The sequence below is a fragment of the Brucella sp. JSBI001 genome (assembly GCF_026014005.1).
GTDB lineage: Bacteria > Pseudomonadota > Alphaproteobacteria > Rhizobiales > Rhizobiaceae > Brucella > Brucella anthropi.
Genome location: NZ_CP110339.1, coordinates 4,472,501 through 4,529,110, shown reverse-complemented (window position 1 = coordinate 4,529,110; position 56,610 = coordinate 4,472,501). Strand labels below are relative to the sequence as shown.

Sequence of the window (56,610 nt, the reverse complement as noted above, 5' to 3'; positions counted from 1 at the left end):
ATAATGGATCAGTGGACGCCGATTTCCACCGGTAATCAACGGATATCCCTCGATTTTTCTTCTCAATCGCTTCACAAGGCACATTCCTGCCATAATATGGCCAACAGTCGGGAGGAGCAAAACATATCGGGGTTTGGAATGTTCAGTCTGACCCCGGAGCGAGGCTCTTCGAAACAACCGTCTGATTAATGTAAGGCTTTTTGAAATGGCGCATACTGGAATGAACGCATCGAAGTCCAGAAAGCGTCCCATCGCGCTCATTGTCATTCTGCTTGTCTTGATCGCTGGCTATACAGCGGGCTGGTTCTATATCGCAAACAGGCTAGAGGCACGAGCCAAGGCCGACATGGCCAAGCTTGCCTCTCAGGGCGTCGGCGTGAAATGCGAAGACTTGCGCATGGGCGGCTATCCGTTGCGCGTCAATGTCGTCTGCGACAGCATTTCCTGGCAGCGTCCTTCTGAAGGCATGGCGTTCCGCGCAGGGCGCTTCACCTCGGGTTCCCCGGTCTATGCGCCACGTTCCCTCTCGAACGATCTGACAGGACCCGCCTTCATCGAATTTCCGGGGCTGGAACCGCTGGAAGTCAACTGGAGCAAGTTTACCTCCAACACCCGGCTGGCACGTCCGTTCCCGACAGAGATTGAGCTCGCCGCGCGTGAAGTGGCTGTCGGTCTTCGCACCGAAGCCACCACGACAGTGCCGCTCAGCACGCTTGAGCAGATGGATTTCCGCATGAGCGCCTCGGGTGACACATTGAAGGTCAATGGTCGCTTTGCCGGTCTGAAACTTGCCAAGGCAGCGATTGGTACAGCCACCAGCCCTGAAATCGACGGTGTGGCGGATATCGATGTGTCCGATGCCGCGACGTTGCTCGCAAAGGGCGATGCTCCTTTTCATGAACGGTTGCGCGGGCATTCCGGTACCGTCAATCAGGCTTTCCTGTCCATGCCCAATGGAGCGATGGTTTCGGTAGCCGGGCCGTTTTCGGTCGATGCTGACGGGCTGATTAATGCCGATGTGAAGCTGACACTGGTCAACCCGCAATCGCTGGCGCAGGCTGGTCAGACAGTGTTTCCCGAGCAGGGTGGCAATATCGCTACCGTTTTGTTTGCTCTCTCGGCCATGCCGAAAGATGAAAACGGCAATCCCGTGATGGAGATTGCCGTTCGCAAGGGTAAGGTCAGCGCTGGATTTATTCCGCTCGGGCGGTTGCCTGCGCTGTAGCGCAATATGCGCCCTATTTTTGCTCGCTGGTACGCGTTGCAGCCTGACGGCCGAAATCAGGCGCATCCACTTCCTGACCTGCATCGATGATGCCGCGCCGGACAGCGCGCGTGCGCGTGAAAAGGTCGAACAGCGCTTCACCATCCCCCCAGCGGATCGAGCGCTGAAGCGAGGCGAGATCTTCCGAAAAACGCCCGAGCATTTCGAGGATGGCATCCTTGTTGTGCAGGCATACATCGCGCCACATCGTCGGATCGGATGCGGCCAGTCGTGTGAAATCGCGGAAACCGGAAGCCGAGTATTTGATGACTTCCGACTTGGTCACCTGTTCCAGATCACTGGCTGTGCCAACGATATTGTAGGCGATGATGTGCGGCAGATGCGAGACAATGGCCAGCACCAGATCGTGGTGCTGCGGGTCCATGCGATCAAGCCGTGAGCCGCAGGCGACCCAGAACTCGCTCAGCTTTTCGAGAGCTGCTTCACTCGTGTCGGGCAGGGGCGTCAGAATGCACCAGCGATTGGTGAAAAGCTCTGCAAAGCCTGCATCGGGGCCGGAATACTCTGTACCCGCCAGCGGATGACCGGGAATGAAATGCACATTGTCCGGCAGTTCCGGTTGCATCTGCGCAATCACGGAAGCCTTGGTGGAGCCAACATCGGTGACGATGGCACCGGGCTTGAGGTTTGCCGCGATCTGGCGTGCAACCGTTCCTGACGAGCCAACCGGCACAGATACAATGATCAGATCGGCATCCTTGACGGCCTCCGCACTGTCGGTGGTGTAGCTGTCACCGAGACCCAGTTCCTCGGCCCGCTTCAGTGTTTCACTGCTGCGTGTGGCGATGGCGATATGATCGGCGAGCTTTTCGCGTCGAATGACACGCGCCAGCGATGAGCCGATAAGGCCGATGCCGATCAGGGCGATCTTGTTGAAATGGATCGTGGACATTGTTCTACTTCAAAAATTCGGTCAGGGCGGCGACGACGCCACGATTGGCTTCCTCCGGTCCGACCGTCATGCGCAAGGCATTGGGGAACCCGTAACCGCCGACGCGACGCAGTATATAGCCACGCTTGGAGAGCCACTCGTCGGCCTTGTCGGCGGAATGCGCGCCATTGTCCGAAAAATGGATCAGCAGGAAGTTCGTGACTGACGGCGTAACCCGAAGACCAAGTCTGGTGAACTCTTCGGTCAGCCAGCCAAGCCATTTGTCGTTGTAGGTGATCGATTTTTCGACGTGGGCGCGGTCGCGGATGGCCGCAGCACCGGCGGCAATGGCGGCTGAATTCATATTGAATGGCCCGCGGATGCGATTGACGGCATCGACCACATGCAGAGGCGCATACATCCAGCCAATACGCAGACCCGGAAGCCCGTGGATTTTCGAAAAAGTGCGCGTCATGACAACATTCTCGTTGGATGAAACGAGTTCGAGGCCCGATTCATAGTCATTGCGACGAACATATTCTGCATAGGCCGCATCGAGAACCAGAAGCACATACTTCGGCAATCCGGCATGAAGGCGGCGGACTTCCTCGAAAGGCAGATAGGTTCCGGTTGGATTGGCCGGATTGGCGATGAAGACGATCTTCGTGCGCGGCGACAGGCCAGCCAGAATGGCATCCACGTCGATACGCTCGTTCTTCTCCTTCACCGTGATCGGCGTCGCGCCGGCACCCAGCGTCTGGATCTTGTAGACGGCAAAACCGTGCTCCGTGATGATGGCTTCGTCGCCCGGAGCAAGATAGGTCTGGCAGATCAGGCCAAGCAGTTCGTCGGAACCATTGCCGCACAGGATGTTGGCCATGTTGAGCCCCTGCGTTTCGGCAATTGCCTCACGCAGCGCCAGGGCCTGCCCATCGGGATAAAGCTCCAGCTTCTCGCCTGCGTGTCGATAGGCTTCGACCGCATGCGGGCTTGGCCCGATCGGCGTTTCGTTGGAGGAGAGCTTATAGACCTTGGCAACGCCTTCCACATGTTCCTTACCGGGTACGTAGGCTGCGATATCGAGCAGGCCTGCCTTGGGCTGGGGACGGGTAAGGTTCTGCGTATCGGTCATGATTTTGGCTCCGCCAAAAGGTCAATGTTAAAGTTACGATGGGTTAAAGTTACGATGGCGGCATATCCCGCCATTGCGTCTAAGTCGAGAAAAACCTTGTTCGGTAATACTTGCAGACCGCAGCAACTGTACGTTTTCCCGGGCGATGATGCGCAAATGCCCTAACTCTTTCGATCTGTCTTGCTGGTCCGTGCCGGTGTTTTCCGCAATCCGCCGACAGGCGTTCCCTGAGGTGCGAGAACCGGAACGAAGACACGGCGCGAGGAGCGCTGTGCGACAGGCAGTCCCTGATAAAGACGCTTCTGCGCTTCCACCACCAGAACGCCTGAAAAGACCGGCCACAGCCTCCGCCCCATGCCTTCCAGCGCCAGACAGGGCCGCATCATCCATCGGCGCGTAGCGGGTGGGAAATGCAAGGCGTCGCTGACCGTACTGACGGTGAAATTCGCTTCACGCAGCAGGGTCGTCAGCTGTGTGCGGCTATAAGGTCGCCCGCTGCCGAAGGGTGTATGCTCGAAGCGGGCCCAGACACCGCGCCGGTTCGGCACCACGATGACGAGCCGCCCATTGGGGGCGAGGACGCGCCACATCTCTTTCAGCGTTTCTGTCGGATTTTCCGCATACTCCAGCGCATGCACCATAAGCACCCGATCGATCGAGGAATCGGGTAGCGGCAGTTCCTCATCGAAAACAAGCGCTGTTGCCGTTTTCTCTACTGAGGGCCAGGCGACGGCTCCCTGACCGGCAGGCATGAAGGCGAATGTCCGCTCCGTATCGGCGCTGAAGCGGTCGAGATAGGGCAGGCTGTAGCCCATGCCGACAAGCCGCTCTCCCGGCACGTGACCCCATAGGCCGGCAAGCGCCATGCGAATGGCGCGTTCCGCGAGATGGCCCAGCGTGGTGTCGTAAAATGATCGCAGTTCGATGATGTCTGGATGCATGAATGTCACGCTATATGAAATCTTAACGCTGGGAAATGGAGAAGCCGGAGCATCTTCATCTGGTGGGGTGCAATTTCCTCAAACCATGCTATAGAGCGTGCCTTTCCGGCGCCTTTGATCGCGCCAAAGTCTGCGCGAAAGCGAACGATCAGGAGAAGCAGCAGATGCCCGAAGTCGGTGGCAAGACAATCGAAGTTCTCTTTAGCCCGGACGAGATTGCCGGTCGCAATCTCGAGCTCGCCAAGGCCATTGCTGAACGCAAGTTCCACAACCTGCTGACGATTTCGATCCTGAAGGGCTCCTTCATCTTTGCAGCCGACCTCATCCGCGCAATGCATGATGCGGGCGTGGAGCCCGATGTCGAATTCATCACGGTTTCAAGCTACGGCAAGGGCACGACAAGCGCCGAAGTTCGTCTTCTGCGCGATATCGACAGCGATGTTCGCGACCGCGATGTACTGCTGATCGATGATATTCTGGAGTCTGGAAAGACACTGAAATTCGTTCGCGAACTTATGCTGGAACGCGGAGCGCGGAGCGTCAGCATTGCTGTTCTTCTCGACAAGAGCGTGCGCCGCAAAGTCGATCTTGATGCCGATTTCGTGGCTTTCGAATGCCCCGACTATTTTGTCGTCGGTTATGGCATGGACGTTGGGCACGCCTTCCGCCAGTTGCCCTTTGTCGGTCGTGTGATGGATTAAGGCTCCGGCCTGCTTCTCAATCGAACTTCAGCAGGCGCTGCAGATATTCCTTTTCCATCTGCGGCGTCAGCGCATTACCAAGTTTGCGGCGGATTTCATCGAGAATTTCACGCGCGCGCTGAATATCGATTTCACCTGGAATCTTGACGTCATCGTTGAGGCCGCTGTCGCCGGTACCTTGCTGGCGCCCAAGCGGGTCCCTTCCCCGACTGCCATTGGCGCCACTTTGCCCCTGACCTTGCTGGCCCATGGCTTGCTGCATTTTCTGCATCATGTCGCGCCCGCCGCGACGCAGTGCATCGAGTGCGCTGCCCTGCTGGTCGCTTGCTTCGGCACCTTCGCTGCGGCCCAACGCATCAGTGGCGTTGCCCATTGATTTTCCGGCATCCGAAAAATCCTTGCCGGGTTCAATACCCATGCCTTTCAAATCGTCCATCAGTTTTTGCAGATCGGATTGAAGGTCCTTTTGCTGCTGCTGCAGCTTGCGCATGGTTTCCGCCATATCGGGTGGCACATCGCCTTTCCCGCCCTGACCGTTCTCGCTCTGGCCGTTTTCGGTTTCACCGCCCGGCTGTCCGCCGCCCATGGAACCGTCATCACCCGGGAACATGTTGTCGCCGAATTCGCCCTCACCATCGCTGCCACCGAATTGGCGTTGCATCTTCTGATCGAGATCGAAGGTTTCGTTCATCGTCTTTTGCTGGCGTTGCATCAGTTCGCCGAGCTTGTTCATCTGCTGCTGCATCTGGCCTTGTTGGCCCTGCTGACCTTGCCCCTGACCTTGCTGGCCCTGTTGCATCTGTCCCATCTGCAGATTGTTCATCAGGTTCTGCAATTGCGACAGCAGTTCTTCCGCCTGATCGCGTGAGCCCTGACGCGCGAGATTTTCGATCTGGTCCATCATGCGCTGGAGGTCTTTTTCCGTCAGCATTCGCGCATTGGGATCGGGAGCGGCTTGGCGCGCATTGGGATTCTGTTGCTGGCGCTGGGCGAATTCCCGCAGGAAATCCTGCATCGCCTTGCGTAGCTCTGCCGAAAGCTTTTCGATCTCCTCTTGTGAGGCGCCGTTCTGGAGAGCGTTTTTCAGGGCCTCCTGTGCTTGCCGCAGGCGCTTTTCGGCGGCGGACAGATTTCCATCTTCGATGCCAAGGGCCACCTGCCACATATAATCCGCTGCATCGCGCAAGGCGTCATCGCTCCTGGCGAGACGAAGACGTGTACCAATCGTGACCAGACCCAGATAATGGGCTGCATTCTTGATGGTTTCGTCCGGGCGAAGCGTGATTGCCGACAGCATGTCGAGCACATGATCGCGTTGCGTCGCATCGAGCGCGAGGATACGGCGCTGTTCCGCAACGGCGCGGGCAAGTGGATTGCTGAAAGGGCGCTCGGGCAAAGTGATGATCTTGGTTTCGCTGCGGCCCGTTTGTCCGGCGGCGTCGGTTACGACCAGCGTGAGCGCAACTTTTTCACCTGCCCAAGGATGCTCGGTCAGGTCTTTCGACGTCGTGGCGTCCTTCACACCGCGGCGCGGCAGTGCAAGCGGCAGTTCCGGTGCATCGTAGAGTGGTGCGGCTTCCTCATCCTCATCATTGTTGAGCGGGATGATCTCACCTTCGGCCTTTACCGGCGCGTAGTCGTCCTCGATCTGATAGGAAAGTTGCAATGTGCCATTCAGCGCGTGTCCCGGCTCTTTCGTGAAGCGGATCGTTGGCGGATTATCCGGCGTGACGACAAATTTCCAGCGGGCATCGGTGCCGGAAAGCGCTATGGTTTCATCCTGCTGCAAATCGTAGCGGAAGTTGCGGCTTCCATCGACGACGGCCTGTTCTGCAGGCTCCTTCTGGTCTTCCTTCGCGTTTACCGGCTGTACGTCGCGGCGCTCGCCCTTCGCATCGGTCGCAGTCAGGCGTTCGGAACCGCCACCGATCACGCGGACCGACAGAATGCTGCCTTGCGGTACATTGATTGCGGCCTGTTCGCTGTCGTTCGTCGTGGTCAGGAAGACCGGAGCACGGCCAGTATAGCGCGGCGGCGTTACCCATGCATCGATGCGGGCAACGGCGGTTCCATTGCTTGGACGGATATGAAAGGCATCGGCAATGCGCCCGCTGTTTGGGCTGAGGCTGTAGGCGAAGGCGGTCATGAAGAGCAGGGCGACCACCGCACGAATGCCGAAGGGATCGTGTTCGGGAACACGCGTATAAGGCAGGCCGGATTGCAGGTTCTTGAGCCGGTCCGCCATGCGGCGCTGGTGTTCCCGCCACAGGGCGACAGCGAATGGATCGTGTTCGCCTGTTGCCATATGGCCTGTCTGGACGGAAAGCGGTTCGTGAACGAGACCGTTGATCGCCTCGATACGACTTGTGACGTCGCTTTCTGCTGGGGTGCGAAACCGGAACGGCAGATAAAGCGCAATGAGGGTGGCAATACCGAATAGCGTCAGCACGCCGATATGCAGCCAACGGGGCATCATGCCGAACAGGCCGAACCAGCTCAGGCTGGCAAACAGACCGACGAGAAGAATCAGCGGCAGGATCAGCGGCCAGAACCGCTCGAAGCTGATCGAAAGAAAGGCACGCAGACGCAGACGGCGCAGGCTGGCGCCATCGCCTGAAAACAGCCGCAGAAAAACATCCCGCGCATGACGCGGCGGGTTTTTCCTGTCGTTGCTGCTATCTGTCTGCGGGGCCGCCTTAGGGGCAGTCATAGGTCTCGTCTTTCGCGTCAGCCGATTTCGGTTCGGCTGACAGGATAACATGCATCATGGCAAAGGCGAGGCTTTGCCCCGAGATTTATGGGCCATGATAAATGTGGGCCATGAATAATTATGGTCGCGAGACCTATAACCATTCCGGTACGGAATCGAGCGCGAGCAGTTCTTCATAGGTACGGCGCGCACGCACGACATGATAACGGTCGCCGTCGACCAGCACTTCGGGGATGAGCAGACGGCTGTTGTAGGTGCTGGAAAGCACCGCGCCATATGCACCCGTCGTGCAGACGGCAATCAGATCGCCTGGAGCAGGCTTTGCCACTTCCCGGTCGAGGCCGAGATAGTCGCCTGTTTCGCAGACCGGACCGACAAAATCGGCACGAATACGCGGCGCATCATCCTTCGGCAAAGTGACAGGCTTGATGTCGTGGAACGCATCATAAAGCGTCGGACGAATCAAATCGTTCATTGCCGCATCCACGATGACGAAGTTCTTGGCGTCGCCTTCCTTGACGAAGATCACTTCCGTTACCAGAAGCCCGGCATTGCCGACGATCAGGCGGCCCGGTTCGAACACCGTTTTCAGGCCCAGCGGCTTGATGTGCTTGGCGACGATTTCTGCATAGGCGACGGGTAGCGGCGGAGGTGTATTGTCTGTGCGGTAGGGAATGCCGAGTCCCCCGCCAACATCGACGTGGCGGATGTTGTGACCGTCGGCCTGCAGTTCCTTGACCAGTTGCGCCATCAGGGCGAATGCATTGTCGAAGGGTTCGAGGTCGATGATCTGGCTACCGATATGCATATCGATGCCGACCACGTCGAGACCGGGCAGGCTCGCTGCGCGCGCATAGGCCTCACGCGCCTTGACGCGCGGAATGCCGAACTTGTTTTCAGATTTGCCAGTTGAAATCTTGGCGTGGGTCTTCGCATCTACATCGGGATTGATGCGCAGCGATACGGATGCGACCTTGCCTGCCTTGACGGCGCGAGCGGAAAGAATTTCCAGCTCTGGTTCGGATTCAACATTGAAGCAATAGATGCCCGCTTCAAGCGCGAAGTCCATTTCGTGTGGAGTCTTGCCAACGCCTGAAAAGACGATCTTGTTGGCCGGGATGCCTGCAGCAAGCGCCCGGCGGATTTCGCCTTCCGAAACGGTGTCCGCGCCGGCACCAAGCTTCGCCAGAGTTTTCAGCACGGCCAGGTTCGAATTGGCCTTCAGCGCGTAGGTCACGAGCGTTTCCATGCCGGCGAAGGCTTCGCTGAACACGCGGAAATGACGCTCGATGGTCGCGCGGGAATAAACGTAAAAAGGGGTGCCAACGGCCTGTGCGATTTCAGGCAGGCTGACATTTTCGGCGTGAAGAACGCCGTTGCGATGTTCGAAATGGTTCACGGGAATGCCCTGCAGCAGAAACTTACAACAGCTTGTCGAGGATGATCGGCTTGTCTTCCTTCGGTTTCGGCTTGGTGTGGCCCTGTTCGTCCGTCACGACGGCGGATGGCGGCGGCTCCAGCGGGCCCTTGCGACCGCAAGCGGCGAGCGTTGCCGCAAGCGCGGCGATCAGAAGCACGGAAGAAATGGCGGAGCGGCCTGTCATCAGCTTTGGTTCCCGAAATATATGATCTTGCTCTAAGTTTTGTCTTTACGCATGTCTTCCAAAACCGGTTCCCACTTTTGGAAGACATGCTCTAGGTCTAACTCATAATGCCCGAAAGTGGAATCATCAGTTCGACAGATGATTCCACATGACGTCATGTTGATCGATTATCAGGCCTTGGTGATGCGCTTCTTCCAGTAACGAATCTGGCGACGCACCTCCTGCGGGGCCGTGCCACCGAAGGACTGACGGCTTTTCACTGATTTCTCGACCGTCAGATAGCCGAAAATCGCATCCGTGATGCCCGGATGAATCGACTGCAGTTCCTCAAGTGAAAGCTTCGCCAGATCGACCTTGCGGCTTTCAGCCAGAGCGACTGCGCGACCGGTGACGTGATGTGCCTCACGGAAGGGCAGCCCCAGTTCACGCACCAGCCAGTCGGCGAGATCGGTCGCAGTGGAATAGCCTGAACCGGCCGCCTTTTTCATTGACGCTACATTGATCGTCAGGTCGCGCACCATGCCGGCCATGGCGGCGATGGCGAGTTCCAGGTTTTCAGCTGCATCGAAGACCTGTTCCTTGTCTTCCTGCATGTCCTTGGAATAGGCGAGCGGCAGGCCCTTCATGATGGTCAGAAGCGCGACCAGCGAACCGTTGATACGGCCTGTCTTGGCGCGGACCAGTTCCGCAGCGTCCGGGTTTTTCTTCTGCGGCATGATCGACGAGCCGGTGGAAAAGGCATCGGACAGCCGCACGAAATTGAATTGCGGCGTCGACCAGATGACGATTTCTTCCGCAAGGCGCGAAAGATGACCGGCGCAGATGGCGCCAAGCGACAGAAACTCCAGCGCATAGTCGCGGTCGGAAACGCTATCGAGAGAATTGCGGGTCGGTTCGCGGAAGCCAAGCGTTTTGGCGGTCATGTGGCGGTCGATCGGGAAGCCGGTGCCTGCAAGGGCTGCAGCACCCAAAGGCGATTCGTCCATACGTTCGATTGCGTCACGCACGCGCGACAGGTCGCGACCGAACATTTCGACATAGGCCATGCAATGATGACCAAAAGTGACAGGCTGCGCGGTCTGGAGATGGGTGAAACCCGGCATGACCGTCGCCGCATGTTCTTCGGCGCGTTCCAGAAAAGCTTCGATCAGATTCTTGAGGGCGGCGGCGGTCTTTTCCAGTTCCTGCTTCACCCAGAGGCGAAAGTCGACGGCCACCTGATCGTTACGCGAACGGGCGGTGTGGAGCCGTCCGGCGGACGGGCCGATCAGATCGGCAAGCCGCGCCTCGATGTTCATATGAATGTCTTCGAGCTTGCGCGAGAAGGTGAACTTGCCGTCCTCGATTTCCTTGAGGATGGTTTTCAGACCATCTTCGATTTGTCGATGGTCTTCTGCCGCAATAATGCCTGTCTTTGCCAGCATGGCTGCATGGGCGAGCGAGCCTTGAATATCCTGCGCATAGAGCTTGCGGTCGAAGCCGATCGATGCATTGATCTCTTCCATGATCGCATCGGGCCCTGAGGCAAAACGGCCGCCCCACATCTGGTTGCTTGATTTTTGTTCGCTCATGCTCATATGCCCCGAGTGACGGTTTGGCGGAATATTGGAAAGAAGTAACGCGACATGGCAGAAGACAACGAAAAGGCGAATTCCGAACAGCAGGCGAAATCGGGAAATCGCAAGATCGTCCTTCTTGCCGCCCTTGCCGGTGTCATTGCCGGTATCGGGGCGGTATACGTGATGGAGCGCCCTTCTGGCAATGTGGTTGCCCAGAATGTTTCGACGAATGTTTCAGCGGAAAGCGATGAAGCTTCGGCGCAATGCGTGTTGAAAGCGGATAAGCTTAAGGCACTTGATACAGCTGCGACCGGGGGCGTGGCGGCGATGCGTGCCGCTGAAAAGCCGATTTCCGTCTCGCATATTGCTTTCACAGGCCCGGACGGCAAGCAGATGACTCTCGGCGATTTTAAGGGCAAGACACTGCTGGTCAATCTCTGGGCGACGTGGTGCGCGCCATGCCGCGAGGAAATGCCCGCTCTCGACAAGCTCGAGGCCGAAAAAGGCGGGGCCGATTTCGAGGTCGTCGCAATCAACATCGACACCGGCTCGGATGACAAGCCCAAGGGCTTTCTGAACGAAATTGGTATCAAGAATCTGACGCTACACCGGGACGCTTCCATGTCGAGCTTCAACGAACTGAAGCGCAAGAATCTGGCCTTCGGCCTTCCGGTGACGCTGCTGGTCGACAAGGACGGCTGCCAGATTGCATCCATGAACGGTCCAGCACCTTGGGATAGCCCGGAAGCGGCTAAACTCATCGAAGCGGCAAAGAATCTTTAGCCTCGACAAACGACGAAATCAGTGGCTTGCTCCCTTTTCAAGAGAGGGAGCCGCCCATGAGCCTTGAAGTCTGGCTTGCATTTTCCGCCGCGTCCATCGTGCTTCTGGTCATCCCGGGGCCGACCGTCTTGCTCGTCGTCTCCTATGCCTTGGGTCAAGGTTGGAAAGCGGCTTTCCCGATGGCTGTCGGTGTCGCCCTTGGCGACTTTACCGCGATGACGCTTTCCATGCTTGGCGTGGGTGCGCTGCTGGCAGCGTCGGCAACCGTGTTCACCACCGTTAAATGGGCAGGTGCCGCTTATCTGATCTGGCTCGGCATAAAACTGTTTCGCGCTGGTGGAACACTTCATGCCAGTGCCCGACACGACAAGGTGCATCCGGCGCGGATGCTGGTTCATGCGTGGCTCGTGACAGCGCTCAATCCGAAGAGCATCACCTTTTTCGTTGCTTTTCTTCCGCAGTTTCTTAGCCCGCACCGGGATTTCCTCACCCAGATGCTGGTTTTCGAAAGCACGTTCCTCGTGCTCGCTTTTCTCAATGCCTTTGCCTATGCACTTCTGGCAACCCGCGCACGCCGCTTCTTCTCAAGCGAACGCGCGCTGCGCATTTTCAATCGGGCTGGCGGAACATTGCTGATCGGTGCTGGCGTCGCGACCGCCTCAATGCGATCAACCTGAGACGAAACCCGCACGTTTTAGCCGGACGATGGCAAGATCAAGTGCGGAAAGGAATGCAGAGCGGTCCTTGGGCGAAAATGGAGCGGGTCCGCCTGTAACTTCGCCTGCGGAACGCAAACTATCCATCAGATTGCGCGTCGCCAGCGTGTTGCCGATGGTGTTTTGGGTGTGAACGCGTCCGTTCGGTGCGATCACCGAAGCGCCTTTTTCGAGCGAGCGGCTGGCCAAAGGAATGTCGGCGGTAATCACGATTGCACCCGGTCGCGAATTCTCGGCAATCCAGTCGTCAGCGGCGTCGAGCTTGTCCGATACGATAACCCGTTCGACACGCTCCGCATCGCGGGGAATGGCAATGAAACTGTTGGCCACCAGCATGACCGGCAGATTGTGCCGTTCCGCCACGCGATAGATTTCAGCTTTCACCGGGCAGGCGTCAGCATCGACGAGAATGCGGATGGTTTCAGGTTCAATGTTCATGCCGCTTCATAAAATGCGGGCGGCTGTTTGGCAAATTCAACGCTGCGATCAGTTTTATGCGATAGGCGTTTGCCGCAAAGCGGTATAAGGCGGGCCGCGAAAGTGAGAGTTCTGCCATGGCCGCCCGTTTGTTCCCCGTCATGTTTGTCCTGCTTTGGGCCACCGGTTTTATCGGAGCCGGGCTTTCCATGCCTTATGCCGAACCATTTACTTTCATGGCGGTGCGTTTTTCCATCGCGGCTGTCATCATGACACTTTGGGCGCTAGCGAGCCGGAGTATCTGGCCGAAAGGCGATGTGCTTCTTCATGCGGCGATTGCCGGTTGTCTCATCCACGGCGTTTATCTTTCCGCCTTGTTCTGGGCCGTTCACCACGGCCTGCCTGCGGGAATGTCCGGTCTGGTGGCGGGCCTTCAGCCGATGTTGACCACGCTGATTGCGGCCATTCTTCTGGGAGAACGAGCGAGCGGGCGGCAATGGACAGGGCTTCTGATCGGTTTCTGCGGCGTCGCCATGGTGGTATGGCCGAAGTTTTCGGCTGGCAGCGGTGTCGATCCGAAAAGCCTGGCGGCGGCATTTTTGGCTGTGGTGGCGATCAGCACTGGCACAGTCTGGCAGAAGCGGTTCGGCACGGCTGGTGATCTCAAGGCCGGGACGGCGGTGCAATATATCGCTGCGGCCATTTTGACTGCTATCTGTGCCTTTGCTTTCGAAACACGCGTCATGATCTGGTCGCCATCGCTGATTTTTGCGCTGGTCTGGCTGACGCTCGCCATTTCTATCGGTGCCATTCTGGCGCTTCTCGTCATGATCCGCGAAGGCGCCATGTCGAAAGTCGCATCGTTGTTTTATCTGGTGCCCGGCACCGCCGCGATCATGGCCTATCTGATTTTTGGTGAAACGCTATCGGCAATCCAGATTGCAGGTATGGTGGTGACGACGCTTGGCGTTGCACTGACTACTTTACGTCGATGAGCTCGGGTTGTTGTTCGCGCTTGCGAAAAATCATGATCGCGGCGTTTATTTCCGCACCGATGATGAAAATTGCTGACAGCATATAGAGAAAGACGATCGCCACCATGATGGAGGCGAGGCCCGCATAGGTCGTTACATAGGTGGCGAAAGTTTCCAGATATTTTGCAAAGGCCATTGCGGCGGCAAGCCAGGCGATGAGCGTGATCAATATGCCGGGCAGGATATCGCCGAGGCTGCGCCGTCCGGCTGGAAGCCAGATATGCACCATGAACAGTGCCAGAACCAGAACCCCCACTGCCACAGTATAGCGCCAGAAGGCAATCGTGCCTGTGAACGGCGCTATATCGGGAAACCATTGTTCGGCAAGACGCACGGCAAGCGGGGCCAGAACCAGCAGAAAGCTGATTGCCATCAGGCTCAGAGTGCCGACGAGAACGAAGCCCAGACTTTGCAAGCGGCAGAAAATGATCGAGCGCTGGTCGCTGACGCGATAGGCTCGGTTGAGCGCGATGCGCAGCGCCTCCACGCCATTGGAGGCAAAATAGGCGGCTGCGATGACACTGAGCGTTAGCAGTCCGCTGCGCTGCACGGTCAGCACGTTCATCACTTCGTTGGCAATTGGGGCAGCGATGTTCGACGGCCACATATCGAAGATGACATGCACCGCCGTATCGGCGAATTCCTTGGTGCCGAGAAAGCTTGCAAGCGTGGTGGCAAAGATGAGGAACGGAAACAATGCCATCAGGCCGGAAAGGGCAATATGGCTGGCGAAGGCCCAGCCATCGTCCGAACTGAAATGACCGATGACATCATAGGTGATCTGACGGAGAAAACGTCTGATTTTTCGCATCCGCAGATTTGTCCCTCAAAGCCTTGGTCGGTATTCGATAGTGTTCAGCCGGTGTTTCAAGGCCTTAAATCTAGCATTGGTCTGCGGATTGCAAGGGCGGGACCCGTTTTAAACCGGAGCCGAATCAAGCAAGCTTGGCGAAACGGCAGCGGGAAACGAACATATGGCTCCGGCACAAACCGGTCAGAACCGACAGCGTAATATCATTATCACCGGCTGTTCCTCCGGTATCGGTGCCTATTGTGCCGAAGCACTGCACAGTCAAGGCTGGCGCGTCTTTGCGACCGCCCGCAAGGATGCGGATATTGCGGCACTCAAGGCAAAGGGAATGGAAGCCCATTATCTCGACTATACGGAGCCGCAGTCGATCGCGGTCTTAGCCGATGAGGTGCTGCGCCAGACGGACGGCAAGCTCGATGCCCTGTTCAATAATGGTGCTTATGCTCAACCCGGCGCGATAGAGGACTTGCCGGTCGAAGCCTTACGCCAGCAGTTCGAAGCCAATTTCTTCGGTTGGCACGACCTTACCCGACGCTTGGTTCCGGTCATGCGCAGGCAAGGGCATGGGCGCATCGTGCATTGCTCGTCGATCCTCGGTCTCGTGCCGATGAAATGGCGCGGTGCTTATGTGGCGTCAAAGTTTGCGCTTGAAGGGCTGATGCTTGCGCAGCGCATGGAGCTGGAAGGTTCCGGTATCGATGTGTCGCTGATTGAACCCGGCCCGATTGCTTCGCGCTTCACTTACAACGCCGCCAGCCATGCTAGAGCCAATATCGACATGGAAGCTTCGGTGCATCGCGAGCTTTACCAGCGCCAGATGGCGAAACTGGAAGGTGGCGGTACAAAATCCAAGAACAAGCTTGGACCGGAAGCCGTCTATGCTGTACTGCTTCATGCATTGGAGGCGCCGCGTCCCCGCCCGCATTATGTGGTGACGAGACCGGCGAAACTTGGGTCACTGGCACGACGTCTGATGCCTGCCCGCTGGCTCTACCGGATGCTGTCCGACCAGTCATGAGGTCAGGGACGGTGCGCATGGGAAGGAAATAAAATGGACGTTCTGTTCAAGGGCGCGGCAATGGTGGCCATGTTTGCTGTGGCCGTCGTTCTGATCATCGGTCTGCGCAACATGATGCGCGGCGGTGACGGCAATTTCTCGAACAAGATGATGCAGCTGCGTGTTTTCCTGCAGTTCATTGCCATCGTTCTGATCGTTGGTGCGATCTATTTTGCCCGCCAGAAAACTGGCCAGTAAATATGGTCAAGCTCAACAAGATCTATACCCGCACGGGCGACAAGGGCACGACCGGACTTGCCAGCGGACCACGGCGGCTGAAGTCGGACCTGCGCGTCGAAGCCTATGGCACGGTGGATGAAACCAATGCCTGCATTGGCATGGCGCGCCTTCACACCGGCGGCGAAGATAATCCTCATGCGCAAATCGATGCCATGCTGGGTCGTATCCAAAATGATCTTTTCGACCTTGGTGCGGATCTTTCAACCCCGGATGACGGCAAGCCGCTCGCCTATGAACCGCTGCGCATCGTCGCATCGCAGGTTTCGCGTGTGGAAGCCGATATTGATCTCCTCAATACCGATTTGCAGCCGCTGCGTTCGTTCATTCTTCCGGGCGGTTCGGCGGCATCGGCTGCATTGCATCTCGCTCGCACGGTTTCACGCCGGGCCGAGCGCCTGATGGTTGCGCTTGCCCGCGTCGAAGGAGAGGTCGTTTCGGCGGAGGCTTTGCAATATATGAACCGCCTCTCCGATTTCCTGTTCGTGGCGTCGCGAACCGTCAACGATAACGGCGCGCAGGACGTTCTCTGGGTGCCCGGCGCCAACCGCTAATCAGACGCCACGTCTGTTGCCCCAGATCAGCACGTGAAGCTGGGGCAGGACGTGCGCTTCGTACCAGCCATCCGCAATTACCTTTTCGACCAGCCATTCCATTCGCCGCATGATGCCGTCGATATCGATTGCGGCATCATGTGCTTCGGGCGGCGGCGGTGTGTGATTGCCGGGCTGGAGATAGACCGGTAGACCGGAATATTGACTGGCTACATCTTTCGCGAAGGCATAATCGGCATCGTTAAAGATGACGAATTTCAGCACCGTTCGCGGCGTTGTGCCTGCAGCCTCGACACAGGCCGCCAGCGCGTCGAAATCGGAGCTCATGCCGCTTGAAGGTGGTTTTGGGCTCAGTACCAGTGCGTCGAGCGCGGAAAACCAGTCTTGCGCGACCGATCCTTGGGTTTCCAGTGCAAAGCGATAGCCTTCGGTCTTGCCGTGCTCGATCAAGGGCCCCAGCGGTTGAATGGCCGGATTGCCGCCCGAAAGTGACACTGTTAGTGGCTTATTTCGGGAAAGTGTCGTCACTTCACCCCAAATCGCTTCAACACTCATCGCCTTCCACTCGTGGCGAAAGCGGCTTTCGACGGCGTGCAGGCTGTCGCACCAGACGCAGCGATAATCGCAGCCACCGGCTCGCACGAAGACGGTCGGCTCACCGATCAGCACACCTTCGCCCTGTATCGTAGGGCCGAAAATCTCTGCGATGCGTATTTGCTTCACGGTCTGTACTCGGCCCATGTCTTGGGCGTTTCACTGACCCGCACGGCGGAAATTTCCGGCCAGCGCGCATAACACCATTCGAAAAAATGCCGGGCAAGGGTTTCAGCCGTGCTCTGGTCGTGGCCCAGAACATCGTTGAGATGGCGGTGGTCAAAACAATCATCGATGTAGCGCTTGAACGGTGCCAGCTCATGATAATCACGGACAAAGCCGTGCTGGTTAAGATCGTCAGCCGAGAGCTCGACCTCAACAATATAATTGTGGCCGTGCAGGCGGGCGCATTGATGATCGTCCGGGAGGCCAGTCAGTTGATGCGATGCGGAGAAATGAAATTCCTTGGTAATGCGAAACATCAGGCGTTCCTCTTCTCGATTGCCGAGCGCCAGAAATCCGCATCTTCATAGAGGGTCGGGTCTTGGATGCCGGCGAGATGGAAGGCTTCGCGTCGCTCGACGCAGGTGCCGCAGCGTCCGCAGTGATGTTCACCGCCCTTGTAGCAGGACCAGGTCGCTGCAAAAGGCGTACCGTATTTTGCGCCGTCGATAACGATGTCGGCTTTGGATGCGTGCACATAAGGCGCGAGCAGTTTTATGTCTGCATAACCGTCCAATGCATGGTTCTGCATCGTCTGGAAAGCATCGATAAAACCGGGGCGGCAGTCGGGATAAATGAAGTGATCGCCGCCATGGACGGCAAGGGCTATCGCCTCGGCTTTTTGGGCAGCGGCTACGCCGAATGCTATTGCCAGCATAATCGCATTGCGGTTCGGAACGACGGTGATCTTCATCGTTTCTTCGGCATAGTGTCCGTCCGGCACATCGATATTGTCAGTGAGGGCGGAGCCGGTCAGGCTGGCACCGATGTTGGTGATATCGATGATCTGGTGGGGAACGCCGAGCCTTTCGGCGCAGGCTTTGGCCGAATCCAGTTCCTTTTTGTGACGCTGGCCATAGTCGAAGGAGAGGAGGGCGGTGAGTTGGTGTTCGGTTGCTATTCTGTAAGCAAGCGAAACGGAATCGAGTCCGCCGGAGCAGACGACGAGCGTTTTCATAAGTCAGGGTTCCTTGTTTTGACCGGGTAGGCTGCGACCGGATTGCGAGGCGTTACCTAAAGCATGGCGCATCGCTTGTAAACGACATGAAAACGGGAGGTGTCGGGTTGCTCGGTTTTGGAATGACCTCTTGTCAGAATAAATTGATTTTAATCGATATAGCGGCCTGTGCCTGATTGACGTGCACGTCAACCGTCTTTAGGTTTCGTGCCGGTTCCCGGCGGATAGGCAGCGCATTTGCGTCATAACCCAAGTTACGCTGGTGCCGCTTTCATGTCGGATTTTGACATGCGGGTGGGAGTTCACGGCGGCATAGTCGTGCTGCAAGAGTCATTGAAGAGGTAATCGCGGATGAAAGTCCTTGTCGCAGTGAAACGGGTTGTCGATTACAACGTAAAGATCCGTGTAAAGGGAGACGGTTCGGGCGTTGAGCTTGCGAACGTCAAGATGTCGATGAACCCTTTCGATGAGATCGCGGTTGAAGAAGCGATCCGTCTGAAGGAAGCGGGCAAGGTGACGGAAATCGTCGCGGTTTCGGTCGGCCCGGCACAGGCACAGGAAACGCTGCGTACCGCACTTGCCATGGGCGCCGATCGTGCGATCCTGGTGAAGTCGGACGAAACGGTTGAGCCGCTTGGCGTTGCCAAGGTTCTCAAGGGCGTGGTCGATGCGGAAAAGCCGGATCTCGTCTTCCTCGGCAAGCAGGCAATCGACGATGATTCCAACCAGACTGGCCAGATGCTTTCGGCCCTTCTCAACTGGAGCCAGGCGACGTTCGCCTCGAAGGTGGAACTGGGCGACGGTTCGGCCAAGGTAACGCGCGAAGTTGATGGTGGTCTCCAGACCATCGACGTGAAGCTTCCGGCTATCGTTACGGTCGATCTTCGTTTGAACCAGCCGCGCTATGCGTCGCTGCCGAACATCATGAAGGCCAAGAAGAAGCCGCTTGACGAGAAGTCGCCTGCCGATTTCGGCGCCGACATTGCGCCGCGTCTCAAGGTCCTGAAGACTGAAGAGCCGGGTGGCCGCAAGGCTGGCGTGAAGGTCGGTTCAGTTTCTGAACTGGTCGAGAAGCTCAAGGCCGACGGCGTACTCTAAAGAAATCGGAAGGGACGATATAAATGGCTATTCTTCTTATTGCCGAACATGACAATGCAACCCTTTCCGACCAGACGGCGAAGGCGCTGACGGCAGCTGCCCAGATCGGCGGCGACGTGGATGTTCTGGTTGCAGGCAAGGGCGCGAAGGCTGCAGCCGATGCCGCCGCCAAGCTCAAGGGTGTGCGTAAGGTTCTGCTCGCTGAAAGTGATGGACTGGAAAACCGTCTGGCCGAGCCAACGGCCGCTCTCATCGTGGAACTGGCAGGCAATTACGACACGATCATTGCTCCGGCAACGACCTCGGCCAAGAACATCCTGCCGCGCGTTGCAGCGCTTCTCGATGTGATGCAGTTGTCCGAAATCATGGAAGTCGTGTCGGCTGATACGTTCAAGCGTCCGATCTATGCGGGCAATGCGATCCAGACGGTGCAGTCGACAGACGCCAAGAAGGTCATCACCGTTCGTACGGCTTCGTTCCAGGCGACTGCTGAGGGTGGTTCGGCTGCAGTTGAAAGCGTCAATGCAGCAGCCGATCCGGCGCTGTCGAGCTTCGTCGGCAATGCATTGTCGGATTCGGACCGTCCGGAACTGACCTCTGCCAAGATCATCATCTCCGGCGGTCGTGCGCTCGGTTCTGCCGAAAAGTTCCAGGAAGTGATCCTGCCGGTTGCCGACAAGCTCGGTGCAGCGGTCGGCGCAAGCCGTGCTGCAGTCGATGCGGGCTACGCGCCGAACGACTGGCAGGTTGGCCAGACCGGCAAGGTGGTTGCCCCGGATCTCTACATCGCCGTCGGAATCTCTGGTGCGATCCAGCATCTGGCCGGTATGAAGGACAGTCGCGTGATCGTGGCGATCAACAAGGACGAGGAAGCGCCGATCTTCCAGGTGGCCGATTACGGCCTCGTCGGCGATCTCTTTACGATCCTGCCGGAACTGCAAAAAGCGCTTTAATCGATCAGAAAGCGGCGGGCTAGTCCCGCCGCTTTTTCATTTGGAAAGCCTTCTGATACGAAAGCGCTGTTTTGCTTTTCTCTGAATGAGGGCTGTATCCGTCTCGGGCAGAATTGGTATAGTGAAGCATTTCCAGCAAAAGTGCGAAGCGGTTTTGCGTTGGACAATGCGAAAAGACAAAGACAGAGCATTTCCAGCAAAAGTGCGAAGCGGTTTTGCTGGGGGTAATATGTAAGAACAAAAGTTAGAGCATATGCTCTCGGCCTCGGCTCTGTTGTGGGGCGGCTGAATGAAGGAGTTATGACTGTGGCAATCAAGACGGTAGGGGTGGTCGGCGCAGGACAGATGGGCAGCGGTATTGCTCATGTATGCGCGCTGGCCGGGTTCGATGTGCTTCTTCACGATGCGGCAGCGGACCGGCTGGAAAAGGGCATCGCCACCATCAATGGCAACATGGCGCGTCAGGTTGCCTCAGGCAAACTGCTGGAAGACCAACGCGCAGCGGCGATGAAGCTTATCCGTCCGGCAAATTCCATGGAGGATCTGGCGGGTGTCGATCTAGCCATCGAAGCGGCAACGGAAGACGAAACCGTCAAGCGCAAGATTTTTGCGCAGCTTTGCACGGTTCTGAACCCCGAAGCGATTCTCGCAACCAACACGTCGTCGATCTCGATCACACGTCTCGCATCCACGACCGACCGTCCAGAGCGTTTTATCGGCATTCATTTCATGAATCCCGTTCCTGTGATGAAGCTTGTCGAACTGGTGCGCGGCATCGCAACGGATGAGGAAACCTTCCGCAAGTCGAACGATTTCGTGACCGCGCTTGGCAAGACGGTAACCGTTGCCGAGGATTTTCCGGCCTTTATTGTCAATCGCATTCTGTTGCCGATGATCAACGAGGCCATCTACACGCTTTATGAAGGGGTCGGCAGCGTCGAAGCTATCGATACAGCCATGAAGCTAGGCGCCAACCACCCGATGGGGCCGCTACAGCTCGCCGATTTCATTGGCCTCGATACCTGCCTCTCCATCATGCAGGTTCTGCACGACGGGCTGGCGGATTCCAAGTATCGCCCGTGCCCGCTTCTGGTCAAATATGTCGAAGCAGGCTGGCTGGGACGCAAGACGGGTCGCGGCTTTTACGATTATCGTGGTGAGCATCCGGTTCCGACGCGGTAAGGCGCTTGAACTTTTGAACATGAAAGGCCGGTTAAAACCGGCCTTTTCTAATTGTGGCGACAATTCGCGGCCTGTGGAAAAGCTTGAACATCCTTACCATTAACTTACCCTTAACCATAAGGGTTCAGAGCTTATTCATCTTTGATTGTTAAAGTTTTCATTAAGATGTTCGGAAATGAACAACGTTTCAGAGCCCGGTTAGTCGGGACAGGACGGGCATCCATTCCGAACAGCATGTTTTTTGACGAAGGTGAAGACGATGAGCATTCTTGTTCAGCTGCGTGACAGCGTTAATGTCATCCGCGAGTTCGTTGCACCGAGCTACAGGCCCGAGCGCCATTATATGCGCGGGCCAGGCCCGGCTTGCGCCGCACGCACGCACCATTGATATGAGCGCTTAAAGCCTCCGTTTGCTTGGCGAACGGACCGGCATTTAAAAAAGTAAAGCCAGAACGGTTCACCGCTCTGGCTTTTGTTTTTGGCCACCGCGTGTGAGTGCGGATTATTCCAGACCTTCAAACAAAGCCGTCGAAAGATAGCGTTCGGCAAAGGACGGAATGATGATGACGATGTTCTTGCCAGCGTTTTCCGGGCGCTTGCCGATTTCAACAGCGGCGGTCAGAGCCGCGCCGGAAGAAATGCCGACGGGAATGCCTTCGAGACGGGCCAATAGGCGCGCATTGGCAAAAGCGTCTTCGTTGGAGACCTGAACGACCTCATCATAGATGCTGGTATCGAGCGTCTTCGGGGCGAAGCCTGCGCCGATGCCCTGAATTTTGTGCGGGCCGGGTGCGCCACCGGAAAGTACCGGTGAATCCTTCGGTTCCACGGCGATCACCTTGAAGGACGGCTTGCGCCCCTTGATGACCTGACCGACACCGGTAATCGTGCCGCCGGTGCCGATGCCGGAGATCAGGATATCTGCTTCCCCATTGGTGTCGTTCCAGATTTCCTCAGCCGTCGTGAGGCGATGGATTTCCGGGTTGGCCGGATTTTCGAACTGCTGCGGAATGATTGCGTTCGGGTTGCCTTCCGCAATGGCTTCCGCTTCCGCAATAGCACCCTTCATGCCTTTTGCGCCTTCGGTCAGAACCAGTTCGGCACCGAGAAGCTTCAAAAGCTTGCGGCGTTCCACCGACATGGTTTCCGGCATGGTGAGAACGAGGCGATAACCCTTGGCCGCAGCGGCAAAGGCAAGGGCAATGCCGGTATTGCCGGAAGTCGGCTCGACGAAGACTGTCTTGCCCGGCACGGCGCGACCGTCGCGTTCCAGAGCTTCGATCAGCGCCAGACCGATACGGTCCTTCACACTGGCCAGAGGGTTGAAGAACTCCAGCTTGGCCAGAAGATTGGCTTCCACGCCCTTTTCCTTGGCGAACTTGTCAATGCGCACAAGCGGTGTATTGCCGATTGTGTCGAGGATGGAATCGTAAACGCGGCCACGGCCTGCGGTCTTACCAGCTTGTGGTTCGTTCAGGGGCTTGTTCATGGCGTGATCTCCCTATTTGTCGCGCAAAGTTTAAGAGGAAACTGCGCAAAAGCATAGTTGGGTACGTGCGCCCGGCACATCAAGTTTAGAAATTTATTCTTTATAATTGAATAAATTGGAAGTAAATTCCATCATAATTGGGAGGGAGCGTATTAGCTTGGGGTAAAGCTTGATTGATCCGCGTCAATGCGTTGCGACGGGGAGGCGCGCATCATCGGGTATCAGGCAGCCAGGAGAACATGAATGTACAAGAACATATTGATCGCAACCGATGGATCGGAACTCGCTGAGAAAGGCGTCGACCAAGGCGTTGCGCTGGCCAAGGAAACAGGCGCAAAGGTTATTTTCGTGTCCGTGACCGAGCTTCTGCCATCCTATGGCATTGTGGTTGCGGCTGAATGGGCGTCGAGCCCGGCGGCATTTCAGGAATATCGCGAGGCTATCACCAAAGCGGCCACCGAAATTCTGTCGAAGGCCAAAGCCAAGGCAATGGAGATCGGCGTCAGTGCTGAGGCCGTGCATGTCGAAAATCAATCTCCGGCGCAGGGCATTGTCGAGGCTGCGAATGCCAAGAATGCCGATCTGATCGTCATCGCATCACATGGCCGTCGCGGCGTGAACAAATTATTGCTGGGAAGTCAGGCAGCTGAGGTGTTGTCGCTCAGTACCGTGCCGGTGCTGGTCATCAAGTAATCGACGGCTATGCGCGCCTCTTCCGGCATCGCAGCGATTTCTCTAAAAGGCATAACAACGCAAGAAGATTCCTGAATACCTCTGTTAAGCTCCTCCTGTCCGAATACGGACGGGAGGATTTTCTCAAGGAGGTATTCATGACTGCGCCACGGCCTTCAAAGACCATGTTGGGCAATCATCCGCTTCATCCCGAAACGCAGATGCTCAATTATGGCTACGATCCGGAGCTTTCCGAAGGAGCGGTCAAGCCACCGGTATTCCTGACGTCGACTTTCGTTTTCAAGACTGCCGAAGACGGACGCGATTTCTTCGATTTCGTTTCCGGTCGCAAGGAACCGCCTGCCGGTGTCGGTGCTGGTCTCGTCTATTCCCGTTTCAACCATCCCAACAGCGAGATCGTTGAAGATCGCCTCGCGGTCTATGAAGGCACCGAGAGCTGTGCGCTGTTTTCTTCCGGCATGTCGGCCATTGCCACGACGCTGTTTGCTTTTGCACGCCGGCGATGTCATTTTGCATTCGCAACCGCTCTATGGCGGCACGGAAACGCTCCTTGCAAAGACGTTTCTCAATTTCGGCGTTGAAGCCGTTGCTTTCGCCGATGGCGTGCACGAAGCCTCGATAGAACAGGCAGCCGACGAGGCTGTTCGCAAGGGACGTGTTTCGGTGATTCTGATCGAGACGCCTGCCAACCCGACCAACAGCATTGTCGATATTGCCGCCATCCGGCGTGTCGCGGAAAAGATTGAACAAAAGCAGGGGCATCGTCCGATCATTGCTTGCGATAATACCCTGCTTGGGCCGATCTATCAGAAGCCTCTCGACCACGGTGCTGATCTTTCGGTCTATTCGCTGACCAAATATGTTGGCGGGCACTCGGATCTGATTGCCGGGGCTGTGCTGGGTGCCAAGGCTGTTGTAAAGCAGGTCAAGGCATTGCGTGGTGCGATCGGTACGCAGCTTGACCCGCATTCATGCTGGATGCTGGGTCGCTCGCTTGAAACGCTCGGACTTCGCATGGAACGCGCCAACAACAACGCGCAGGCAATTGCGGAATTCCTGCGCGATCATCCGAAAGTGGAGAAACTGCATTATCTCCCATTTGAGGATGAGAATTCGGACGTTGGTGCTTTGTTCAAACGCCAGTGCAGTGGTGCGGGGTCGACTTTCTCCTTCGATATCAAAGGCGGGCAGGCGGCGGCATTCCGCTTCCTGAATGCGCTTCAGATATTGAAGCTTGCTGTCAGTCTCGGCGGTACGGAATCGCTTGCAAGCCATCCCGCCGCGATGACCCATTCGGGCGTTCCCGTCGATGTAAGAGAGCGTATCGGTGTGCTGGAATCAACGATCCGACTTTCCATCGGCATCGAGCATCCCGACGATCTGATTGCCGATCTGGCGCAAGCGCTCGAAGCGGCGTGACAAGAAAATTTGTGGTGGGATGAATGGTGCGGGTGGTCGGAATCGAACCGACACTCCTTTCGGAACCGGATTTTGAGTCCGGCGCGTCTACCAGTTCCACCACACCCGCACATTTCTGCCGAAGCAGTTCGATATGGTTCAAAGGGACAGCGGGTTGGGATATACCGGCTAAACGAAACGAGGTCAATTGCTCAAAAGTGCAGCTTTCACTCCTCTTCAGACAGACGGCTGAAAGGGTAAGAAGTAATGGCGTGTGATTCAATCAACCGCTCATCGTCACGGCAGCGTTCCAGTCAACAAGCCCGTTCCTGATCGTGTCAGGCGCAGCAGGCTTTATGTGGTTGCGCGGCTTTGAGATAAGCCGCCGTCATCTATCTGCGCAAGTTCGCTTCAACCAGATTCCAGAAAACCAGCAAGGCGATGAAGCCCAGCAGGACGTAATCCAGCGTGCTGACATAGTGAAAATATTCCATAGCGCATCTCCTTCCCCGGGAGGGCGCGATAGCGTTTGAGCCAGACGGAAGCTTTTATAATTATCCGGGCTTCGGACACTTGTTCAAAGTGCCGGATTGCACCGGTGCGGACCTCCTCTTCCGCCTGTCCATGCGCTCTCCCAAGGCAAAGTGTACCACGCTTTGTCGGATGGCTCAAATTATTGGTTTGGCTAATATAATCAGCTATCTGCGCGCGATGCCAAATGTCCTAGTTCGACGTTGCGACATTGGCTTTCCGGCAGTTGGCAAAGCGGTCGAGCGCCTGATCATAGGCTGACGTTTTCACGCCCATCATGCCGATGACCGTGTGGAACAGATTGTCGTGCGAAGAAGGGGCGGCAGCATCCTGTTTGACGCAAGCCGTGTCGAGCCTGGTGGCGTTCGCATAGTCCGGCGAGAACCACGCGACGAATGGGATGTGTGTCTGGACGTCAGGCGCGATGAAATAGGGTGCTGCATGCAGATAAAGACCATCTTCGCCCAGCGATTCGCCATGGTCGGACATATAGATCATGGCGGGGGCAAAACGGTCTTCGCTTGCCTTCAGGACGTTGATGATCTCCGACAATATGTGATCGGTATAGAGGATCGAATTGTCGTATGCATTGACGATCTGGTCCGTCGTGCAATCGGAAAATTCGCTCGTGCGGCACTCAGGCTTGAACTTGGCGAATTCTGGCGGATAACGCCGATAATAGGACGGTCCGTGACTGCCGGTCATATGCAGGACAATGGTGGCGTTGCCGTTTACGTTCTTCAGGTGGTCACGGAGCTGGTCGACCAGAATCTGGTCGAGACATTCGCCGCCTTCGCAATATTGCGCATCGTTTGAATTCTGCAGGTCGACCGTCGGTATGCGGTCCGAAACGCTCTTGCTGCCGGTATTATTCTCGTACCACGCAACCTGCACGCCGGCATGATTAAGGAGGTCCATCAGATTTTCCGAGCTATGGAACTTGGAGCTCGAATATTCCTCGCGCGGAAAGGGCGAGAACATACATGGCACGGAAACGGAGGTGTCCGTGCCGCAGCTTGTTGTGTTTGGAAAGGTAACGATATCCTGCTGCTTCAGTTCGGGATTGGTCTCACGCGGGTAGCCGTAAAGGCTGAAATTCTGGGCGCGTGCCGTTTCGCCCACCACGATGACGGTCAGGAGCTTCTTGCCCGACGCAATCGGCGGCAGCACTTGTTTTGCATCGAGGCCGAGCGGCTGCATGACGATCTGCCTGTCATTCAGGTCACGCACGATATATTGCACGGTGCTCTTGAGTGGTGTGCCGGGCATCAGCCGTTCCATGATGTCGGAGCGGTGTTCGCGGTACATCGAGGAGAAGCTGCCGTAATCGGAGCCGATAAGTGCGATTGCGACAGCCAGGCAGACGATGATCGAGACAGTATTGACCAGAAGCTTTTGCAGCAAAGGCCGGTGTTTCACACGGACCCAGAGGATGAAAAGCGTGGGAACGACGGCATAAAGCAGGATATGCAGCAGAAAGCCCGTCGTTATCAGATGACCCGACTCTGCCTTTGTCGTTGTGAGCGTCGCCTCGACCACATTGCGATCGATGATCGTGCCGAAAGTATCCGTAAAATAGGACCCACCTGCGGCGACCCATATTGCGAAAATGAGAACAGGCTTGATGACATATTTTGCCGAGAAGGCCATCAGCACGGCGATATGGATGAGAAGGATGGCCGCTGCCCCAACAACCAGCTTTTGCGGATGGTCGGAAAAGTAGGCGATCAGCCGCTGCCAGAAGGAGCTATTGGTGAAAGCGAGGAGATAAAATGCGGTCAGGACGCAAAGCGTGCCGCTGGCGATAGTCGGGCGTGGAAACCGCATTCCTGAACCTTCAAAATTCCGAAGTGGCTGTTGAGGATGGAGCTTCGCAGGGCTTCCGCAAAACTGCAATCGCAACATTCTTGCCGGATAATCCAGCATCGGAGATTCAGGACAGCGATTTCTGGGCTTTTTTAAGGTCGCTTAAACTCGCCCCTATTTCCTCTCAGTGAAGCTGCGGATGCGATTGCGCACAATGCGGGCCAGATTGCGGGTTCGCTGATAAAGATGAATCTGCGAGGCAGCCTGACGGACGAGCTTATCCGTGGACGGGTTGAGGCCAATCACCAGCGTTTCGATTGTCTCGCGCTTGTCGAACAGCCGCATCATGACCGGATGATCGGGGACGGCGCAGGAATCTGTGCGGTTGATGTTCGGATCGTTCAGATGGTTCTTCACGACTTCGATCATGAGAAGTACGCCGGGCGACCAGGCGTTCAGGCTTTCGTCATAAGCTGTTTTCCAGGTCCAGGCTTCTCCTGAAACCGTAAATACGATCAAAATGGCGATAACCCGTCCGTCGAGCTCAAGCGTGTGCACGCGCACGCAGTCGCGTTCAGCAAGATTGTTGACTGCCTCGCGGGCGAAAGCCGCGCGAAACCGGTCGACGGCCATGGCGGTGCCGCGTTTGCCTTTCCAGCCACTCGCTTCCAGCGTCAGGAAATGTTCGAACGCGTGACGCACATCGTCGGGCGTGCGGGCGACGCGATAGGCAAGCTCGCCCTTTTCGGCCAGCCTGCGCCACAGGCGATTGTAATCCCGGCGATGGTGTGCACCGATTGCTTGCTTGATATAGGCGTCGCCGTCCAGATCGCTCTCGAGAAAGGGGCGCTCCTTCTGCTCTATGGCGACCAAAGGCAATTGACGGCCCACCGCCACAGAACGGATCAGTTTTGCCGCCGGGCCGTTAGCCCGCATTTCCGGCAGCACAAGCACATCAGGCAATTTGAGATGCCTGCGCGCCAGAATGTCGAACAGGTCTTCCAGCACGCCGACAGGGTCATCGTGATCGATCAGTGGCGTGCCCTGCGGTCCGAATGGTGTCGACCATGCACGGATCACAGGCGTCGATAGCGGCAAGCCGGGACGTTCGATCGTATAGGGCATGACAAAGCGCAGGCGGCTACGGATTTCGTTTTCGTCGCGCATGACCATGAAGCGAACTTCGCGATCCTCAAGGCGCGGCATGGCTGGCGCCAGAAACCGTGCATTGAAGAACACATTCGGTTCGACGGTCCGGTTGCTCAAGTGATCGAGTTCGTCGCGCAGTTCGAAGCCTGCGGCAGCGCCATAGATGGCCAGCTTGCGCGGTATATCGCGGCTGTGAAGGCTTTCCTCCAGCTTTTTGACAGCTTCGTGCGCCATACCGCTCTCGGAGAGTTCCGAAACGATGTGAGCTGCATTTCCGCCCGCCGATTCTTCAAGCAAAGGTTTCGCGGCCATTACAAAGTCCCCTCCGAGGTCTTGGTACGGTCTCGTGGAATGAGAATGAACATGGTTATGTGCAAGGTGCGTGATACGGCTGCCGAAAGAAGTGCCGCTTCCATCAGCATGGCAATAGCTGTCGAAATGGCGGCGCCTGTCAGGCCGAAGCGTGGTATCAGGACCAGATTGAGAATAACGTTGACAGCAAGTGTCACGGCATAAAGGAGCGCGCAGATATTCTGCTTTCCCGACATGTTGAGAAGGCTTTCCGCCGGGCCGACGCTTGCACGTGCGATCACCCCGATGATCAGGATGAACAGAAGCGGATAGCCCGCTGTGAAGGCCGGACCGAAAAGCCGCAGGAGCGGATAGCCGGTGAGCAGAATGACTGCGCCGAGGAACAGCGTCGGCCAGAATGTCCAGCGGACGGACGCTTCGGCGAAGCTTGCAAATTCGGCGCGATCACCGCTGTGCAGCAGGTCCGAGTAGCGCTGCGCGACACTGGCTTTCACGGCGAAATAGACGAAATGCGCGAGCGCCATGATCTTCGTTGCCGCAAAATAGATCGCGACATGCTCGGGGTCGAGCGCGTGGCCAACCATCAGAACATCGACATTGATGAGTAGGAAGAAAAAGCCTTCCACGAGGAAAATCGGCAGGGCAACTTTCATCCATTCGCCAAGACGCTGGTCACGCGTTGCGGCGGGAATATCTTTTTCCAGTGAGCGGTCGACGGTCAGAAATTGTCCGACGGTGGTCAGCCACGTTGCGGCAATCGATACTGCCAGCGCGATAGTTGCACTGGAAGGTAGTCCCGCTTCATGTGCGATGATCATGAACAGGAGAACCAGAAGTGGGCGGACGATATAGCTTGGCGTCAGTGCCATCATCACCCAGGTGCGCGAGCGCGCAATGCCATCCAGCATATTGCCGAGCGTAATCATTGGCAGGCAGATGAAGCCGAGGATGAACGGCACGAGATAATAGCTTGTGACATGGTCTTTGAGCAGGAGCAGCAGGCCCGCACCCAGAAGCGCGATGAATGTAGCGGCTGCAAAAGCGAAGACGCGTCCGGTCCGGATGATCCCGCGCACGAGGCCGAACATCTGACGCTGCATATATTCCGGTACGAAGCGGATAATCGTGGTGTGCAGTCCGAAACAGGCCAGATCGCCGATAATTATCATGGTCAGCCAGACGAGGACGAAGATGCCGTACTCGAATTCCCCCATCCAACGGGCGAGAATAACCTGAGACAGGAGAGCAATAGCAGCGCTCGCAACGCGCACGGAAAAGGCGACGAGGGAAGAGCGCTGTGCGCTTGCCTGCGGTCCGCTATCCGTAAGCACGGCATCCAGCCGCTCCGTCACGGGACGAAGCGTGGCTGCGATCCTGCCGGGTAGAAACCGGCTCGCCGTTTCAGCTGCCGAAAACCGCACTGTTTGCCAACCCTGTCTTTGCACGCCTCTTGGGACCTGCTTGTTTAGCACCGGATAACCCGGCTTTCACGCCTATGCTTTGTTGGTCATGAGGCGCATGAAAACCTTAGACAGGAGTTCTTTATAAAGAGAAAAAGAAAAAGTCTAATCTGCCGAAGGTCGCAAGACTTCAAGGAATGGTGAGTATTTTCTAAACGGCATCTATATTTGAAGTATCTAAAATAAAGCAAGTCATACAACTGCTCGCGGTGCATATCGACGTCCATCGTGTGCTAGAAAACACAAACCCCGGCAAATGGCTTGCCGGGGTTTGTTCGATAGATGCGATGATGAGCTCGGCTCACATCACTCGAAAGCGCCGTGGCAGTGCTTGTACTTCTTGCCGGAGCCGCATGGGCAAGCCTCGTTGCGGCTGACCTTACCCCATGTGCGCGGGTCGGCCGGATCGCGTTCGGCAGCAGGCACATTGCGTTCGTCATGCTGATGGTCGGACCAGCTCGCTTCGTCGAAATCGTTTTCGCCGGTGGTGCTGTCGATATGACGGCCGGTCATCGGCGGCAGTTCCGGTTCCGGCGGTGCTTCGCGAACGATCTCGACGCGCATCAGCTGCGAGATAACGACTTCGCGCAGGTTGGCAAGCATCGACTGGAACAGTTCGAACGCTTCGGTCTTGTATTCGTTCAGCGGATCGCGCTGAGCGTAACCGCGGAAACCGACGACCGAACGCAGATGGTCGAGATTGACCAGATGCTCACGCCAGAGATTGTCCAGCGACTGCATGATCACGGACTTTTCAACGTAAGTCATGATCTGCGGGCCGAAGCGTTCGGCCTTCTCGGCAGCAGCCTTGTCCGCGGCTTCCTTGATGCGGTTCTCGAACTCTTCTTCCGCGATGCCTTCTTCCTTGGCCCAATCCTCGACCGGCAGGTCGAGATTGAGCTTGGAGATGATGTCTTCCTTGAGGCCGGCAATATCCCACTTTTCCGCATAGGCGTCCTTGGGGATGCGCAGTGCGACCATGTCCTCGATGACCTCATGGCGCATTTCGCCAACGGTCTCGGTCAGGTCCTCTTCGTCCATCATTTCCAGACGCTGTTCGAAGATCACCTTGCGTTGATCGTTCATGACATCGTCGTATTTCAGAAGGTTCTTGCGGATTTCGAAGTTGCGGGCTTCGACCTTCTTCTGCGCCTTTTCAAGCGCCTTGTTGATCCACGGATGGACGATGGCTTCGTCTTCCTTGAGGCCGAGCTTCTGCAGCATGCTGTCCATGCGGTCGGAACCGAAAATGCGCATCAGATCGTCCTGCAACGACAGGAAGAACTTCGAACGGCCCGGATCGCCCTGACGGCCCGAACGACCGCGCAGCTGGTTGTCGATGCGACGGCTTTCGTGGCGCTCGGTGGCGAGAACGTAAAGTCCGCCTGCGGCCAGAGCCTTTTCCTTCAGCTGTGCAATGTCAGCCTTGATTTCCGCGATCTTGGCATCGCGCTCGGGACCTTCCGGTATATCGGAAAGTTCCTGACGAACGCGCATTTCCAGGTTGCCGCCAAGCTGAATGTCGGTACCACGACCAGCCATGTTGGTGGCGATGGTGACGGTTCCGGGCACACCGGCCTGTGCGATGATATAGGCTTCCTGCTCGTGGTAGCGAGCGTTCAGAACCTGGAATTCCTTGATACCTTCCTTGCGAAGGCGTTCGGCCAGCTGTTCTGATTTTTCGATCGAGGTCGTGCCGACGAGGATCGGCTGGCCCTTCTCGTGCGAGGCGCGGATATCGCGCACGATGGCGCGGTATTTTTCCTCGACGGAACGATAGACTTCGTCGTCTTCGTCGATGCGCTGGACCGGCAGATTGGTCGGAATCTCGAGCACTTCGAGGCCATAAATATTGCCGAATTCTTCCGCTTCCGTCGCAGCCGTACCGGTCATGCCCGACAGCTTGTTGTACATGCGGAAGTAGTTCTGGAAGGTGATCGAAGCCAGCGTCTGATTTTCCGGCTGGATGGTCACATGTTCCTTGGCTTCCAGCGCCTGGTGCAGGCCTTCCGAATAACGGCGGCCTGGCATCATGCGGCCGGTGAATTCGTCGATGATGACGATTTCGTCATTGCGGACGATATAATCCTTGTCGCGCTGAAAGAGCTTGTGCGCGCGAAGCGCATTGTTCAGGTGGTGCACGACCGCAACATTCTCGATGTCGTAGAGGCTTTCACCCTTGAGATGGCCTGCGGCTTCCAGAAGCTGCTCAACCTTCTCTGTGCCGACTTCGGTGAAGATTGCCGTCTTCTGTTTCTCGTCGATTTCAAAATCTTCCGGCTCAAGGGCTGGAATGAAGGTGTCGATGAGATTGTAGAAGTCCGAACGGTCTTCCAGCGGGCCGGAAATGATGAGCGGCGTGCGCGCTTCGTCGATGAGGATCGAGTCCACTTCATCGACGATGGCGTAATTGTGCGGGCGCTGCACCATCTGGGCGCGCTCATATTTCATGTTGTCGCGCAGATAGTCGAAGCCCAGCTCGTTGTTGGTGCCGTAGGTGATGTCGCAGGCATAGGCCGCACGGCGCTCATCGTCGTCGAGACCGTGCTTGATGACACCGACGGTCAGGCCGAGGAAGTTATAGAGCTTGCCCATGGTTTCGGCGTCGCGGGTGGCGAGGTAGTCGTTGACCGTCACCACGTGTACGCCCTTGCCCTCAAGCGCATTGAGGTAGACCGGTAGGGTCGCCATCAGCGTCTTGCCTTCACCGGTGCGCATTTCCGCGATGCCGCGTTCGTGCAGAACCATGCCGCCGATCAGCTGCACGTCGAACGGGCGCATACCGAGTACGCGCTTCGCAGCTTCACGTGCCGTAGCGAAAGCGTCGGGCAGAAGAGAGTCGAGCGTCTTGCCTTCAGCCAGCGCCGCACGAAATTCGGCGGTCTTGGCCTGCAATTGCTCATCGGTAAGATTTTCGTAATTCTTCTCGATAGCAGTAATTTGATTTGCCCGCTGGCGCAGGGTTTTAACGCGGCGGTCATTGGATGAACCGAATATCTTGCGGGCGAAACCGCCAAAGCTGACCATCACTGGTCCTTTCCTGTCCGTTCAGCCGGAAGCGCTTCCGGCAATGTCGAATGCTTTATTCACGCGTATTGAAACAATTGCAAGAAAACTGCGCTGCGAAAGCTGCCCGTTACGGCGCATTTCCGGCGCAATTCCCCCGCCCCTTACTGGACGTAAAGCCGAAGGACAGATAAGAGGGGCTTCGGGCGATGTCAACGTTGCTCCAGTGTGGTGGATTTGAAGTTCCTGTCATTTGCATGGCATCTGCGTTCATGAACTTCAAATCTGTAAACCGCACTCGATTCTATATATTGCTGGTGTGGCTTTGAATCCGAAATTCGTTAGCAACACTGTTCCAAAGTGATGCGAATTTCGGATTCGCCACATCGTGGGCTGGAAAACCTTTCCTTTGTTGCAATATTGGGGAGATCCGGGCCAAATTCCGCCGCATTCATCGGGCCGGTAAGCGGCCACGAAGGAGAGAATTCCATATGAAAGCCATTCTGAAAGCCCCTTATCGCAAGGCTCTCGCTGTCGTCGGCATGTCTCTGGCGGCCTCGGTGGCGCTGGCAAGCTACTCAGGCGCCGCATTCGCACAGGATGCTGGAAAGCCTGCTGCCGCACCGGCTGCAGCCCCTGCAGAAAAGGAAGATCCGTCCAAGGTTCTGGCGACCGTCAACGGCAACGACATCACAGTCGGTGAAGTCGATCAGGCTGCAGGCGATCTCGATCCGCAGTTCTCGCGCCTTCCTGCAGAGCAGCGCCGTCTGGCTGCGCTTGCCGCCCTGATCGACATCAAGGCAATGGCTGGTGAAGCGGAAAAGGAAAAGCTCGATCAGTCCCAGGAATTCAAGGATCGCATGGAATTCCTGCGTGAACGCGCGCTCCATAACGAATATTTCAAGGACGCCGTTGTCGATAAGATCAGCGATGATGATGTACGTGCGCGCTACGACAAGGAAATCGCAGCCATGCCGCCGCAGGTGGAAGTGCGCGCTCGTCACATCCTCGTGAAGACCAAGGAAGAAGCCGAAGCCATCATCAAAAAGCTTGAAGGCGGCGCCAAGTTCGAGGACCTCGCCAAGGAGAGCTCAACTGACGGCACTGCAGCCAATGGTGGCGATCTCGGCTACTTCGCCGAAGGCCAGATGGTGCCGGAGTTCGAAAAAGCCGCCTTTGCGCTCAAGCCGGGTGAATACACCAAGGAGCCGGTCCAGACCCAGTTTGGCTTCCATGTGATCCAGCTCGAAGATCGTCGCACCAAGCAGCCACCGGCATTCGATCAGGTCAAGGACCAGATCCGTTCGATCATCATGCGCGAGCGTTATGTCGAAACCGTCAAGAAGCTGCGTGACGGCATGAAGATTGACTACAAGGATCCGGCTGTCGAGAAAGCCATGAAGGATGCAGCCGCAGCGCAGGAAGGTGCGGACAAGGATGACGCGCCGGAAGAAGCTGCTCCACAGCAGTAAAAACTGGTTTCAAATATCAACGCCCCGGCTTGCCGGGGCGTTTTTTATTCCGATCTTGCGTTTCCCGCTTGATTTTAAACCGCAAACCTTTCCAATGCGCGCGTCATATTTTGAATCCGAAATTCGCGTAACGCCGTTTGCTGGGCATCACGATTTCGGGTTTCTACGAAACCGCATCCATCGAGGCACATATGTCCGCGTCTGTTTCTCCGCTCGCTCCCAAACACTACCCCACAATGCCGGTCGTCCATGGCGTGCGCATCGCCACCGCTGCTGCCGGGATCAAGTATAAGGGGCGAACGGATGTGATGTTGATGGTGTTCGACCGACCGGCTGAAGCCGCAGGTGTCTTTACACGTTCGCTCTGTCCATCGGCGCCAGTCGATTTTTGCCGCCGCAATCTCGTGTACGGAAAGGCCCGCGCGGTCGTCGTCAATTCCGGCAACGCCAATGCCTTTACCGGCGTCAAGGGGCGTGAAGCGACGGAAGCAACGGCTGAAGCTGCCGCCAAGGCGGTCGGGTGCGCCACAACGGATGTCTTTCTGGCGTCAACGGGCGTGATCGGCGAACCGCTCGATGCAAGCAAGTTCGCGCATCTGCTTGGCGACATGAACAAGGATGCGGTCGAGGATTTCTGGACCGAAGCCGCCAAGGCGATCATGACCACGGATACCTATCCGAAGGTTGCGACCGAAACGGTGCTGCTCGGTCAGGTACCGGTCACGATCAACGGTATCGCCAAGGGTGCTGGCATGATCGCGCCGGATATGGCGACAATGCTTTCCTTCGTCGTCACTGATGCACCGATCAAGGCTGACGTGTTGCAGAGCCTGCTCTCCAAGGGCGTTGGCTCGACCTTCAATGCTGTGACGGTAGACAGCGACACTTCTACATCGGACACGCTAATGCTGTTCGCCACTGGTGCGGCGGCAGAGCGCGGTGCACCTGAAATCACTGATCCTGCCGACAAGCGCCTTGGCGAATTCAAGAAGGCGCTCGGCCGCCTCCTGAAATCGCTGGCGCTGCAGGTCGTGCGCGACGGTGAGGGCGCACGCAAGATGGTGGAAGTGGAAGTGACGGGTGCAAAATCTGCAGCTTCTGCCAAGAAGATCGCGCTTTCCATCGCCAATTCGCCGCTGGTCAAGACGGCTGTTGCCGGTGAAGATGCCAATTGGGGCCGCGTGGTCATGGCCGTCGGCAAGGCTGGTGAACCTGCCGATCGTGACCTGCTCGCGATCTGGTTCGGCGATATTCGTGTTGCGCATCAAGGCGAGCGCGATCCGGCCTATTCGGAAGCAGCGACGTCCACCTATATGCAGGGCGAGGATATTCGCATTCGCGTCGATCTGGGGTTAGGCAAGGGCAAGGCAACTGTCTGGACCTGCGACCTCACAAAGGAATATGTCGCCATCAATGGCGATTACAGAAGTTGATCGAAGTAATGGAAAAGCCCAGCACCCCAAGTCTTGCCATCGTTCGCCAGCTTGAAGCCGTCGGCTTCCGTGCCTGGCCTGCCACGTCGGTTCACTATGACGGCACATGGGCGATACGCATGACTGCAGCGCATCCATCCCGGCGTCTCAACTCGATCAATCCGCTCGATCCCGGCGACACGCGCGATATTCCAACACGTGTGGAACTGGCGGCGCAGCGTTTTCGTGCCTATGGCCGTGTTCCCTGTTTCAGGCTTTCGCCGCTCGCACCGCGCGAGCTTGAGGATTATCTCGAAGGGCTTGGCTGGAAGCGCCGGGACGAAACCATCGTGATGACGGCGAATCTCGAGGAACTCGATTTGTCGGACGCCATCGACCAGATACCCCTGAAGGATATTGGGCGCTTCGTGGATGCTTCGCTTTCCATCCATGAAAGACCGGAAGATATGCGGCCCGGATTTTCCGAACTTCTTAATAGCGTTCGCCCGAACAAGGGCATGTTCGTGCTGGAGGAGGGCGGACGCGCCGTATCCAACCTGCTTTGCGTACAGGATGGCGTGATGGCGGGTCTATTCGATGTCGGAACCCTGCGTGACGCAAGGCGCAAGGGGCATGGACATGCGATTGTCGGTTCTGCACTCAAATGGGCCGTAAAGCTCGGTGCAAAGACGGCATGGCTGCAGATCGAGGCGGACAACGTTGCTGGACTTGCTCTTTACGAGAGCTTCGGCTTTCGGGAAGCCTATCGCTATGCCTATCGGGAGAGCAACGAGAAATGACCGAGGTAAAGGGACGCCGCATTCTTCTGGTAGCTGCTTGCGCACTGGTGGATTCGGATGGCCGGGTTCTGCTGACGCAGCGCCCGGAAGGCAAGCAGCTGGCCGGGCTGTGGGAGTTTCCCGGTGGCAAAGTGGAACCGGGCGAAACGCCGGAAGAAACGCTGATCCGCGAATTGCAGGAAGAAGTCGGCATCACGACGAAAGCGGCCTGCCTTGCACCGCTGACTTTTGCGAGCCATACCTATGATGACTTCCACCTGCTGATGCCGCTCTATGTCTGCCGCCGTTATGAAGGTATCGCGCGGGGGCTCGAAGGGCAGGCGCTGAAATGGGTTCGTCCGAAGGATATGCGCGACTATCCGATGCCGCCAGCCGACGAACCGCTGATCCCGTTTCTGCTTGATCTGCTGTAGACCGGCCCCCTGTCCACAACCGTGGAAAAAGGTTGGCAATTTCTTACGATTCCACTGGCTGGTTAATCTATGATTCACTCCGTTGAGGCATTCTCGTTTGGGAGCTGCCCCGGAGTCTTGAAGCATGAGTTTCGACAACAATTATTTTAGCGCTGATCACAACGAATATACGGCCAAGCCGCTAACGAAGGCTGGTCGCGGAATCCTGCGCGTTGTGCTGTTGTTCGGCTCTGCCGTTGTCGCTCTGGCTCTCATCATTGTGCCGGTTCTCAACGATCAGGCAAACAAGGTTGCAGCCCAGTCAGTGCTCCCGGTCGGGATAGACCGCACCATGACCGGCTCGATCAAGCGCGATGCCAGCGCCCAGCCGCATGCAACAGGCCAGACGTATACAGTGCGCAAGAGCGTGCTTCAGCCGAGCCCCAATTCCGTCTGCATCATCGAGACAAACGGCAGCCACCACGGCGACTGTTAGCTGTCTTTCGCAGCCTTTTTTAGCGCTTCTGCCAGCGATGCTTTTGCAGAGCCCGGTTTCAATGGTTTTTGCTGCGATTCATGCGGCGCCCAGCCTGATAGCCAGATGACCGAGAAAGTGGCGCGGATGCGTCCATCCGGATCGGAGAACCGCTCGGCATAGATTTCAGCGGCCGCAGGAAAAGGCGTTTCGAAACCGGCTTGCGGGAACGGTCACGCAGGATGTTCTGCATGCCCATGGCGCGCAGATCGGCCATCAGATTGAACAGCGAATCGTAGCGCACCGTGATGTTGTCGACGTCGGTTACGGGCAGGGCGAAACCTGCACGTTGCAGAAGGCCGCCCACATCGCGCACGTCCGGGAACGGGAAAATGCGCGGCGAGGCGCCGCCTGTCAGTTCGATTTCCGCCTGAAGAAGACTTTCGCGCAATTCACCGAGTGTTCCACTGCCGCTAAGGGCCGCCAGAAAAAGTCCGTCCGGCTTTAGGGCGCGAGCGATCTGCACCATCGTACCCGGTGTATCATTGGTCGCGTGAAGAGCCATTAGCGACACGATCAGATCGGTGCTGCCAGCTTTCAGCGGCAGCATTTCCTCGTCACCGGCAATAGCCGGGAAAGGACCTCGCAGGAAATCACTGTCGCGTTCGATGCGGACAATCAGGTCGGCTTTGCCAGACTGCGCGATGGCTGCTGCAGCTACGCCGGTATGGCCAGCGAGATCGACGGCGACGGGAAAACGCCGCTCCACAGCGTCAAGGCGGTCGGCGAGATCGTCGGCAATGCGCTGCAACAGGAAATCTGCGCCGGGTTCGGCGCGCGCAAAGGCGCGACGGCGAAACGAGAGCAGGAGATCGCGATCGAAAATCGCGCTATCATCGGTCGGCGCAGGCATGGAATCCGTCTTCTCTTTCGAGCAAGGTTCAGTACAATCGTTGCGGGGATAGATGCATTCGAATGGGGGCGAATGCAATGGCGGATGACGATAGAACGCATCAAACCTTTTTGCGCAGCGCGGGCGAAGGGCTTCGGCGGTTTGCCGGCAGGGCTTTTCGCTCCTCTGCGGACATGTTGTTTCCGCCGACATGTATCGGCTGCCGGGCGCATGTATCCGAACCGGGGACGCTGTGTCCGAAATGCTGGCCGGAGCTACGCTTTATAGAAAAGCCTTATTGCCCCGTGCTGGGCATTCCTTTCAGCCATGATTTCGGCGACAACTTCACGAGTGCTGAGGCGATTGCCGATCCGCCACCTTTCCGGCGTCTCCGGTCCGCCGTCCTGCATCGGGGCGCAGCGCAGCGCATGGCGGTTTCGCTCAAGTTTCACGACCGGACCGATCTGGCCCCGTGGATGGCGCGCTGGATGCAACGCGCGGGTCGCGAATTACTGGATGAATGCGAGGTCATTCTTCCGGTGCCTCTGCATCGCTGGCGGTTCTGGCAGCGGCGTTTCAACCAGTCGGCGGAACTTGCCCGTGCCCTGGCGAAACTGGAATCGAAACCCTTTGCGCCGCAAGGCGTGAAGCGTGTGCGTCGGACCGAACAGCAGATCGGCCTTGGTATCAAGGAGCGAAAGCGCAATGTGGACGGTGCGTTCCGCGTGCCGCAGGAACACGAGATTCATGTGCGCGGGCGACGGGTTCTGCTCATCGATGACGTCTATACGACCGGCGCTACGGTCAAGGCGGTAACGCGGGCATTGCTGCGTGGTGGCGCGAAAAGCGTGGATGTACTGACGTTCAGCCGCGTTCTACCGGATTGAGCCGGATAACCGGCTACACAGGCTCGTGAAAAGCGTCGGGGCTTCCAGATAACGTCTTTGCCGCTTATATAGTGGCCAAAACGATTGGAGTTTATGATGGTTGATGTAACGATCTACACGCGTGTCGGTTGCCCTTATTGCACCCGGGCCAAGGATCTTCTGACCCGCAAGGGCGTTGCGTATAATGAAATCGATGCAGGCGCATCGCCGGAACTGCGCGCCGAAATGCAGCAGCGTTCGGGCCGTAACACCTTCCCGCAGATATTCGTCGGCTCCGTTCATGTCGGTGGATGTGATGATCTTTTCGAGCTGGAAGATCAGGGCAAGCTGGATGGCCTGCTCAAGACTGGCGCACTGGTTTAGAATTCGATCGGACAGGGAGAGGTCGATGAGCATGTTCCGCGCAGCAGCCGTCCAGATGCGGTCTGGCACAGACGTGGCCCGCAATATTGAAGCCATGGAAAAACTGGTCGCGGAAGCGGCGGTCAAAGGTGCGAAATATGTGCAGACGCCGGAAGTGACCGGGATCATGCAGCGTGACCGGCCATTGCTCGCACAGTCATTGCGCGATGAGGCCAACGATCCTGTCATGGCTGCTGCGGCGAAGCTCGCCTCGAAACACGGTATATTCCTTCATATAGGTTCGACCCTGATCAAGGGCGATGACGGAAGATCCTATAATCGCGGCGCGATCTTTGCACCGTCGGGCGAGAAGGTCTCGACCTACGATAAAATCCATATGTTCGATGTCGATCTCGACAATGGTGAGAGCTGGCGCGAATCGGATGCCTGTATTCCGGGCAAGGAAACTGTCGTTGTCGACCTGCCTTTCGCAAAGTTCGGCATGGCTGTCTGTTACGACATCCGCTTTCCGCAATTGTTCCGCGCTCAGGCTCTCGCCGGTGCCAATGTGATTACCGGTCCGGCCGCCTTCACGAAACAGACCGGAGAGGCCCACTGGCACATCTTGCAGCGTGCGCGTGCTATCGAAAATGGTGCATTCCTGATCTCTGCCGCACAGGGCGGTCTGCATGAGGACGGGCGCGAAACCTACGGTCATTCGATCATCGTCTCACCATGGGGCAAGATTCTCGCCGAAGCCGATCACGACGAGCCGGGCATCATCCTGGCTGATATCGACGTGGCGGAAAGTGCTGCTGCACGCGGCAAGATACCGAACCTGAAGAATGCGCGGGAGTTCGATGTCCGGACTTTTTCCGCGAAGCAGAAAGAGGACGCGTAAATTCCATGATCCGCTTTTCGCTTCATTGCGATCAGGGCCATGAATTCGAGGGCTGGTTTCGCGACAATGCTGATTTCGACCGTCAGTCGGAAATGCAGCTTGTCGCTTGCCCCGTGTGCAATTCGCAAGTCGTTCAGAAGTCGCTGATGGCGCCGGCGGTCTCGACAAGCCGTGGCAAGGAAAAGATTGCCATGGCGCTGGGCGATACGCAAAAGCAGATATTGGACGAAATGCGGGAATTGAGCCGCAAGGTTCGCGAGAATGCGGATTATGTCGGCGACAAATTTGCCGAGGAAGCCCGGAAGATCCATTTCGGCGAGACCGAAACACGTGGTATCTACGGCGAAGCGTCGCGCGAGGATGTGCATTCGCTGCTCGAAGACGGTGTCGACGTTCTGCCGTTGCCGGTATTTCCAGAAGACAAGAACTGATTGCCGTACAGGAGACAAGGCGCATGAAACTGACGGATTCTGCGCCTTTTTTGCTGATCGCAACCGGCACCTTGCTGGGCCTCATCCTGCCACTCGGCAAGATCGCTGCGCAGGCTGGTATTCCGCCTGCCATCTGGACCTTTTTGTTCTCGGCGAGTGCCGGAATCATTCTGTTCGCCGTTCTTCTTCTGCAGGGAAAGAAGATCGGCTTTTCAGGCGGAAGACTGCGTTACTATATCTGTACCGCGCTTATCTCCTATGCCGTGCCCAATCTCCTCATTCTTTCCGCCATTCCGCGCCTCGGCGCGGGGTTTACCGGCATCATGTACACGCTGTCGCCGGTCATCACGCTCGTTCTGTCTATGGGGTTCGGGTTGCGGCGTCCCAATGCGCTGGGGATCGGCGGTATCGCTGCCGGGTTTATCGGTGCAGTGATGGTGGCAATGACGCGCGGCGAAGTGGGAAAACCTGCTGATCCATTGTGGATCGCCGCGGCATTGCTCATTCCGGTGTTTCTCGCCATCGGCAATGTCTATCGCACGCTCGACTGGCCGAAGAACTCCGATCCGACCGAACTTGCTGCCGGAAGCCACCTCGCATCGGCGCTGATGCTTTCTGCGGGGATACTCATATTCACCGGTCAGTTTCCGATCGAGACACTTGCATTCGCCCCATGGGCTGCATTGGCCCAGTCGATTGCATCGGCGGGCATGTTTGCCCTGTTCTTCCGGCTACAGGCGGTTGGCGGGCCGGTCTATCTCAGCCAGATCGGTTATGTCGCAGCGGCGCTGGGGCTTATTTCTGGGACGTTATTTCTCGGCGAACATTATCCACCGCTGACCTGGATCGGCGCGCTGGTCATCTGCGCAGGCGTTGTCATGACAACACGCGCGCAAAGAGGTTGACCGTTTCGATCGGATTGAATCAGATCGGCGTTCTAACTGTCTATTTTACGCACATCCCGAAAACCGTTTCACACTTTTCAGGATGTGCTTTGATCAGGCAGGCCGTTCGGCAAGCACCATATAGTTCACATCGGTGTCGCGGGAGCGGCTCCAGCTGTCGGCCAGCGGATTATAGGTCACACCAAGCTTGTCGATGAGGCGCAGGCCGCCTTTCGCAAGTGCAGCTTCCAGTTCTTCCGGGCGAACCAGTTTTTCATACTGATGCGTGCCGCGCGGCAGCCAGCGCAGGACATATTCCGCGCCGATGATCGCCAGACCATAGGCTTTCAGCGTGCGATTGATCGTGGCGACGAACATCAGCCCGTCGGGCTTTACCATTTCGCTGGTGGCGGACATGAACAGGTCGACGTCTGAAACATGCTCGACCACTTCCATATTCAAAACCACGTCGAATTTCTCGCCAGCTTCAGCCAGCGCTTCTGCGGTCGTGGCGCGGTAGTCGACCTCGACGCCGCTTTGCGCAGCATGGATTTTCGCTACTTCGATATTTGTGGTGGAAGCATCCGCCCCGATGACGGTCGCGCCGAGGCGCGCCATCGGCTCGCAGAGAAGCCCGCCGCCGCAGCCGATATCGAGCAGGCGCAGGCCCTCGAAGGGGCGTGGCGCATTGGGATCACGGTTGAATTTGGCGCAGATCTTTTCCTTGATATAGGCAAGCCGCGTCGGATTGAACTTGTGCAAGGGACGGAACTTGCCCTGAGGATTCCACCATTCCGCGGCGATGCGCGAAAAATGCTCGATTTCCGAAGCGTCGATAGTGGTGCGGGCGGTCTCGGTCATTTCATTCTCCAGCGGCGGAAGCGTACAGTTCTGCTCTCAAGGTAGTACTCCAAAGTCAAGGAACAAATCAATTTCGCTCTCAAGCGGCCCGATACGAATCGCGGCCTTGCGGAAGCGCGGCATTTTAGCTATGTGACCCCGGGTTTGCCTGTCGCAACAATATAAGGTTTGGGCGGGTGAGAGTGTAATTTTTCTAAACAGCGGGACGTAACCTTAAATGGCGCGCATCGTGATGAAATTCGGCGGCACTTCGGTAGCTGATCTGGAACGCATCTATAATGTGGCGCGCCACGTCAAACGCGAGGTCGAGGCAGGCAATCAGGTTGCTGTTGTCGTTTCGGCCATGTCCGGCAAGACCAACGAGCTGGTCGGCTGGGTGCAGAACATGCCGAAAGTATGCGGCGCAAGCTCGCCTTTCTATGATGCCCGCGAGTATGACACCATCGTCGCTTCCGGCGAGCAGGTGACGAGCGGCCTTCTGGCGATTGCGCTTCAATCCATAGGCGTTGATGCGCGTTCGTGGCAGGGCTGGCAGATTCCGATCAAGACCGACAACGCCCATGGCGCGGCCCGTATTCAGGACATCGACGGTTCGGAAATCATCCGCCGTATGGAAATGGGTCAGGTTGCCGTCGTTGCCGGGTTCCAGGGCATCGGCCCTGACAACCGTGTGGCAACGCTTGGGCGTGGCGGTTCAGACACCTCTGCTGTCGCCATCGCTGCCGGTGTGAAGGCCGATCGCTGCGATATTTATACAGATGTCGATGGCGTCTACACCACCGACCCCCGCGTAGAGCCGAAGGCGAAGCGTCTTTCGAAGATTTCCTTCGAGGAAATGCTGGAAATGGCATCGCTTGGTGCCAAGGTTCTGCAGGTGCGCTCGGTCGAACTTGCCATGGTGCACAAGGTGCGCACTTTCGTGCGCTCGAGCTTTACGGACCCAGATGCGCCGGGCATGGGTGATCCGATCAACCCGCCCGGAACCCTTATTTGCGACGAGGATGAAATCGTGGAACAGCAGGTCGTCACAGGTATCGCCTTTGCGAAGGATGAAGCTCAGATTTCGCTGCGGCGCGTGGCCGACCGGCCGGGCGTTTCGGCAGCCATTTTCGGGCCGCTCGCCGAAGAGCACATCAATGTCGACATGATCGTGCAGAACGTGTCGGAAGACGGCTCCAAGACCGACATGACCTTCACCATTCCGACGGGTGATGTCGATAAGGCGCTGAAGGTGCTGGACAAGGTCAAGGGCGAGATCGGCTTCGACAATATCCAGTCTGAAACCGGCCTTGCCAAGATTTCGGTGATCGGCATCGGTATGCGCAGCCATGCAGGCGTTGCCGCCACAGCCTTCAAGGCACTGGCCGAAAAGGGCATCAATATCCGCGCCATCACAACGTCTGAAATCAAGATTTCGATCCTGATTGACGGCCCTTATGCGGAACTGGCCGTGCGTACGCTGCACGCGGTCTATGGCCTCGACAAGTAAGCAGCCAGCTCAGATTCCATTTTGAAACATAATTGTATGCAGGGCCGCGCAGCCGAAAGGGTGCGCGGCCCTGCAACATTTTGCGAGCAGCGACTATTTGTTCTGGACGCGGGTGTCAAAAATGCTCACAAAGGGATTGGCGTAACGCTTCGCGGGCGGGTATTGGGAATCGGCTGGCGGAACGCACGTCAGCAATTTTGAAGGAGCCCCCGACGATCATGCGTGAGCTGACAACCGGTCCCCGCGTACTGCTAAAGCGGTTGCGCGAATTGATGGCAGAGCCGCTGGAACCGCAGGCGCGCCTCGACCGGATCGTTCGTGAAATCGCCCAGAATATGGTCGCGGAAGTCTGCTCCTTCTATATATTGCGCGCTGACGGCGTCCTTGAGCTTTACGCTACCGAAGGTCTCAATCCGCAGGCAGTCCACCTTGCCCAGCTTCGCCTCGGTCAGGGTCTGGTCGGCACGATTGCCGCAAGCGCCCGTCCCCTCAATCTGACCGATGCGCAAAGCCATCCGGCTTTCGCCTATCTGCCGGAAACGGGCGAAGAAGCCTATAATTCCTTCCTCGGCGTTCCCGTTCTACGCGCTGGCCGCACTTTGGGCGTTCTTGTCGTCCAGAACAAGACCAAGCGGGCATATCGGGAAGACGAGGTCGAAGCACTTGAAACCACCGCTATGGTCCTTGCCGAAATCATCGCGACCGGCGACGGTCTGCGTCTGGCCCGTCCGGGCATAGAGCTTGATCTCGGTCGCCCGATGAGTGTGACAGGACAGGCTTTCAACGACGGTATCGGCCTTGGCCATGTGGTGCTGCATGAGCCGCGCATCGTCGTCACCAATCTTTTCAACGAGGATAGCCAAGCCGAGCTGAACCGGCTGGATGAAGCGCTTGGCAGCCTGCGCATATCCATCGACGACATGCTTTCGCGCCGCGATGTGGCGGTGGAGGGCGAGCATCGCGAAGTGCTCGAAGCCTATCGCATGTTTGCGCATGATCGCGGCTGGGTGCGGCGTCTGGAAGAAGCCATTCACAACGGTCTGACTGCCGAGGCGGCAGTCGAAAAGGTGCAGAGCGACACGCGTGCGCGCATGGTGCATCTGACCGACCCCTATATGCGCGAGCGCCTGTCGGATTTTGACGATCTCGCGAACCGTTTGCTGCGCCAGCTCATGGGACGCGACATTAAGACCATCGCCGAATCGCTGGTCAAGGATGCCATCATTGTCGCGCGTTCCATGGGGGCTGCCGAACTTCTGGATTATCCTCGCGAGCGCTTGCGCGGTGTTGTTCTGGAAGACGGCGCCGCCACGAGCCACGTCGTGATTGTCGCCCGTGCAATGGGTATCCCGGTGGTCGGCCAGGCCAAGGGCATTGTATCCATGGCCGAAAACAACGATGCGGCAATCGTCGACGGCGATGAAGGCATCATGCATCTGCGCCCGCAGTCCGATCTGGAAACGGCTTATGCCGAAAAGGTTCGGTTCCGGGCGCGGCGTCAGGCCCATTATCGGGAATTGCGGGACAAGCCATCCGTCACGAAGGACGGCGTCGATATCTCGCTTCTGATGAATGCCGGGCTTCTCGTCGATCTGCCGCAATTGTCGGCTTCGGGTGCGGCGGGGATCGGTCTGTTTCGCACCGAACTTCAGTTTATGGTGGCCTCGACATTCCCGCGTGCCGAACAGCAGGAACGTCTTTATCGCTCGGTCATCGAGGCGGCAGGCGACAAGCCGGTGACTTTCCGGACGCTTGATATCGGTGGAGACAAGGTTCTCCCTTACTTCAGTTCGACCGTGCAGGAAGAAAATCCGGCGCTCGGCTGGCGCGCGATCCGCCTGACGCTCGACCGTCCGGGATTGTTGCGCACGCAGTTGCGAGCACTTTTGAAGGCGGCGGGCGGACGCGAGTTGAAAGTCCTGCTGCCGATGATCACGGAAGTCAGCGAAGTGAAGGCCGCACGCGAGATCATCGATCGTGAAGTCCGTCATCTGTCGCGGTTCGCTCATCAGTTGCCCATGGGGCTGAAACTGGGAGCGATGATCGAGGTACCGTCGCTGCTGTGGCAGCTTGAGGAGCTGATGTCGCTTGTCGATTTCATCTCCGTCGGTTCAAACGATCTGTTCCAGTTCCTGATGGCGACGGATCGCGGCAACTCGCTGATGTCGGGTCGCTTCGATCAGCTTTCGCCTGCATTTCTGCGGGCGTTGCGCTTCATCGTGGAAACCGGCAATCGCCACGGTAAATCGGTTACCCTGTGCGGTGAAATGGCCAGCAGGCCGCTTCCAGCCATGGCGCTGGTCGGCATCGGTTTTAGGTCGATCTCCATGTCGGCGGCGGCAATCGGCCCGGTCAAGGCCATGCTTGATGCGCTGGACGCAAGCAAGCTTACAGCCTTGCTGGCGGAAGAGCTGGATAAGCCGAACAGCGCGCATTCGCTGCGCGAAATGCTGATGAGATTTGCGGAAGACAACGATATTCCGTTATAGCGAAGCAGATCTAGAGCATTTCCAGCAAAGGTGCGAAGCGGTTTTGCGTCGGATAATGCGACAAAACAAATAGTTGGAGCATTTCCAACGGTTCAAAAAAAATAGGAAATGCTCTAACTGACTGAACGGTCGCGGTGCAGGATTGCGCGGCGTCCCGTTTTGCATTCTTGCACGCCGCTGATAATTTTTAGGACATGACATGATCGCATTGCCGCAGGACCGGATGGACCAGCTTTTGAAGCGGTTCTCAATGATCGAAAGCCAGATGGCCAACAATCCGGATTCGGAAACCTATGTGAAGCTCGCATCGGAATATTCCGAGCTGCAGGAGGTGGTTGGCAAGATTCGCGAACTGACCGACGCCCGCAAGGAAGCTGTCGATCTGGCGGCCATGCGTGACGATGCCTCCACGGATGCAGAGATGCGTGCACTGGCGCTGGAAGAGCTGCCGGGCGTGGAAAAGCGGATTGAAGGACTGGAGCAGGAAGTCCAGATTCTGTTACTGCCGAAGGACGCTGCCGACGAGAAGAACGCCATTCTCGAAATTCGTGCCGGTACGGGCGGTCTGGAGGCAGCACTGTTCGCCGGTGACCTGTTCCGCATGTATGAGCGCTATGCTGCCGAAAAAGGCTGGCGGGTCGAGCTGGTTTCGGCCAGCGAGGGCGATGCCGGTGGTTACAAGGAAATCATCGCCACCGTTTCCGGCAAGGGTGTGTTCTCCAAGCTCAAGTTCGAATCGGGCGTGCACCGTGTGCAGCGTGTGCCTGAAACGGAAGCTGGCGGGCGTATTCATACCTCGGCTGCAACCGTTGCGGTTTTGCCTGAAGCCGAGGATATCGATATCGAAATCCGCAACGAAGATATTCGCATCGATACGATGCGGGCGTCCGGTGCAGGTGGCCAGCACGTGAACACGACCGACTCCGCGGTTCGCATTACGCACATCCCGACCGGTATCATGGTCGTTCAGGCTGAAAAATCCCAGCACCAGAACCGCGCACGCGCGATGCAGATTCTCCGTGCACGCCTTTACGATATGGAGCGCCAGAAGGCAGAAACTGAACGTTCTGAATCACGTCGCAGCCAGGTCGGTTCGGGCGATCGCTCCGAGCGTATCCGCACCTATAATTTCCCGCAGGGACGCGTCACCGATCATCGCATCAATCTGACGCTCTACAAGCTCGACCGGGTTATGGAAGGTGATCTGGACGAACTGGTCGATGCGCTGATTTCCGATCACCAGACCGCACTTCTGACGGAACTGGGGCATTAGAGCGCGTTTCGATCTGATTCAAGCAGATTGGCCAGATCGGCGCTCTAGTTATTTGTTTTGAACCGCGCATCTTCTCCGAAAACCGTTTCACACTTTTCGGGATGCGCTCTAAGGGTGAGCGAAATGCGTCTCGACCGCCTGATGGCTGATGCACGGACGAGGCTTCGTGCGGCAGAACTGGATACGCCAGACCTCGATGCACGGCTTCTGGTCGAATGGGCAACCGGCAAGACGCGGCTCGATCTGATATCCGCACCTGAGCAATTGGTTGATTCTGCGGTAATCGAGACGCTTTCCGATGCGCTGGACCGCCGTGAAAAGGGCGAGCCGGTTCACCGGATCATGGGTGTTCGCGAGTTCTTCGGTCTGCCTTTCCGGCTCTCCGCTGCTACGCTTGAACCGCGTCCCGATACGGAAGTGCTGGTGGAGCTGGTCATTCCGGCGCTGGAAGCGCTTGCGGTGCAGAAAAACACGCTTGAACTCCTCGATATGGGAACGGGAACGGGCGCGATCATCATCTCGCTTCTGCATCGCTTCGAGCGCGCACACGGCATTGGTCTCGACATGGCTGAAGGCGCACTTGCAATGGCGCGAATCAATGCTGTCGCCAATGGTGTGGGTGACCGGTTCGCAGCGCTCAAAAGCGACTGGTTTGAAAATGTGAGCGGGCGATTTCATCTTATCGTCTCAAACCCGCCCTATATTCCGCATGAAGACATTGCGGGACTGTCGCGCGAAGTGCGCGAACATGACCCTTTGGCTGCGCTCGATGGCGGGTCTGATGGACTGAATTTCTACAGAGCCCTTGCACAGAAGGCAGCAGATCACCTATATAAACAAGGAATGGTTGCCGTAGAGATCGGCGCCGGACAATTCCAGGATGTTGAAGCGCTGTTCGAAAGCGCAGGTTTTTCCCTCGCAGGACATGCGAGTGACCTTGGCGGCCACAGAAGGGCCATGCTTTTCGCGTACAAATCAAATACGTAATTTTGATGCGGCGAACCGCTAAAAAACACTTGGAATTTGCGGCGAAGCCGTTTAGTTTCCGGCCACCGTATACAGCCAGAATGGTTTTGCCCGCTGATGGGCGGTGGCGGAAATGCTCCATGACGATTTTTGGTCATGCTCCCCGAAGGTTCTTTGGGGATGGCTTGTGCGGAAGTACACGACTTTCAAGCATAATCTCGAAGAGCGGAGCTTTTCGGAATGGTTATGCATTAATGCAACCGCGGAGTTTCGGTGACCCATAGAGGTACCTAACTCAGGAGCAGTCGATTTGTGGGAAGTTTTTAGGGCGTACTTCCTCCATGGCTCGATAGCGTGAAACCGGCAGCTTTTTGGCTGTGGAGTTTCTACGCCCTTTAATCTGAAAAGAGATGAATATGAGGCCAGCACAGCAGAACAGGCGCATGCGCGGACGGGGGAATAACAATAATAACAACAACAACCGCAAGGGCCCCAATCCTCTGTCGCGCAATTACGAAAGCAATGGCCCGGATGTGAAGATCCGCGGCAATGCGCAACATATTGCAGAAAAATACTCGGCACTTGCGCGGGACGCACAGGCATCTGGCGATCGCGTGATGGCAGAAAATTATCTTCAGCACGCTGAACATTACAACCGCATCATCATGGCGGCCATGGCGCAGAATCCGGTGCCGTTCCAGCGCGAGGAAACTTTCGACGATGACGGTGCGGATGATGAGGAAGCAGGTTTCACGCCTGTCGCAGCACAGCCACAGCCCGTCAACGGTTCCGGCCCGCAGCCGGTTATCGAGGGCACGCCTGCCGAGGTCGTTTATGGCGAAGATGGTGGCGAGCCGGTAAAGTCCGGTGAAGGTCGCCAGCAGCCGCGCGAGCGCGACAACCGCGATCGTCGTCTGGGTCGTGGTCGCCGTCCGCAGCGTGAGCGCTTCAACGCTGACGAGCGTTCTGACGAACAGCCGCAGGAAAAACAGGCTCAGCCGGTGGCTGAAGAGGCTCCGGCTGCAGCCGTGGTCGAGCAGGCAGCACCAGTGGCCGCCGAGGCCGCTCCTGTTGCCGATGCATCTTCTGCGGATGAGGCCGCGCCGCGTCGCGCCACGCGCCGTCCTGGTCGTCCGCGCCGCGCCGCCAAGGATAGCGGTGATGAGACGCCGGTAACGGAATCTGCGGATTCCGACGCCTGATCGTCCCTGTGTATCAAGTTAAAAATGGCGCGGTTTCCGCGCATTTTTATTTGGTTCTTCAAGTGTCTGTAACCCTTGCCGAAACCCGGCCATCGTCCCATATGCTGTCTTGGAAAGAAGTCCGCCCAGTGTGGGGGCTTCGTCACCATACATCTTCTGGTGCCGCTTGATGGGCCGGAAGGCAAAGGAGACATCATGAATATCGAAAAATATACGGAACGCGTCCGGGGCTTTATCCAGTCTGCACAGACTTTCGCGCTGTCGTCCGGCAACCAGCAATTCACACCCGAACATGTGTTGAAGGTTCTCGTCGATGATGACGAAGGACTTGCCTCGTCCCTGATCGAACGCGCGGGCGGGCGCATTGCCGATGTGCGTATCGGCTTGCAGAATGCGCTCGAAAAGCTGCCCAAAGTGTCGGGTGGCAACGATCAGCTTTATTTATCGCAGCCGCTTGCCAAGGTCTTCTCGCTTGCCGAGGAGCTTGCCAGCAAGGCCGGTGACAGCTTCGTCACCGTCGAGCGCCTTCTGATGGCGCTGGCGATGGAAAAATCCGCAAAGACGTCTGAAATTCTTTCCGCTGCCGGTGTGACCCCGACGGCGCTCAACAAGGTCATAAACGATATGCGCAAAGGCCGCACCGCCGATTCGGCGTCCGCTGAAAGCAATTATGATGCGTTGAAGAAATATGCCCGCGATCTGACCGAGGATGCGCGCGCAGGCAAGCTTGATCCGGTGATCGGTCGCGACGAGGAAATCCGCCGCACGATTCAGGTTCTGTCGCGCCGCACCAAGAACAATCCGGTTCTGATCGGCGAGCCGGGCGTCGGCAAGACCGCAATCGCGGAAGGTCTGGCGCTTCGCATCGTGAATGGCGATGTGCCCGAATCCTTGAAGGACAAGCGGTTGATGGCGCTCGATATGGGCGCGCTGATTGCCGGTGCCAAATATCGCGGTGAGTTCGAAGAGCGTCTGAAAGCAGTACTTTCGGAAGTGCAGACGGCTGCCGGCCAGATCATTCTCTTCATCGATGAAATGCACACGCTTGTCGGTGCAGGCAAGTCTGATGGCGCGATGGATGCATCGAACCTTTTGAAGCCTGCTCTTGCACGCGGTGAATTGCACTGCGTTGGCGCGACGACGCTGGAAGAATACCGCAAATATGTCGAGAAGGACGCAGCGCTTGCCCGTCGTTTTCAGCCGGTATTCGTTGATGAACCGACCGTCGAGGACACGATTTCGATCCTGCGTGGCCTGAAGGAAAAATACGAGCAGCATCACAAGGTGCGTGTTTCGGATTCGGCTCTGGTTGCTGCGGCAACCTTGTCGAACCGTTATATCACCGACCGTTTCCTGCCCGATAAGGCCATTGATCTCGTCGATGAGGCGGCATCGCGCCTGCGCATGCAGGTTGATTCCAAGCCAGAAGAGCTGGATGAAATCGACCGTCGCATCATGCAGCTGAAGATCGAGCGCGAAGCGCTGAAGGTTGAAACCGATGCTGCTTCCAAGGATCGTTTCCAGCGCCTCGAAAAGGAGCTGACTGATCTGGAAGAAGAATCGGCGGAACTGACGTCGAAATGGCAGTCTGAAAAGCAGAAGCTCGGACTTGCTGCTGATCTCAAGCGCCAGCTTGAAGAGGCACGTAATGCTCTCGCCATTGCACAGCGAAGCGGTGAATTCCAGAAAGCGGGCGAACTGGCCTATGGCAAGATTCCGCAGCTGGAGAAGCAACTTGTCGAAGCCGAAAGCCATGAAAACAAGGGCTCTCTGCTTGAAGAGACGGTTACGCCCGACCACGTGGCACAGATCATCTCACGCTGGACCGGTATTCCGGTTGACCGGATGCTGGAAGGCGAGCGTGAGAAGCTGTTGCGCATGGAAGACGAACTTGCGAAGCGGGTCATCGGGCAGGGCGAAGCTGTCCAGGCCATCTCGAAGGCGGTTCGCCGTGCGCGCGCCGGGCTTCAGGACCCTAACCGGCCTATCGGCTCGTTCATCTTCCTCGGCCCAACTGGTGTCGGCAAGACGGAGCTGACCAAGGCGCTCGCCGCGTTCCTCTTCCAGGACGACACGGCCATGGTTCGTATCGACATGTCGGAATTCATGGAAAAGCATTCCGTGAGCCGGTTGATCGGCGCGCCTCCCGGCTATGTCGGCTATGAAGAAGGCGGCGTTCTGACGGAAGCCGTTCGGCGCAGACCCTATCAGGTGATCCTGTTCGACGAGATCGAAAAGGCACATCCGGATGTGTTCAACGTGCTGTTGCAGGTGCTGGACGACGGACGCCTGACCGACGGACAGGGTCGCACGGTCGATTTCCGCAATACGGTCATCATCATGACCTCGAACCTCGGTGCCGAATATCTCGTCAATCTTGGCGAGAAGGACGATGTCGAGTCGGTTCGTGAGGAAGTAATGGGCGTGGTGCGGGCTGCCTTCCGTCCGGAATTTCTGAACCGTGTCGATGAAATCATCCTGTTCCACCGGCTGCGCCGTGAAGACATGGGTGCGATTGTCGATATTCAGATGCAGCGTCTCCAGATGCTTCTGACCGATCGCAAGATCGTGCTGCAGCTGGAAGACGATGCACGCGAATGGCTGGCCAACAAGGGCTATGACCCGGCTTATGGCGCGCGTCCATTGAAGCGCGTCATTCAGAAAGAAGTTCAGGATCCGCTCGCCGAGCGCATCCTACTGGGCGACATTCTGGATGGTTCCATCGTCAAGATTACCGCCGGTTCGGACAGGCTCAATTTCCATCCGATTCGCGGTGCGCTTGAGGATGAAGGCCAGAAGATCGACGAGAGCGCCTGAACGTTCAAGAGTTGAGATCATTGGGCGCCGCAACCGGATAGGTTGCGGCGCCATTTTCATATTTGGCCTGACAAGTTTTCCAGCTTTCCTTCGATGTTGGCCATTTTCATGTCCAGTTCATCTGGCATCTGCTTTATCAGCTAATCGGTTGTTAACCATATTCGCGGCATCCATGGTCTCTCGATCACCCAGGGCATTCTTCATGGCGCATTACACACGCATGCTTCGTTTCGCTTTGTTTGCTTCCGTCGCGGTAACTGCCGTCAACGGTACTGCGCGCGCGGAGGAGGGCAGTTCTGCAGTGGCTACCGAACGCCCGGTACAGCTTGCACAGCTTTATGATCCGGGTGAAGAAATCTATCATGATCGCCGGGTACGGGTCTTTATCGACCAGTATGGCCGCCGCGTTACCATGGATCGTCGCGGGCGTATTCTCAGTGTCGAGGACGCCAATAATTATGACCCGAACGCTTATGACCGTCGGGTTCGCCGCGCACCGCAGCCAGACGACAACTGGACACTCGATGGTCCAGTCGACGGTGGCGCTCCCTATGACGGTTTCGGCAACGTGCCCGAAGATCCGAACTATTACCCGGACGCTCCGGCGGCACCGCAATATGGCGGCAACCGTGATGGACAGGTGCAACGGTCGGAACTGCCTCCGGCAGGCGATCAATATCCTGATAATACAAACACCAATTCAGCCAGTGCCAATCCCGGTTATGATGGCCAGCAGGATTATGGCCAGCCGGGTTATGAACAACCAAGGGGTGTTCCCAATCCGAGTGACATGGCTCCGGCAATCGAAATGCCGAAAGGGCAGGGTGCAAAGGAAAAGATCGCAGCCTATCAGATTCTGCTCGACCGCGCCGGTGCATCGCCCGGCGTCATCGACGGTCGTTCGGGCAGCAATGTCGACAAGGCGGCTGCCGCCTATGGCGAGCTGACCGGAAAGTCGATCAATCCGACAGACGAAGCGGCGGTCAATGCGGAACTTGAAGCCACAGGTGGCCCAGCCTTCACCGAATACACCATCACCAACGAAGACGTGGGACGGCAATACGTTGCTTCTATCCCGGAAGATTATGCCCACAAGGCGCAGCTTCCGGCGATGGCGTATACCTCGGTCACCGAAATGCTCGGTGAAAAGTTTCATATAGACGAAGCCTATCTGAAAGAGATCAATCCTGGGGTGAACTTCAACCAGCCGGGCTCGATCGTAAAGATTCCGAACCTCGGCAAACCTGTCAGGACCAAGGTTGCCCGCATCATCGCCGACAAAGGACGCAAGCAGGTTCGCGGTTACGATGAATCGGGCAAGCTGGTCGTTGCCTATCCCTCGACCATTGGCTCGTCGGACAATCCGTCACCTTCCGGCGTTGTTCAGGTCGAGCGTATCGCGATCAACCCGAACTACACCTACAATCCGAAGATCAACTTCAAGCAGGGCAATAATGATAAGGTGCTGACCATTCCGCCTGGGCCAAACGGGCCGGTGGGAACAGTCTGGATCGCGCTTTCCAAGCCGACCTACGGCATTCACGGTACGCCCGAGCCATCGAGAATCGGCAAGACGTCAAGCCATGGCTGTGTGCGATTGACCAATTGGGATGCGGAAGAGCTGGCAAAGCTGGTGAAAGCTGGCGTAACGGTCGAGTTTACCGAGTAAGCATTCCAGTGAATTCAAAGAGAAAGGCCGGGGCGTATCTCCGGCCTTTCTCTTTATCAGCTCTTCGTCGATCCGTTCGAGGCAAGCTTGGTGCCGTTGTCATCACTGTTCAACAGAGTGTCGATGCGATCCCGTTCCTGCTTGAAGGCTTCGAGCTCCTTGCCCGAAAGCGCCTTGTTATCCGGTAGACGAATGCGCAGCGGATCGACCTTGGTGCCGTTCACGATCATTTCGTAGTGAAGGTGAGGACCGGTCGAAAGACCCGTCGACCCCACATAGCCGATCACTTGTCCCTGCCGCACACGCGCACCGGCGGTAACGCCGCGGGCGATGGCGTTCTGGTGGCTATAACTGCTCACATAACCATTGGCATGACGAATCAGGGTCTGGTTGCCATAGCCATTGGTCCAGCCTGCCTTTTCCACCACGCCATTACCGGAGGCGATGATCGGCGTGCCGCGCGGTGCGGCCCAGTCCACGCCGGTATGCATGCGGCTATAGCCAAGGATCGGGTGGCGGCGCATGCCGAACGGTGAGCGGAAGACACCATTGGGAACCGGATTGCGGAGCAGGAACTGTTTCGCGCTCTTGCCGTCGCCGTTGAAGTAGTCGACGCTACCGTCCGGAGCCTGATAGCGATAGAATTTGCGGGTCGTGCCGCCGAAATTGGACGAAACATAAAGAAGCTGCGAATCGGCTTCCGGTTTGTCGGGATCGTCCGGCAGCGAGAAGAATGCGTCGATCTGGTCACTCGGTGCAAGCCGTGACTGCAGGTCAACATCGCTTGCGAGCATCTTGACGAGCTGTTCGCGCATCGTCTCCGACATGCCATAGGCGAGCGCGGCCCGGCTGATCCCGTCATAGACACTGGGTAGATTACCCCGAATGGCCGTAGGCAGGGCATTGCCATCGAAAGCCGTCTGCAGAAGCGGGGTCTGTTCCGGTTCGTCGGACGGAATATATTGTCCCCTGTCGTTGAGGGCGACCGTCACCAGATGCGTGGTGCGATTATAGATGCTGGCGCGCACGATGCGGTCCGTGCCATCCTGTGTCTCGGTGCCGACACGCAAAACGCTGCCTTCCTTGAGGCGCGGCGAGTTCATCAGCTTGGCAAGCGAGTGGGCCATGTTCTCGGCATCGTCGCCGGTATAACCGGCGTCCTCAAGCGCCTGCTTGATATCGGCTGTCTGGCGGAAAGGAATCAGTTCTTCCGAAAAGCCTTCGCCAACCGTCTCGTCATCGCCGCGCTGTGCGACACTGACATTCTCCTGTGTAATCTTCACGCCAAGCGCGGGACCAAGCGCGAAAGGCGAGTCCGTGCCGCCGAAACGAGCGGGATCGACATAGTGGAGCGATGCAACCTGCACGTCGCCGTCGGTCAGAAGACCACCGGTATCCCGCACAACCTTCTCGACCTCATCCACTGTCAGGTCGCTGGATGCATCGAATGTCGTACTGTTCATCGGAAAATCGACAACACGCAGACTGACTTCGCTTTCGACCTTGGCGCCGTAAATCTGACCGGCATCGGCAGGCTGCGGTGCCGCAGGTCCTTCCGAAAACACGGTCAGGGCGTTGAAAGCAGGATATTTGCGGCTGGTCGGGTGATCGACGGCGAGAGCCATGCGGACAAATTCGAATGGTCGCGTGCGAATAACTTCGCGTTCACCCACTTTCTGCATCGTCGAAAGAT

General features: G+C 57.2%; 49 protein-coding genes, 1 tRNA gene and 2 pseudogenes (1 of these 52 running past the window's edge). 31 read left to right on the top strand and 21 right to left on the bottom strand.

The window, feature by feature from the left end; translation table 11 throughout:
- The first annotated feature begins 205 nt into the window (after window positions 1-205).
- On the top strand, window positions 206-1,225 hold the full coding sequence (locus LJ361_RS21690) for a DUF2125 domain-containing protein (protein ID WP_029375802.1): 1,020 nt from the start codon (window positions 206-208) through the stop codon (window positions 1,223-1,225).
- Window positions 1,226-1,238: 13 nt separating this feature from the next.
- On the opposite strand, the gene LJ361_RS21685 is transcribed toward LJ361_RS21690, so the two are convergent.
- From LJ361_RS21685 to LJ361_RS21675, 3 genes are all read right to left on the bottom strand, one after another.
- Window positions 1,239-2,177, bottom strand: a complete 939-nt coding sequence (locus LJ361_RS21685; RefSeq protein ID WP_010657535.1) for a prephenate/arogenate dehydrogenase family protein — start codon at window positions 2,175-2,177, stop codon at window positions 1,239-1,241.
- Window positions 2,178-2,181: 4 nt separating this feature from the next.
- Window positions 2,182-3,288 carry a histidinol-phosphate transaminase gene (gene hisC, locus LJ361_RS21680; protein WP_010657534.1) on the bottom strand — a complete coding sequence of 369 codons (1,107 nt, stop codon included), beginning with the start codon at window positions 3,286-3,288 and terminating at the stop codon, window positions 2,182-2,184.
- Window positions 3,289-3,449: 161 nt separating this feature from the next.
- Window positions 3,450-4,229 carry a class I SAM-dependent methyltransferase gene (locus LJ361_RS21675; RefSeq protein ID WP_010657533.1) on the bottom strand — a complete coding sequence of 260 codons (780 nt, stop codon included), beginning with the start codon at window positions 4,227-4,229 and terminating at the stop codon, window positions 3,450-3,452.
- A gap of 164 nt (window positions 4,230-4,393) precedes the next feature.
- Between LJ361_RS21675 and hpt the strand changes: the two genes are divergently transcribed.
- A complete protein-coding gene (gene hpt / locus LJ361_RS21670; RefSeq protein ID WP_010657532.1) occupies window positions 4,394-4,930 on the top strand; it encodes a hypoxanthine phosphoribosyltransferase in 537 nt (178 codons plus the stop codon).
- A gap of 16 nt (window positions 4,931-4,946) precedes the next feature.
- On the opposite strand, the gene LJ361_RS21665 is transcribed toward hpt, so the two are convergent.
- The 4 genes from LJ361_RS21665 to argH all read right to left on the bottom strand — a co-directional run bounded on the left by LJ361_RS21665 (window position 4,947) and on the right by argH (window position 10,815).
- A complete protein-coding gene (locus LJ361_RS21665; RefSeq protein WP_010657531.1) occupies window positions 4,947-7,640 on the bottom strand; it encodes a TIGR02302 family protein in 2,694 nt (897 codons plus the stop codon).
- 133 nt (window positions 7,641-7,773) lie between these two features.
- Window positions 7,774-9,039, bottom strand: coding sequence for a diaminopimelate decarboxylase (lysA, locus tag LJ361_RS21660; protein WP_036584694.1), 1,266 nt, complete (start codon window positions 9,037-9,039; stop codon window positions 7,774-7,776).
- A 22-nt stretch (window positions 9,040-9,061) separates the two neighbouring features.
- On the bottom strand, window positions 9,062-9,244 hold the full coding sequence (lptM, locus tag LJ361_RS21655) for an LPS translocon maturation chaperone LptM (RefSeq protein ID WP_006467922.1): 183 nt from the start codon (window positions 9,242-9,244) through the stop codon (window positions 9,062-9,064).
- Between the two features lie 170 nt (window positions 9,245-9,414).
- On the bottom strand, window positions 9,415-10,815 hold the full coding sequence (argH, locus tag LJ361_RS21650) for an argininosuccinate lyase (RefSeq protein WP_010657529.1): 1,401 nt from the start codon (window positions 10,813-10,815) through the stop codon (window positions 9,415-9,417).
- 54 nt (window positions 10,816-10,869) lie between these two features.
- Between argH and tlpA the strand changes: the two genes are divergently transcribed.
- Together tlpA and LJ361_RS21640 are read left to right on the top strand one after the other, a co-directional pair.
- Window positions 10,870-11,586, top strand: a complete 717-nt coding sequence (gene tlpA, locus LJ361_RS21645) for a thiol:disulfide interchange protein TlpA (protein ID WP_029929736.1) — start codon at window positions 10,870-10,872, stop codon at window positions 11,584-11,586.
- A gap of 56 nt (window positions 11,587-11,642) precedes the next feature.
- Window positions 11,643-12,263, top strand: a complete 621-nt coding sequence (locus LJ361_RS21640) for a LysE family translocator (protein ID WP_010657527.1) — start codon at window positions 11,643-11,645, stop codon at window positions 12,261-12,263.
- Here the strand turns inward: LJ361_RS21640 and LJ361_RS21635 are convergent.
- Window positions 12,255-12,740: a YaiI/YqxD family protein gene (locus tag LJ361_RS21635; RefSeq protein WP_010657526.1), complete on the bottom strand. Its 486-nt coding sequence runs from the start codon at window positions 12,738-12,740 to the stop codon at window positions 12,255-12,257. The genes LJ361_RS21640 and LJ361_RS21635 overlap by 9 nt on opposite strands.
- 116 nt (window positions 12,741-12,856) lie before the next feature.
- Here LJ361_RS21635 and LJ361_RS21630 point away from each other — a divergent pair, with 116 nt between their 5' ends.
- Window positions 12,857-13,714: a DMT family transporter gene (locus LJ361_RS21630; protein ID WP_010657525.1), complete on the top strand. Its 858-nt coding sequence runs from the start codon at window positions 12,857-12,859 to the stop codon at window positions 13,712-13,714.
- Here the strand turns inward: LJ361_RS21630 and LJ361_RS21625 are convergent.
- Window positions 13,698-14,564, bottom strand: a complete 867-nt coding sequence (locus tag LJ361_RS21625; RefSeq protein ID WP_010657524.1) for a YihY/virulence factor BrkB family protein — start codon at window positions 14,562-14,564, stop codon at window positions 13,698-13,700. The two genes, LJ361_RS21630 and LJ361_RS21625, sit on opposite strands and share 17 nt — an antisense overlap.
- A gap of 163 nt (window positions 14,565-14,727) precedes the next feature.
- On the opposite strand from LJ361_RS21625, the gene LJ361_RS21620 reads away from it, so the two are divergent.
- Genes LJ361_RS21620 through LJ361_RS21610 form a run of 3 tightly spaced genes read left to right on the top strand, consistent with a single transcriptional unit; the run spans window position 14,728 to window position 16,412 of the window.
- Window positions 14,728-15,582, top strand: coding sequence for an SDR family oxidoreductase (locus LJ361_RS21620; protein ID WP_010657523.1), 855 nt, complete (start codon window positions 14,728-14,730; stop codon window positions 15,580-15,582).
- Window positions 15,583-15,615: 33 nt separating this feature from the next.
- Window positions 15,616-15,819 carry a twin transmembrane helix small protein gene (locus tag LJ361_RS21615; RefSeq protein ID WP_010657522.1) on the top strand — a complete coding sequence of 68 codons (204 nt, stop codon included), beginning with the start codon at window positions 15,616-15,618 and terminating at the stop codon, window positions 15,817-15,819.
- 2 nt (window positions 15,820-15,821) lie between these two features.
- Complete coding sequence (locus LJ361_RS21610) at window positions 15,822-16,412, top strand: cob(I)yrinic acid a,c-diamide adenosyltransferase (protein WP_010657521.1); 591 nt, start codon at window positions 15,822-15,824, stop codon at window positions 16,410-16,412.
- On the opposite strand, the gene queE is transcribed toward LJ361_RS21610, so the two are convergent.
- The 3 genes from queE to queC are packed head-to-tail and all read right to left on the bottom strand — an operon-like array spanning window position 16,413 to window position 18,186.
- Window positions 16,413-17,153, bottom strand: coding sequence for a 7-carboxy-7-deazaguanine synthase QueE (queE, locus tag LJ361_RS21605; protein WP_029375799.1), 741 nt, complete (start codon window positions 17,151-17,153; stop codon window positions 16,413-16,415).
- Entirely contained in the window at window positions 17,132-17,488 is a 357-nt protein-coding gene (gene queD / locus LJ361_RS21600) for a 6-carboxytetrahydropterin synthase QueD (protein ID WP_010657519.1), read from the bottom strand. The genes queE and queD overlap by 22 nt, the downstream gene beginning before the upstream one ends.
- On the bottom strand, window positions 17,488-18,186 hold the full coding sequence (gene queC / locus LJ361_RS21595) for a 7-cyano-7-deazaguanine synthase QueC (RefSeq protein WP_010657518.1): 699 nt from the start codon (window positions 18,184-18,186) through the stop codon (window positions 17,488-17,490). Before queC ends, queD begins: the two co-directional genes overlap by 1 nt.
- 351 nt (window positions 18,187-18,537) lie before the next feature.
- On the opposite strand from queC, the gene LJ361_RS21590 reads away from it, so the two are divergent.
- From LJ361_RS21590 to LJ361_RS21575, 4 genes are all read left to right on the top strand, one after another.
- Window positions 18,538-19,284 (top strand): electron transfer flavoprotein subunit beta/FixA family protein, encoded by a 747-nt coding sequence (locus LJ361_RS21590; protein ID WP_010657517.1) that lies wholly within the window; start codon window positions 18,538-18,540, stop codon window positions 19,282-19,284.
- A 23-nt stretch (window positions 19,285-19,307) separates the two neighbouring features.
- A complete protein-coding gene (locus LJ361_RS21585; RefSeq protein ID WP_010657516.1) occupies window positions 19,308-20,237 on the top strand; it encodes an electron transfer flavoprotein subunit alpha/FixB family protein in 930 nt (309 codons plus the stop codon).
- A 306-nt stretch (window positions 20,238-20,543) separates the two neighbouring features.
- Window positions 20,544-21,419 carry a 3-hydroxybutyryl-CoA dehydrogenase gene (locus LJ361_RS21580; RefSeq protein ID WP_029375798.1) on the top strand — a complete coding sequence of 292 codons (876 nt, stop codon included), beginning with the start codon at window positions 20,544-20,546 and terminating at the stop codon, window positions 21,417-21,419.
- Window positions 21,420-21,678: 259 nt separating this feature from the next.
- On the top strand, window positions 21,679-21,807 hold the full coding sequence (locus LJ361_RS21575) for a hypothetical protein (RefSeq protein WP_255362115.1): 129 nt from the start codon (window positions 21,679-21,681) through the stop codon (window positions 21,805-21,807).
- A 114-nt stretch (window positions 21,808-21,921) separates the two neighbouring features.
- Here the strand turns inward: LJ361_RS21575 and cysK are convergent, their stop codons facing one another.
- Window positions 21,922-22,908, bottom strand: coding sequence for a cysteine synthase A (gene cysK / locus LJ361_RS21570; RefSeq protein WP_010657514.1), 987 nt, complete (start codon window positions 22,906-22,908; stop codon window positions 21,922-21,924).
- A gap of 243 nt (window positions 22,909-23,151) precedes the next feature.
- Here cysK and LJ361_RS21565 point away from each other — a divergent pair, with 243 nt between their 5' ends.
- Both LJ361_RS21565 and LJ361_RS21560 read left to right on the top strand, forming a co-directional pair.
- On the top strand, window positions 23,152-23,601 hold the full coding sequence (locus LJ361_RS21565; protein WP_010657513.1) for a universal stress protein: 450 nt from the start codon (window positions 23,152-23,154) through the stop codon (window positions 23,599-23,601).
- Between the two features lie 137 nt (window positions 23,602-23,738).
- A pseudogene (locus tag LJ361_RS21560) lies at window positions 23,739-25,020 on the top strand (cystathionine gamma-synthase family protein).
- 24 nt (window positions 25,021-25,044) lie between these two features.
- Here LJ361_RS21560 and LJ361_RS21555 read toward each other — a convergent pair.
- The 5 genes from LJ361_RS21555 to secA form a co-directional block, all read right to left on the bottom strand.
- Window positions 25,045-25,129: transfer RNA gene (locus LJ361_RS21555), tRNA-Leu, on the bottom strand.
- 593 nt (window positions 25,130-25,722) lie between these two features.
- On the bottom strand, window positions 25,723-27,357 hold the full coding sequence (locus LJ361_RS21550; protein ID WP_010657511.1) for a phosphoethanolamine transferase: 1,635 nt from the start codon (window positions 27,355-27,357) through the stop codon (window positions 25,723-25,725).
- Between the two features lie 153 nt (window positions 27,358-27,510).
- On the bottom strand, window positions 27,511-28,797 hold the full coding sequence (gene bspF, locus LJ361_RS21545) for a type IV secretion system effector crotonyl transferase BspF (protein WP_010657510.1): 1,287 nt from the start codon (window positions 28,795-28,797) through the stop codon (window positions 27,511-27,513).
- Window positions 28,797-30,218 (bottom strand): lipopolysaccharide biosynthesis protein, encoded by a 1,422-nt coding sequence (locus LJ361_RS21540; RefSeq protein ID WP_036563224.1) that lies wholly within the window; start codon window positions 30,216-30,218, stop codon window positions 28,797-28,799. The genes bspF and LJ361_RS21540 overlap by 1 nt, the downstream gene beginning before the upstream one ends.
- A gap of 345 nt (window positions 30,219-30,563) precedes the next feature.
- Window positions 30,564-33,284: a preprotein translocase subunit SecA gene (secA, locus tag LJ361_RS21535; RefSeq protein WP_010657508.1), complete on the bottom strand. Its 2,721-nt coding sequence runs from the start codon at window positions 33,282-33,284 to the stop codon at window positions 30,564-30,566.
- Window positions 33,285-33,754: 470 nt separating this feature from the next.
- Here secA and LJ361_RS21530 point away from each other — a divergent pair, with 470 nt between their 5' ends.
- From LJ361_RS21530 to LJ361_RS21510, 5 genes are all read left to right on the top strand, one after another.
- Window positions 33,755-34,735 (top strand): peptidylprolyl isomerase, encoded by a 981-nt coding sequence (locus LJ361_RS21530; protein ID WP_010657506.1) that lies wholly within the window; start codon window positions 33,755-33,757, stop codon window positions 34,733-34,735.
- 191 nt (window positions 34,736-34,926) lie between these two features.
- The gene (argJ, locus tag LJ361_RS21525; protein WP_010657505.1) at window positions 34,927-36,168 is read left to right on the top strand and encodes a bifunctional glutamate N-acetyltransferase/amino-acid acetyltransferase ArgJ; all 1,242 of its coding nucleotides are present in this window, start codon (window positions 34,927-34,929) and stop codon (window positions 36,166-36,168) included.
- Window positions 36,169-36,176: 8 nt separating this feature from the next.
- Window positions 36,177-36,947, top strand: a complete 771-nt coding sequence (locus tag LJ361_RS21520) for a GNAT family N-acetyltransferase (RefSeq protein WP_010657504.1) — start codon at window positions 36,177-36,179, stop codon at window positions 36,945-36,947.
- Complete coding sequence (mutT, locus tag LJ361_RS21515; protein ID WP_010657503.1) at window positions 36,944-37,360, top strand: 8-oxo-dGTP diphosphatase MutT; 417 nt, start codon at window positions 36,944-36,946, stop codon at window positions 37,358-37,360. Before LJ361_RS21520 ends, mutT begins: the two co-directional genes overlap by 4 nt.
- Before the next feature lie 124 nt (window positions 37,361-37,484).
- The gene (locus LJ361_RS21510) at window positions 37,485-37,835 is read left to right on the top strand and encodes a hypothetical protein (protein ID WP_010657502.1); all 351 of its coding nucleotides are present in this window, start codon (window positions 37,485-37,487) and stop codon (window positions 37,833-37,835) included.
- Here LJ361_RS21510 and LJ361_RS21505 read toward each other — a convergent pair.
- Window positions 37,832-38,727 (bottom strand): annotated as a pseudogene (locus LJ361_RS21505) (methyltransferase domain-containing protein). The gene LJ361_RS21510 and the pseudogene LJ361_RS21505 overlap by 4 nt on opposite strands.
- A gap of 77 nt (window positions 38,728-38,804) precedes the next feature.
- On the opposite strand from LJ361_RS21505, the gene LJ361_RS21500 reads away from it, so the two are divergent.
- From LJ361_RS21500 to LJ361_RS21480, 5 genes are all read left to right on the top strand, one after another.
- Window positions 38,805-39,593, top strand: coding sequence for a ComF family protein (locus LJ361_RS21500; protein WP_010657500.1), 789 nt, complete (start codon window positions 38,805-38,807; stop codon window positions 39,591-39,593).
- 96 nt (window positions 39,594-39,689) lie between these two features.
- The gene (grxC, locus tag LJ361_RS21495) at window positions 39,690-39,956 is read left to right on the top strand and encodes a glutaredoxin 3 (protein ID WP_010657499.1); all 267 of its coding nucleotides are present in this window, start codon (window positions 39,690-39,692) and stop codon (window positions 39,954-39,956) included.
- 25 nt (window positions 39,957-39,981) lie between these two features.
- Entirely contained in the window at window positions 39,982-40,836 is an 855-nt protein-coding gene (locus LJ361_RS21490) for a carbon-nitrogen hydrolase family protein (RefSeq protein ID WP_010657498.1), read from the top strand.
- A 5-nt stretch (window positions 40,837-40,841) separates the two neighbouring features.
- Window positions 40,842-41,267 (top strand): DUF1178 family protein, encoded by a 426-nt coding sequence (locus LJ361_RS21485; protein ID WP_010657497.1) that lies wholly within the window; start codon window positions 40,842-40,844, stop codon window positions 41,265-41,267.
- 23 nt (window positions 41,268-41,290) lie between these two features.
- On the top strand, window positions 41,291-42,172 hold the full coding sequence (locus tag LJ361_RS21480; protein ID WP_010657496.1) for a DMT family transporter: 882 nt from the start codon (window positions 41,291-41,293) through the stop codon (window positions 42,170-42,172).
- A gap of 93 nt (window positions 42,173-42,265) precedes the next feature.
- On the opposite strand, the gene ubiG is transcribed toward LJ361_RS21480, so the two are convergent.
- Entirely contained in the window at window positions 42,266-43,012 is a 747-nt protein-coding gene (gene ubiG / locus LJ361_RS21475; protein WP_010657495.1) for a bifunctional 2-polyprenyl-6-hydroxyphenol methylase/3-demethylubiquinol 3-O-methyltransferase UbiG, read from the bottom strand.
- A gap of 217 nt (window positions 43,013-43,229) precedes the next feature.
- On the opposite strand from ubiG, the gene LJ361_RS21470 reads away from it, so the two are divergent.
- From LJ361_RS21470 to LJ361_RS21440, 7 genes are all read left to right on the top strand, one after another.
- Complete coding sequence (locus LJ361_RS21470; protein ID WP_010657494.1) at window positions 43,230-44,501, top strand: aspartate kinase; 1,272 nt, start codon at window positions 43,230-43,232, stop codon at window positions 44,499-44,501.
- A 218-nt stretch (window positions 44,502-44,719) separates the two neighbouring features.
- A complete protein-coding gene (gene ptsP / locus LJ361_RS21465) occupies window positions 44,720-46,990 on the top strand; it encodes a phosphoenolpyruvate--protein phosphotransferase (protein WP_010657493.1) in 2,271 nt (756 codons plus the stop codon).
- 199 nt (window positions 46,991-47,189) lie between these two features.
- A complete protein-coding gene (gene prfA, locus LJ361_RS21460; RefSeq protein WP_010657492.1) occupies window positions 47,190-48,263 on the top strand; it encodes a peptide chain release factor 1 in 1,074 nt (357 codons plus the stop codon).
- 123 nt (window positions 48,264-48,386) lie between these two features.
- Window positions 48,387-49,250 (top strand): peptide chain release factor N(5)-glutamine methyltransferase, encoded by an 864-nt coding sequence (gene prmC / locus LJ361_RS21455; RefSeq protein ID WP_036563219.1) that lies wholly within the window; start codon window positions 48,387-48,389, stop codon window positions 49,248-49,250.
- 395 nt (window positions 49,251-49,645) lie between these two features.
- Window positions 49,646-50,431 carry a DUF4167 domain-containing protein gene (locus LJ361_RS21450; RefSeq protein ID WP_029375796.1) on the top strand — a complete coding sequence of 262 codons (786 nt, stop codon included), beginning with the start codon at window positions 49,646-49,648 and terminating at the stop codon, window positions 50,429-50,431.
- 195 nt (window positions 50,432-50,626) lie between these two features.
- Window positions 50,627-53,248 carry an ATP-dependent chaperone ClpB gene (gene clpB, locus LJ361_RS21445; RefSeq protein ID WP_010657489.1) on the top strand — a complete coding sequence of 874 codons (2,622 nt, stop codon included), beginning with the start codon at window positions 50,627-50,629 and terminating at the stop codon, window positions 53,246-53,248.
- A 202-nt stretch (window positions 53,249-53,450) separates the two neighbouring features.
- Entirely contained in the window at window positions 53,451-54,917 is a 1,467-nt protein-coding gene (locus LJ361_RS21440) for a L,D-transpeptidase (RefSeq protein ID WP_029375795.1), read from the top strand.
- Between the two features lie 56 nt (window positions 54,918-54,973).
- Here the strand turns inward: LJ361_RS21440 and LJ361_RS21435 are convergent, their stop codons facing one another.
- Window positions 54,974-56,610, bottom strand: the 3' portion of a protein-coding gene (locus LJ361_RS21435; RefSeq protein WP_264812277.1) for a M23 family metallopeptidase. The gene runs 319 nt beyond the window's last position; 1,637 of the gene's 1,956 nt are visible here — the last part of the coding sequence; its start codon lies beyond the right edge, outside the window — the gene reads right to left on this strand; it ends in the stop codon at window positions 54,974-54,976.

What these genes read in the sequence shown, in the direction of transcription:
- LJ361_RS21585 (WP_010657516.1), top strand. Translation starts at nt 19,308, where the DNA reads ATGGCTATTCTTCTTATTGCCGAACATGACAATGCAACCCTTTCCGAC.
- queE (WP_029375799.1), bottom strand. Translation starts at nt 17,153, where the DNA reads ATGGGCCGAGTACAGACCGTGAAGCAAATACGCATCGCAGAGATTTTC.
- hpt (WP_010657532.1), top strand. Translation starts at nt 4,394, where the DNA reads ATGCCCGAAGTCGGTGGCAAGACAATCGAAGTTCTCTTTAGCCCGGAC.
- LJ361_RS21520 (WP_010657504.1), top strand. Translation starts at nt 36,177, where the DNA reads ATGGAAAAGCCCAGCACCCCAAGTCTTGCCATCGTTCGCCAGCTTGAA.
- LJ361_RS21575 (WP_255362115.1), top strand. Translation starts at nt 21,679, where the DNA reads ATGAGCATTCTTGTTCAGCTGCGTGACAGCGTTAATGTCATCCGCGAG.
- ubiG (WP_010657495.1), bottom strand. Translation starts at nt 43,012, where the DNA reads ATGACCGAGACCGCCCGCACCACTATCGACGCTTCGGAAATCGAGCAT.
- ptsP (WP_010657493.1), top strand. Translation starts at nt 44,720, where the DNA reads ATGCGTGAGCTGACAACCGGTCCCCGCGTACTGCTAAAGCGGTTGCGC.
- LJ361_RS21625 (WP_010657524.1), bottom strand. Translation starts at nt 14,564, where the DNA reads ATGCGAAAAATCAGACGTTTTCTCCGTCAGATCACCTATGATGTCATC.
- secA (WP_010657508.1), bottom strand. Translation starts at nt 33,284, where the DNA reads ATGGTCAGCTTTGGCGGTTTCGCCCGCAAGATATTCGGTTCATCCAAT.
- LJ361_RS21450 (WP_029375796.1), top strand. Translation starts at nt 49,646, where the DNA reads ATGAGGCCAGCACAGCAGAACAGGCGCATGCGCGGACGGGGGAATAAC.
- LJ361_RS21565 (WP_010657513.1), top strand. Translation starts at nt 23,152, where the DNA reads ATGTACAAGAACATATTGATCGCAACCGATGGATCGGAACTCGCTGAG.
- LJ361_RS21690 (WP_029375802.1), top strand. Translation starts at nt 206, where the DNA reads ATGGCGCATACTGGAATGAACGCATCGAAGTCCAGAAAGCGTCCCATC.
- argJ (WP_010657505.1), top strand. Translation starts at nt 34,927, where the DNA reads ATGTCCGCGTCTGTTTCTCCGCTCGCTCCCAAACACTACCCCACAATG.
- prfA (WP_010657492.1), top strand. Translation starts at nt 47,190, where the DNA reads ATGATCGCATTGCCGCAGGACCGGATGGACCAGCTTTTGAAGCGGTTC.
- argH (WP_010657529.1), bottom strand. Translation starts at nt 10,815, where the DNA reads ATGAGCGAACAAAAATCAAGCAACCAGATGTGGGGCGGCCGTTTTGCC.
- LJ361_RS21480 (WP_010657496.1), top strand. Translation starts at nt 41,291, where the DNA reads ATGAAACTGACGGATTCTGCGCCTTTTTTGCTGATCGCAACCGGCACC.
- LJ361_RS21620 (WP_010657523.1), top strand. Translation starts at nt 14,728, where the DNA reads ATGGCTCCGGCACAAACCGGTCAGAACCGACAGCGTAATATCATTATC.
- LJ361_RS21510 (WP_010657502.1), top strand. Translation starts at nt 37,485, where the DNA reads ATGAGTTTCGACAACAATTATTTTAGCGCTGATCACAACGAATATACG.
- tlpA (WP_029929736.1), top strand. Translation starts at nt 10,870, where the DNA reads ATGGCAGAAGACAACGAAAAGGCGAATTCCGAACAGCAGGCGAAATCG.
- prmC (WP_036563219.1), top strand. Translation starts at nt 48,387, where the DNA reads ATGCGTCTCGACCGCCTGATGGCTGATGCACGGACGAGGCTTCGTGCG.
- cysK (WP_010657514.1), bottom strand. Translation starts at nt 22,908, where the DNA reads ATGAACAAGCCCCTGAACGAACCACAAGCTGGTAAGACCGCAGGCCGT.
- LJ361_RS21550 (WP_010657511.1), bottom strand. Translation starts at nt 27,357, where the DNA reads ATGCGGTTTCCACGCCCGACTATCGCCAGCGGCACGCTTTGCGTCCTG.
- LJ361_RS21485 (WP_010657497.1), top strand. Translation starts at nt 40,842, where the DNA reads ATGATCCGCTTTTCGCTTCATTGCGATCAGGGCCATGAATTCGAGGGC.
- LJ361_RS21490 (WP_010657498.1), top strand. Translation starts at nt 39,982, where the DNA reads ATGAGCATGTTCCGCGCAGCAGCCGTCCAGATGCGGTCTGGCACAGAC.
- LJ361_RS21615 (WP_010657522.1), top strand. Translation starts at nt 15,616, where the DNA reads ATGGACGTTCTGTTCAAGGGCGCGGCAATGGTGGCCATGTTTGCTGTG.
- hisC (WP_010657534.1), bottom strand. Translation starts at nt 3,288, where the DNA reads ATGACCGATACGCAGAACCTTACCCGTCCCCAGCCCAAGGCAGGCCTG.
- LJ361_RS21640 (WP_010657527.1), top strand. Translation starts at nt 11,643, where the DNA reads ATGAGCCTTGAAGTCTGGCTTGCATTTTCCGCCGCGTCCATCGTGCTT.
- clpB (WP_010657489.1), top strand. Translation starts at nt 50,627, where the DNA reads ATGAATATCGAAAAATATACGGAACGCGTCCGGGGCTTTATCCAGTCT.
- LJ361_RS21590 (WP_010657517.1), top strand. Translation starts at nt 18,538, where the DNA reads ATGAAAGTCCTTGTCGCAGTGAAACGGGTTGTCGATTACAACGTAAAG.
- LJ361_RS21500 (WP_010657500.1), top strand. Translation starts at nt 38,805, where the DNA reads ATGGCGGATGACGATAGAACGCATCAAACCTTTTTGCGCAGCGCGGGC.
- bspF (WP_010657510.1), bottom strand. Translation starts at nt 28,797, where the DNA reads ATGGCCGCGAAACCTTTGCTTGAAGAATCGGCGGGCGGAAATGCAGCT.
- mutT (WP_010657503.1), top strand. Translation starts at nt 36,944, where the DNA reads ATGACCGAGGTAAAGGGACGCCGCATTCTTCTGGTAGCTGCTTGCGCA.
- LJ361_RS21675 (WP_010657533.1), bottom strand. Translation starts at nt 4,229, where the DNA reads ATGCATCCAGACATCATCGAACTGCGATCATTTTACGACACCACGCTG.
- LJ361_RS21440 (WP_029375795.1), top strand. Translation starts at nt 53,451, where the DNA reads ATGGCGCATTACACACGCATGCTTCGTTTCGCTTTGTTTGCTTCCGTC.
- LJ361_RS21630 (WP_010657525.1), top strand. Translation starts at nt 12,857, where the DNA reads ATGGCCGCCCGTTTGTTCCCCGTCATGTTTGTCCTGCTTTGGGCCACC.
- LJ361_RS21665 (WP_010657531.1), bottom strand. Translation starts at nt 7,640, where the DNA reads ATGACTGCCCCTAAGGCGGCCCCGCAGACAGATAGCAGCAACGACAGG.
- LJ361_RS21470 (WP_010657494.1), top strand. Translation starts at nt 43,230, where the DNA reads ATGGCGCGCATCGTGATGAAATTCGGCGGCACTTCGGTAGCTGATCTG.
- queD (WP_010657519.1), bottom strand. Translation starts at nt 17,488, where the DNA reads ATGTTTCGCATTACCAAGGAATTTCATTTCTCCGCATCGCATCAACTG.
- grxC (WP_010657499.1), top strand. Translation starts at nt 39,690, where the DNA reads ATGGTTGATGTAACGATCTACACGCGTGTCGGTTGCCCTTATTGCACC.
- LJ361_RS21685 (WP_010657535.1), bottom strand. Translation starts at nt 2,177, where the DNA reads ATGTCCACGATCCATTTCAACAAGATCGCCCTGATCGGCATCGGCCTT.
- queC (WP_010657518.1), bottom strand. Translation starts at nt 18,186, where the DNA reads ATGAAAACGCTCGTCGTCTGCTCCGGCGGACTCGATTCCGTTTCGCTT.
- lptM (WP_006467922.1), bottom strand. Translation starts at nt 9,244, where the DNA reads ATGACAGGCCGCTCCGCCATTTCTTCCGTGCTTCTGATCGCCGCGCTT.
- LJ361_RS21635 (WP_010657526.1), bottom strand. Translation starts at nt 12,740, where the DNA reads ATGAACATTGAACCTGAAACCATCCGCATTCTCGTCGATGCTGACGCC.
- LJ361_RS21610 (WP_010657521.1), top strand. Translation starts at nt 15,822, where the DNA reads ATGGTCAAGCTCAACAAGATCTATACCCGCACGGGCGACAAGGGCACG.
- LJ361_RS21530 (WP_010657506.1), top strand. Translation starts at nt 33,755, where the DNA reads ATGAAAGCCATTCTGAAAGCCCCTTATCGCAAGGCTCTCGCTGTCGTC.